At 70.6% G+C, this 55,393-nt stretch carries 53 protein-coding genes and 3 pseudogenes (2 of these 56 running past the window's edge); 22 read left to right on the top strand and 34 right to left on the bottom strand.

Features of this window, described 5'->3' with window-relative positions; genetic code table 11:
- The 3 genes in view from ACWCRD_RS15490 to ACWCRD_RS15500 are tightly spaced (at most 26 nt apart) and all read left to right on the top strand, a layout consistent with a single transcriptional unit that may run on beyond the window.
- Window positions 1-1,170 carry the 3' portion of a CaiB/BaiF CoA transferase family protein gene (locus ACWCRD_RS15490; protein ID WP_450966325.1) on the top strand. The gene continues 21 nt to the left of window position 1, outside the view, so only the last 1,170 of its 1,191 coding nucleotides appear in the window; its start codon lies off the left edge, out of view; the stop codon is at window positions 1,168-1,170.
- A gap of 26 nt (window positions 1,171-1,196) precedes the next feature.
- The gene (locus ACWCRD_RS15495; protein WP_450966326.1) at window positions 1,197-2,363 is read left to right on the top strand and encodes an acyl-CoA dehydrogenase family protein; all 1,167 of its coding nucleotides are present in this window, start codon (window positions 1,197-1,199) and stop codon (window positions 2,361-2,363) included.
- Window positions 2,356-3,102, top strand: a complete 747-nt coding sequence (locus ACWCRD_RS15500; protein WP_450966327.1) for a GntR family transcriptional regulator — start codon at window positions 2,356-2,358, stop codon at window positions 3,100-3,102. The genes ACWCRD_RS15495 and ACWCRD_RS15500 overlap by 8 nt, the downstream gene beginning before the upstream one ends.
- Before the next feature lie 293 nt (window positions 3,103-3,395).
- Here the strand turns inward: ACWCRD_RS15500 and ACWCRD_RS15505 are convergent, their stop codons facing one another.
- Genes ACWCRD_RS15505 through ACWCRD_RS15520 form a run of 4 tightly spaced genes read right to left on the bottom strand, consistent with a single transcriptional unit; the run spans window position 3,396 to window position 5,225 of the window.
- Window positions 3,396-3,740: an ArsR/SmtB family transcription factor gene (locus tag ACWCRD_RS15505; protein ID WP_450966328.1), complete on the bottom strand. Its 345-nt coding sequence runs from the start codon at window positions 3,738-3,740 to the stop codon at window positions 3,396-3,398.
- Complete coding sequence (locus tag ACWCRD_RS15510; protein WP_450966329.1) at window positions 3,737-4,195, bottom strand: SRPBCC domain-containing protein; 459 nt, start codon at window positions 4,193-4,195, stop codon at window positions 3,737-3,739. The genes ACWCRD_RS15505 and ACWCRD_RS15510 overlap by 4 nt, the downstream gene beginning before the upstream one ends.
- Window positions 4,192-4,449 (bottom strand): hypothetical protein, encoded by a 258-nt coding sequence (locus ACWCRD_RS15515; RefSeq protein ID WP_450966330.1) that lies wholly within the window; start codon window positions 4,447-4,449, stop codon window positions 4,192-4,194. The genes ACWCRD_RS15510 and ACWCRD_RS15515 overlap by 4 nt, the downstream gene beginning before the upstream one ends.
- Window positions 4,446-5,225, bottom strand: coding sequence for a rhomboid-like protein (locus tag ACWCRD_RS15520; protein WP_450966331.1), 780 nt, complete (start codon window positions 5,223-5,225; stop codon window positions 4,446-4,448). The genes ACWCRD_RS15515 and ACWCRD_RS15520 overlap by 4 nt, the downstream gene beginning before the upstream one ends.
- 122 nt (window positions 5,226-5,347) lie before the next feature.
- On the opposite strand from ACWCRD_RS15520, the gene ACWCRD_RS15525 reads away from it, so the two are divergent.
- Together ACWCRD_RS15525 and ACWCRD_RS15530 are read left to right on the top strand one after the other, a co-directional pair.
- The gene (locus ACWCRD_RS15525) at window positions 5,348-6,541 is read left to right on the top strand and encodes a sensor histidine kinase (protein WP_450966332.1); all 1,194 of its coding nucleotides are present in this window, start codon (window positions 5,348-5,350) and stop codon (window positions 6,539-6,541) included.
- A complete protein-coding gene (locus ACWCRD_RS15530; protein WP_450966333.1) occupies window positions 6,538-7,206 on the top strand; it encodes a response regulator in 669 nt (222 codons plus the stop codon). The genes ACWCRD_RS15525 and ACWCRD_RS15530 overlap by 4 nt, the downstream gene beginning before the upstream one ends.
- Window positions 7,207-7,422: 216 nt before the next feature.
- Here the strand turns inward: ACWCRD_RS15530 and ACWCRD_RS15535 are convergent, their stop codons facing one another.
- Window positions 7,423-8,130, bottom strand: a complete 708-nt coding sequence (locus ACWCRD_RS15535) for an SDR family oxidoreductase (RefSeq protein WP_450966334.1) — start codon at window positions 8,128-8,130, stop codon at window positions 7,423-7,425.
- A 101-nt stretch (window positions 8,131-8,231) separates the two neighbouring features.
- On the opposite strand from ACWCRD_RS15535, the gene ACWCRD_RS15540 reads away from it, so the two are divergent.
- The gene (locus ACWCRD_RS15540) at window positions 8,232-9,077 is read left to right on the top strand and encodes a helix-turn-helix transcriptional regulator (protein WP_450966335.1); all 846 of its coding nucleotides are present in this window, start codon (window positions 8,232-8,234) and stop codon (window positions 9,075-9,077) included.
- 83 nt (window positions 9,078-9,160) lie between these two features.
- Here ACWCRD_RS15540 and ACWCRD_RS15545 read toward each other — a convergent pair whose 3' ends face one another.
- The 3 genes from ACWCRD_RS15545 to ACWCRD_RS15555 form a co-directional block, all read right to left on the bottom strand.
- Window positions 9,161-10,123, bottom strand: coding sequence for a class I SAM-dependent methyltransferase (locus tag ACWCRD_RS15545; protein ID WP_450966336.1), 963 nt, complete (start codon window positions 10,121-10,123; stop codon window positions 9,161-9,163).
- Window positions 10,124-10,202: 79 nt separating this feature from the next.
- Complete coding sequence (locus ACWCRD_RS15550; RefSeq protein WP_450966337.1) at window positions 10,203-10,991, bottom strand: hypothetical protein; 789 nt, start codon at window positions 10,989-10,991, stop codon at window positions 10,203-10,205.
- Window positions 10,992-11,045: 54 nt separating this feature from the next.
- On the bottom strand, window positions 11,046-12,068 hold the full coding sequence (locus ACWCRD_RS15555; protein ID WP_450966338.1) for a LacI family DNA-binding transcriptional regulator: 1,023 nt from the start codon (window positions 12,066-12,068) through the stop codon (window positions 11,046-11,048).
- Between the two features lie 245 nt (window positions 12,069-12,313).
- Between ACWCRD_RS15555 and ACWCRD_RS15560 the strand changes: the two genes are divergently transcribed.
- From ACWCRD_RS15560 to ACWCRD_RS15580, 5 genes are all read left to right on the top strand, one after another.
- On the top strand, window positions 12,314-14,242 hold the full coding sequence (locus ACWCRD_RS15560) for a glycoside hydrolase family 127 protein (RefSeq protein WP_450966339.1): 1,929 nt from the start codon (window positions 12,314-12,316) through the stop codon (window positions 14,240-14,242).
- Between the two features lie 39 nt (window positions 14,243-14,281).
- The gene (locus tag ACWCRD_RS15565; RefSeq protein WP_450966340.1) at window positions 14,282-15,529 is read left to right on the top strand and encodes a sugar ABC transporter substrate-binding protein; all 1,248 of its coding nucleotides are present in this window, start codon (window positions 14,282-14,284) and stop codon (window positions 15,527-15,529) included.
- A gap of 7 nt (window positions 15,530-15,536) precedes the next feature.
- Window positions 15,537-16,508, top strand: a complete 972-nt coding sequence (locus tag ACWCRD_RS15570; RefSeq protein WP_450966341.1) for a carbohydrate ABC transporter permease — start codon at window positions 15,537-15,539, stop codon at window positions 16,506-16,508.
- The gene (locus ACWCRD_RS15575; protein WP_450966342.1) at window positions 16,505-17,326 is read left to right on the top strand and encodes a carbohydrate ABC transporter permease; all 822 of its coding nucleotides are present in this window, start codon (window positions 16,505-16,507) and stop codon (window positions 17,324-17,326) included. Before ACWCRD_RS15570 ends, ACWCRD_RS15575 begins: the two co-directional genes overlap by 4 nt.
- 206 nt (window positions 17,327-17,532) lie before the next feature.
- Window positions 17,533-19,284: an RICIN domain-containing protein gene (locus tag ACWCRD_RS15580; protein WP_450966343.1), complete on the top strand. Its 1,752-nt coding sequence runs from the start codon at window positions 17,533-17,535 to the stop codon at window positions 19,282-19,284.
- A 196-nt stretch (window positions 19,285-19,480) separates the two neighbouring features.
- Here ACWCRD_RS15580 and ACWCRD_RS15585 read toward each other — a convergent pair whose 3' ends face one another.
- Both ACWCRD_RS15585 and ACWCRD_RS15590 read right to left on the bottom strand, forming a co-directional pair.
- A complete protein-coding gene (locus ACWCRD_RS15585; RefSeq protein WP_450966344.1) occupies window positions 19,481-19,882 on the bottom strand; it encodes an SseB family protein in 402 nt (133 codons plus the stop codon).
- A gap of 115 nt (window positions 19,883-19,997) precedes the next feature.
- Window positions 19,998-20,689, bottom strand: a pseudogene (locus tag ACWCRD_RS15590) (type 1 glutamine amidotransferase domain-containing protein).
- A gap of 83 nt (window positions 20,690-20,772) precedes the next feature.
- Between ACWCRD_RS15590 and ACWCRD_RS15595 the strand changes: the two are divergent.
- Window positions 20,773-21,732, top strand: coding sequence for a LysR family transcriptional regulator (locus tag ACWCRD_RS15595; protein ID WP_450966345.1), 960 nt, complete (start codon window positions 20,773-20,775; stop codon window positions 21,730-21,732).
- 988 nt (window positions 21,733-22,720) lie between these two features.
- Here ACWCRD_RS15595 and ACWCRD_RS15600 read toward each other — a convergent pair.
- From ACWCRD_RS15600 to ACWCRD_RS15615, 4 genes are all read right to left on the bottom strand, one after another.
- Window positions 22,721-23,197: a (2Fe-2S)-binding protein gene (locus ACWCRD_RS15600; protein WP_450966346.1), complete on the bottom strand. Its 477-nt coding sequence runs from the start codon at window positions 23,195-23,197 to the stop codon at window positions 22,721-22,723.
- Window positions 23,198-23,215: 18 nt separating this feature from the next.
- The gene (locus tag ACWCRD_RS15605; RefSeq protein WP_450966347.1) at window positions 23,216-25,552 is read right to left on the bottom strand and encodes a molybdopterin cofactor-binding domain-containing protein; all 2,337 of its coding nucleotides are present in this window, start codon (window positions 25,550-25,552) and stop codon (window positions 23,216-23,218) included.
- Window positions 25,553-25,928: 376 nt separating this feature from the next.
- Window positions 25,929-26,810, bottom strand: a complete 882-nt coding sequence (locus ACWCRD_RS15610; RefSeq protein ID WP_450966348.1) for a fructosamine kinase family protein — start codon at window positions 26,808-26,810, stop codon at window positions 25,929-25,931.
- Window positions 26,811-26,851: 41 nt separating this feature from the next.
- The gene (locus ACWCRD_RS15615) at window positions 26,852-27,940 is read right to left on the bottom strand and encodes a hypothetical protein (protein WP_450966349.1); all 1,089 of its coding nucleotides are present in this window, start codon (window positions 27,938-27,940) and stop codon (window positions 26,852-26,854) included.
- A gap of 130 nt (window positions 27,941-28,070) precedes the next feature.
- Here ACWCRD_RS15615 and argG point away from each other — a divergent pair, with 130 nt between their 5' ends.
- The gene (gene argG, locus ACWCRD_RS15620; protein WP_450966629.1) at window positions 28,071-29,525 is read left to right on the top strand and encodes an argininosuccinate synthase; all 1,455 of its coding nucleotides are present in this window, start codon (window positions 28,071-28,073) and stop codon (window positions 29,523-29,525) included.
- Between the two features lie 88 nt (window positions 29,526-29,613).
- On the opposite strand, the gene ACWCRD_RS15625 is transcribed toward argG, so the two are convergent.
- On the bottom strand, window positions 29,614-30,261 hold the full coding sequence (locus ACWCRD_RS15625; RefSeq protein WP_450966350.1) for a phosphoribosyltransferase: 648 nt from the start codon (window positions 30,259-30,261) through the stop codon (window positions 29,614-29,616).
- 275 nt (window positions 30,262-30,536) lie between these two features.
- Window positions 30,537-31,208 (bottom strand): dienelactone hydrolase family protein, encoded by a 672-nt coding sequence (locus tag ACWCRD_RS15630; RefSeq protein ID WP_450966351.1) that lies wholly within the window; start codon window positions 31,206-31,208, stop codon window positions 30,537-30,539.
- 104 nt (window positions 31,209-31,312) lie between these two features.
- On the opposite strand from ACWCRD_RS15630, the gene ACWCRD_RS15635 reads away from it, so the two are divergent.
- Entirely contained in the window at window positions 31,313-31,621 is a 309-nt protein-coding gene (locus tag ACWCRD_RS15635; RefSeq protein ID WP_450966352.1) for a hypothetical protein, read from the top strand.
- Window positions 31,622-31,627: 6 nt separating this feature from the next.
- Here ACWCRD_RS15635 and ACWCRD_RS15640 read toward each other — a convergent pair whose 3' ends face one another.
- Complete coding sequence (locus ACWCRD_RS15640) at window positions 31,628-32,389, bottom strand: hypothetical protein (protein WP_450966353.1); 762 nt, start codon at window positions 32,387-32,389, stop codon at window positions 31,628-31,630.
- Window positions 32,390-32,495: 106 nt separating this feature from the next.
- Between ACWCRD_RS15640 and ACWCRD_RS15645 the strand changes: the two genes are divergently transcribed.
- On the top strand, window positions 32,496-33,620 hold the full coding sequence (locus ACWCRD_RS15645; protein WP_450966630.1) for a CapA family protein: 1,125 nt from the start codon (window positions 32,496-32,498) through the stop codon (window positions 33,618-33,620).
- A gap of 488 nt (window positions 33,621-34,108) precedes the next feature.
- Here the strand turns inward: ACWCRD_RS15645 and ACWCRD_RS15650 are convergent, their stop codons facing one another.
- From ACWCRD_RS15650 to ACWCRD_RS15675, 6 genes and pseudogenes are all read right to left on the bottom strand, one after another.
- On the bottom strand, window positions 34,109-34,534 hold the full coding sequence (locus tag ACWCRD_RS15650; protein ID WP_450966354.1) for a CBS domain-containing protein: 426 nt from the start codon (window positions 34,532-34,534) through the stop codon (window positions 34,109-34,111).
- A gap of 96 nt (window positions 34,535-34,630) precedes the next feature.
- Entirely contained in the window at window positions 34,631-36,319 is a 1,689-nt protein-coding gene (murJ, locus tag ACWCRD_RS15655) for a murein biosynthesis integral membrane protein MurJ (protein ID WP_450966355.1), read from the bottom strand.
- 17 nt (window positions 36,320-36,336) lie between these two features.
- A complete protein-coding gene (locus ACWCRD_RS15660; RefSeq protein ID WP_450966356.1) occupies window positions 36,337-36,870 on the bottom strand; it encodes an NUDIX domain-containing protein in 534 nt (177 codons plus the stop codon).
- A 216-nt stretch (window positions 36,871-37,086) separates the two neighbouring features.
- Window positions 37,087-37,593 (bottom strand): MarR family winged helix-turn-helix transcriptional regulator, encoded by a 507-nt coding sequence (locus ACWCRD_RS15665; RefSeq protein ID WP_450966357.1) that lies wholly within the window; start codon window positions 37,591-37,593, stop codon window positions 37,087-37,089.
- 36 nt (window positions 37,594-37,629) lie between these two features.
- Window positions 37,630-38,182: pseudogene (locus tag ACWCRD_RS15670) on the bottom strand (acetoacetate--CoA ligase); the annotation flags it as partial.
- 74 nt (window positions 38,183-38,256) lie between these two features.
- A complete protein-coding gene (locus ACWCRD_RS15675) occupies window positions 38,257-39,867 on the bottom strand; it encodes an MFS transporter (protein WP_450966358.1) in 1,611 nt (536 codons plus the stop codon).
- Window positions 39,868-39,988: 121 nt separating this feature from the next.
- Here ACWCRD_RS15675 and ACWCRD_RS15680 point away from each other — a divergent pair, with 121 nt between their 5' ends.
- Window positions 39,989-40,633 carry a TetR/AcrR family transcriptional regulator gene (locus ACWCRD_RS15680; protein ID WP_450966359.1) on the top strand — a complete coding sequence of 215 codons (645 nt, stop codon included), beginning with the start codon at window positions 39,989-39,991 and terminating at the stop codon, window positions 40,631-40,633.
- Window positions 40,634-40,803: 170 nt separating this feature from the next.
- A pseudogene (locus tag ACWCRD_RS15685) lies at window positions 40,804-41,022 on the top strand (LmeA family phospholipid-binding protein); the annotation flags it as partial.
- A gap of 182 nt (window positions 41,023-41,204) precedes the next feature.
- Here the strand turns inward: ACWCRD_RS15685 and ACWCRD_RS15690 are convergent.
- Window positions 41,205-41,855, bottom strand: a complete 651-nt coding sequence (locus ACWCRD_RS15690) for a TetR/AcrR family transcriptional regulator (RefSeq protein WP_450966360.1) — start codon at window positions 41,853-41,855, stop codon at window positions 41,205-41,207.
- A gap of 225 nt (window positions 41,856-42,080) precedes the next feature.
- On the opposite strand from ACWCRD_RS15690, the gene ACWCRD_RS15695 reads away from it, so the two are divergent.
- Entirely contained in the window at window positions 42,081-42,521 is a 441-nt protein-coding gene (locus ACWCRD_RS15695; protein ID WP_450966361.1) for an ATP-binding protein, read from the top strand.
- 13 nt (window positions 42,522-42,534) lie between these two features.
- Here ACWCRD_RS15695 and ACWCRD_RS15700 read toward each other — a convergent pair whose 3' ends face one another.
- Both ACWCRD_RS15700 and ACWCRD_RS15705 read right to left on the bottom strand, forming a co-directional pair.
- The gene (locus tag ACWCRD_RS15700) at window positions 42,535-43,125 is read right to left on the bottom strand and encodes a PadR family transcriptional regulator (RefSeq protein ID WP_450966362.1); all 591 of its coding nucleotides are present in this window, start codon (window positions 43,123-43,125) and stop codon (window positions 42,535-42,537) included.
- A 97-nt stretch (window positions 43,126-43,222) separates the two neighbouring features.
- Window positions 43,223-44,020, bottom strand: coding sequence for an SGNH/GDSL hydrolase family protein (locus tag ACWCRD_RS15705; RefSeq protein ID WP_450966363.1), 798 nt, complete (start codon window positions 44,018-44,020; stop codon window positions 43,223-43,225).
- A 120-nt stretch (window positions 44,021-44,140) separates the two neighbouring features.
- Here ACWCRD_RS15705 and ACWCRD_RS15710 point away from each other — a divergent pair, with 120 nt between their 5' ends.
- Entirely contained in the window at window positions 44,141-45,103 is a 963-nt protein-coding gene (locus tag ACWCRD_RS15710) for an alpha/beta fold hydrolase (RefSeq protein ID WP_450966364.1), read from the top strand.
- Between the two features lie 12 nt (window positions 45,104-45,115).
- Here ACWCRD_RS15710 and ACWCRD_RS15715 read toward each other — a convergent pair whose 3' ends face one another.
- The 4 genes from ACWCRD_RS15715 to ACWCRD_RS15730 form a co-directional block, all read right to left on the bottom strand.
- Window positions 45,116-45,895: an SDR family NAD(P)-dependent oxidoreductase gene (locus ACWCRD_RS15715; RefSeq protein WP_450966365.1), complete on the bottom strand. Its 780-nt coding sequence runs from the start codon at window positions 45,893-45,895 to the stop codon at window positions 45,116-45,118.
- A 60-nt stretch (window positions 45,896-45,955) separates the two neighbouring features.
- Window positions 45,956-47,062, bottom strand: a complete 1,107-nt coding sequence (locus ACWCRD_RS15720) for an NAD(P)/FAD-dependent oxidoreductase (protein WP_450966366.1) — start codon at window positions 47,060-47,062, stop codon at window positions 45,956-45,958.
- A gap of 101 nt (window positions 47,063-47,163) precedes the next feature.
- Complete coding sequence (locus ACWCRD_RS15725; RefSeq protein WP_450966367.1) at window positions 47,164-47,415, bottom strand: hypothetical protein; 252 nt, start codon at window positions 47,413-47,415, stop codon at window positions 47,164-47,166.
- Window positions 47,416-47,561: 146 nt separating this feature from the next.
- Window positions 47,562-48,476: a LysR family transcriptional regulator gene (locus ACWCRD_RS15730; protein WP_450966368.1), complete on the bottom strand. Its 915-nt coding sequence runs from the start codon at window positions 48,474-48,476 to the stop codon at window positions 47,562-47,564.
- Between the two features lie 155 nt (window positions 48,477-48,631).
- On the opposite strand from ACWCRD_RS15730, the gene ACWCRD_RS15735 reads away from it, so the two are divergent.
- Window positions 48,632-50,938 carry an FdhF/YdeP family oxidoreductase gene (locus tag ACWCRD_RS15735; RefSeq protein WP_450966369.1) on the top strand — a complete coding sequence of 769 codons (2,307 nt, stop codon included), beginning with the start codon at window positions 48,632-48,634 and terminating at the stop codon, window positions 50,936-50,938.
- A gap of 406 nt (window positions 50,939-51,344) precedes the next feature.
- Here the strand turns inward: ACWCRD_RS15735 and ACWCRD_RS15740 are convergent, their stop codons facing one another.
- From ACWCRD_RS15740 to ACWCRD_RS15755, 4 genes are all read right to left on the bottom strand, one after another.
- The gene (locus ACWCRD_RS15740; protein ID WP_450966370.1) at window positions 51,345-51,647 is read right to left on the bottom strand and encodes a hypothetical protein; all 303 of its coding nucleotides are present in this window, start codon (window positions 51,645-51,647) and stop codon (window positions 51,345-51,347) included.
- 91 nt (window positions 51,648-51,738) lie between these two features.
- Window positions 51,739-52,395: a DUF1326 domain-containing protein gene (locus tag ACWCRD_RS15745; RefSeq protein ID WP_450966371.1), complete on the bottom strand. Its 657-nt coding sequence runs from the start codon at window positions 52,393-52,395 to the stop codon at window positions 51,739-51,741.
- Between the two features lie 144 nt (window positions 52,396-52,539).
- The gene (locus tag ACWCRD_RS15750; RefSeq protein ID WP_450966372.1) at window positions 52,540-53,424 is read right to left on the bottom strand and encodes an LLM class flavin-dependent oxidoreductase; all 885 of its coding nucleotides are present in this window, start codon (window positions 53,422-53,424) and stop codon (window positions 52,540-52,542) included.
- A gap of 25 nt (window positions 53,425-53,449) precedes the next feature.
- Window positions 53,450-54,469, bottom strand: a complete 1,020-nt coding sequence (locus ACWCRD_RS15755; protein ID WP_450966373.1) for an aldo/keto reductase — start codon at window positions 54,467-54,469, stop codon at window positions 53,450-53,452.
- A 164-nt stretch (window positions 54,470-54,633) separates the two neighbouring features.
- On the opposite strand from ACWCRD_RS15755, the gene ACWCRD_RS15760 reads away from it, so the two are divergent.
- Together ACWCRD_RS15760 and ACWCRD_RS15765 are read left to right on the top strand one after the other, a co-directional pair.
- A complete protein-coding gene (locus ACWCRD_RS15760; RefSeq protein ID WP_450966374.1) occupies window positions 54,634-55,224 on the top strand; it encodes a TetR/AcrR family transcriptional regulator in 591 nt (196 codons plus the stop codon).
- A 9-nt stretch (window positions 55,225-55,233) separates the two neighbouring features.
- Window positions 55,234-55,393, top strand: the 5' end (the start) of a protein-coding gene (locus ACWCRD_RS15765; RefSeq protein ID WP_450966375.1) for a cadmium resistance transporter. The gene runs 266 nt beyond the window's last position; 160 of the gene's 426 nt are visible here — the first part of the coding sequence; it begins with the start codon at window positions 55,234-55,236; its stop codon lies off the right edge, out of view.

The raw sequence follows: 55,393 nt of genomic DNA on the forward strand, positions 1-55,393 counted from the left end.
CTGTCGGACATCACGGTGGTCAGCCTGGAGCAGGCCGTGGCCGCTCCCTACGCCACCCGGCAGCTCGCCGATCTCGGCGCCCGGGTCATCAAGGTGGAGCGGCCGGGCGAGGGCGACTTCGCACGCCGTTACGACACGACGGTGCACGGCCACTCCAGCTATTTCGTCTGGCTCAACCGCTCCAAGGAATCCCTCACGTTGGACCTGAAGGATCCGCGGGGCATGCAGATCCTGCACCAACTCCTCGACGGCGCCGACGTGTTCGTACAGAATCTCGCGCCCGGCGCCGCCGACCGGCTGGGCCTCGGCGTCGACGCACTCGGCGACCGCTACCCGCGGCTGATCCCGTGCACGATCTCCGGTTACGGCACGAGCGGGCCGTGGGCCGACCGCAAGTCGTACGACCTGCTGGTGCAGTGCCAGACCGGCCTGGTCTCCCTCACCGGAACCGCGGACGAGACGGCTCGTGTCGGGATCTCCGTCGCCGACATCGCCGCCGGGATGTATGCCTACACGGGCGTCCTCACCGCCCTGTACACGCGGGCCACCACCGGCCGGACGCACCCGGTGGAGGTGTCCCTGTTCGAGGCGTTGGCGGAATGGATGGGCCAGCCCGCGAACTACACGCGCTACGGCGGCAGTCAGCCCGCCCGGCTCGGCACCCAGCACGCCACCATCGCACCGTACGGCGCCTTCACGACGGCCGACGGCAAGCAGGTGCTGTTCTCCGTCCAGAACGAGCGCGAGTGGGCCGTCCTGTGCGCGGACTTCCTCGGGCAGCCGGCGTTGACGAATGATCCGCGGTTCGCGACGGGCTCCGACCGCGTGGCACACCGCGACGAAATCAACGCGATCGTCGCCGAGCGCTGCGCCCGCTCCGAAGCCGAGGAGGTCCTCAAGGACCTGGAGGAGATCGGCATCGCCTGCGCCGGGGTCAACGACGTCGCCGCATTCCTGGGCCATCCGGTGCTGGCCGCCCGCGAGCGCTGGCGCGAGGTGGCCGTACCCGGCGCGACGGTGCAGGCCCTGCTCCCCCCTGCCGACCTCGCGGGCATCCCCGCGCGCATGGATCCCGTGCCGGCGGTGGGCGAGCACACGGACGCGATCCTCACCGGCCTCGGCCTCTCCCCCGACGGCATCCGGGCGCTGCGCGCCGACGCAGTCATCTGACCCCTGACGATGTGGAGTTGCGCCCCATGAGCGTCCTGGACATCCTCTCCGACGACGAACGCCTCGTCGTCCGAACGGTGCGGGAGTTCGTCGACAAGGACGTCAAGCCCGTCGTCCAGCAGCTGGAGCACACCGACACCTACCCCGAGAACCTCATCGGGCGCATGAAGGAACTCGGCATCTACGGCCTGGCCATCCCGGAGGAGTACGGCGGCAATCCGGTCTCCACACCGTGCTTCGTACTCGTCACCGAGGAACTCGCGCGCGGCTGGATGAGCCTGGCCGGGGCGATGGGCGGGCACACCGTCGTCTCCAGACTCCTCGTGCTGTACGGCAGCCGGGAGCAGAAGCAGCGGTATCTGCCGAGGCTGGCGACCGGGGCGGTGCGCGCCACGATGGCGCTCACCGAGCCGGGCGGCGGCTCGGACCTCCAAGCGATGACGACGATCGCGCGCCGCGAAGGCGGGGAGTACGTCGTCAACGGGGCGAAGACCTGGATCACCAACTCCCGCCGTGCCGCCCTGATCGCGCTGCTGTGCAAGACCGACCCGGCCGCCAGCCCCCGCCACGCGGGCATCTCGGTCCTGCTCGCCGAGCACGGACCGGGCCTCGTCGTCTCCCGCGATCTGCCCAAACTCGGCTACAAGGGCGTCGAGAGCTGCGAGTTGTCCTTCGAGGACTACCGCGTACCGGCCGACGCCCTGCTGGGCTGCGAGGAGGGCCACGGCTTCGCCCAGATGATGAAGGGGCTGGAGACCGGACGGCTGCAGGTCGCCGCCCGGGCCCTGGGAGTGGGGCGAGCAGCTCTGGAGGACTCGCTGCGCTACGCCCAGGAACGGGAGTCCTTCGGCAAACCCATCTGGCGCCACCAGTCCATCGGCAACTACCTCGCCGACATGGCGACCAAGCTCACGGCCGCCCGCCAACTGACGCTGTACGCGGCCCGGGAGGCCGATGCCGGGCGCCGGGTCGACATGGAGGCGGGCATGGCGAAGCTGTTCGCGTCGGAGACGGCGATGGAGATCGCGCTCAACGCGGTACGGATTCACGGCGGTTACGGCTACTCGACGGAGTTCGACGTGGAGCGGTACTTCCGTGACGCGCCCCTGATGATCGTCGGCGAGGGAACGAACGAGATCCAACGAAACGTGATCGCCGCGCAGTTGGTGGCAAGGGGCGGTCTCGATGGCTGAGCAACCGCACCGGGAGAGCACGTACTCGCGGCTCGGGAGGGAGTTGCGGGCGGCGATCCTGCGACACGACTACCCGGACGGCGTCCGGCTGCCCACCGAGGCGGAGCTTGCCGAGACCTACGGGGTGAGCCGGCAGACCGTGCGCCGGGCGTTCCAGGACCTGGTGGCCGAGGGACTGGTCTACCGGGTGCCGGGGCGCGGCACGTTCGCCACGCCCCGCGAGGAGCAGTACCTGCGGCAGTTCGGCTCGGTGGACGACCTGATGGGGCTGTCCATCGACACCCGTATGGACGTCGTCACGCCTCTGCACCGACGGGTCGACGTCGACGCGGCCGGGCGGCTGGGCCTGAACACTGACCGGGTGCACAAGCTGGCTTTTCTACGGCTGCACGACGACGTCGCGTTCTGCCATACGTCGGTGTGGCTGCCCCCCGCCGTCGGCCGACTGCTGGAGTCCGTCGACGAGTTGACGCTGCCCGGCACACCGAACGCCTTCACCGTCATCGGCCTGCTCGACCAGCGGCTGCCCGAACCGATCGCCGCGGCCGAGCAGAGCATCACCGTCGCCGAGGCCTCGCCGGAGATAGCCGAACACCTGGGCTGTGAACCGGGCCGCGCCCTACTGCGCATCGATCGCGTCTACCAGACGGTCGCCGGCCAGGGCGTCGAACTGGCCGTCAGCCACTTCCTCCCCGAGCACTACTCGTACCGCGTGCGGCTGCGACGCAGCGGTCAATGACGTCCCCGCAAGTACGTCGGGTACGCCTCCGGGCGGGCGAGGCCTGCCAGCCGCGCAGCCGCAGGCTGTTGCAGACCACCAGCACCGAACTGGCCGACATCGCCGCCGCGGCGACCATCGGCACCGCGCCCACACCGCACAGTCACGACGGATGGACCCTGCCGGCCCAAGCACTGGCGGCAGGGCGGGTGCGCGCGTCCTGTTCGGCGCGGGGGCCCAGCAGCGCGGTCACGCAGGACGGCGAACACCGCGGCCGCCGGCTCCAACACGGTGGCGCGTTGGCGTACGCCCGTTCAAGACGGTTCTTCCCGCTCCGCGAGGTCCTTGATCGCTTCGAGCCGGCGGTCCCACTGGGCGGCCAGGGCGTTCAGCCAGCGGGTCGTGCGCTCCAGGGGCTGCAGGTGCGCTTCGTAGCGGACTTCCCGTCCGCTTCGGTGACCGCGGACCAGGCCCGCGCGGTCCAGGACGGCCAGATGCTTGGCCACCGCCTGGCGGGTGACGGGGAGGGCCGCGGCGAGCGAGGTGGACGTCGCGCCGCCTTCACTGACGAGGGCGCTGAGGATCTGCCGGCGGATCGGGTCGGCCAGCGCCAGCAGGACGCCCTCGGGGGCCGGATCGCCGTCGCGCGTGCCGGTCATACCCGGATGTGCTCGCACTGGGTGCGCAGCCGCTCGAGCTTGCCGGGCCAGTTCAGGCTGTTCGCGCGGTGGCGGTCGGCCGCCTCGTCGACCGGCAGTCCGAGGCGCGCGAAGCCGGTCTCGGTCATCGTGAGCCGGGTGCCTGCCGATACCTCATCCGCGACGAGGGTGAACTCGACGAGGGTGGCGTTGGAGTCCGTCGGTTCTTCTCCTGCGGCGCCCTGCGACCAGCGCCAGGAGAAGGTGTGCGGCGGCTCGACCGTCTCGATACGGGCGGGGATGACACCGTGGACACCGTGGTCGAACAGCAGCAGCCCGCCCGGCCGCAGGTCGATCTTCACGGGTTCCCCGTTGCCGAACCACTCTCCCAGGAAGGCCGGTTCGGTCAGCACCGACCAGACCCGTTCCACGGAAGCGTTGATCACGATGGTCCGTTCGATGGAGTCGGGAATCACAGCAACCTCATCTCGCCCGAATGCGCTACCCAACGGTTGCACATCCATGGCCGCATACGCAACCACAAGGTTGCGCATATCTCGACAGCGAGCGGCGTGATATCGGGCCGGCGCAGGAGGTTGCCGCCATGAAGCACGAGCTCGGGCCTCCGGGCGAGGAACCGCTCCAGGGCGATCCGACGCTCCTCGGGGACCTCCGGGAACTGACCGCGGGCCGATCGTCCGGAAGCCGCCTCCGGGCCCTCGGCGCTCATTTCCTGCTCCTCACCGACCTTGCCCGACCCGGCACATCGATCTTGTCATTCCCCCCATCGGTGACCATCGCCGCCAGAGGCGCCATGCCGCCCCGGCGCGCAACCACCGCCCCATCGCGCCCCTCGGTCTGAAGCGGCGCTACGACTAACGTCGGTCGGTGCAGGCAGCGGTGGCGGAGGTCGGACGACCGCAGACCCCATGCCAGCAGCATGCCGGTGGACAGTGCTGTCACGTGGCCGACGGGAGTGACCCCCAGCGCGGTCAGGCCGCTCATGATGTGCGGTGCGCGCACCACGAGCGCGGCGAGCGCGGTCCATCGGTGCCACTGCCGGGCCCCCGCTGCCACCACGGCGGCAAGGGCCGAGACGATCACGTAGGACGGGCCGACGTCCAGCGTCGTACGCAGCGCCGGGTCTGCTTGGCCCGCCGAGATCCGCGCTGCCAGCAGCCCTTCGCTCACCAGTGTGCCGAGGACTTGGCCGGCCGCGACCAGCGCGACTGCCCGCAAGTTGCCGAACCGGATGACGAGAAACGCCAGCATGGCCCCGGTCAGCGCGATGCTGCGCAGACAGGCCCAGGGGTCGGGGCCGAACAGGAAGGCGGAGGTGATGAGCGCCTCCACAGGATGATCTCCCATATTGGCCAGGTTGGTCGATGCCCAGGCGTTCACCGCGCGATCACCGCCGTACGTCAGGGACGACATGGCTGCGAGCAGGGCGAAGCCCCAGGGCACAGGGGAAAGCCATCGGCGGGCGGGGGTCCGGGAAAGATCCATGTGGCCGACCCTGTCAGCGGGTGCCCGTCCCGCGGATCTGGCCACCGAAAGACCGGCTGATCTCTGTCTCTGGACAGAGGCGGATGATCACCCTCCCGGTTAGGGTCGGATGTGTGCGAGGCATGATGGTGAGGCATGAAGAGGTGTCCTCCGCCAAGGGGCTGACGCCGAATCAGCTGATCGGGCTGGATGTGCTTTTGGCCCTGGTCCTGATGGCGTGGAACATCCTGTGGTGGACGCTTGGCATGCATCGCACGGGCTGGCCGGCATGGCAGGCCGTGCTGACGTGCTCGTTGGGCGTGGCCGTCGCCGTCCGGCGGCTGCTGCCACTGCCTGCACTGGCGGTGGCGTCGGTGACGATGGCCTCCGAAGCCGCGGTCGGCCTGTCGGGGATCGTGGCGACTGCCTTGCTGGTGTACAAGGTGGCGGTCACCCGGCCCGCGCGTGTCGCGGCGTACGCGAGCGCGGCGGCAGGTACCGCACAGCTCGCCTTGATGATCCCTCTGCAGGGCATAACAGGGCACTCCTGGGGGTGGCCGGGGATGATCCAAGTCCTCATCGTCGAGGCCGCCGCCTGGGCGATCGGATGGTCCACCAGACGGGGCCGCGCCTACACCCGAGGCCTGGTCGAGCAGTCCGAAGAGCGGGCACAGCTCCTCCTCGTCGAGGAACGCATGCGCATAGCCCGGGAGCTGCACGACGTCGTCGCGCACAGCCTGAGCATCGTCGCGGTCCAGGCGGGCGTCGGCCACCACGTCATCGGCAGCCGTCCCGAAGAGGCAGCGAAGTCCCTCGCCGCGATCGAGAGGACGAGCAGGGACGCCCTGGGAGAGCTGCGTTCACTGCTGGGCGTCCTGCGCGATGATGACGGTGCCGAATGGCTGCCCGGCGGCCTCGACGACCTCAACACGCTCCTCGCACAGACCCGACGGGCCGGTGTCCAGGTCGAGTTGACGATCAGCGGTCACCCACACGCCCTGCCCCGAGGTCTGGACCGCGCCGCCTACCGCATCGTGCAGGAAGCACTGACCAACGTCGTCAAGCATGCCCGCACCAGCCACGCCCGGGCGACGGTCGCCTACACGCCGAGCGAGGTCGCTCTCACGGTCGTCGATGGCGGAGTCGGCCGTACGTCCACCCCGATCACCGAGGGCCACGGCCTGACCGGCATGAAGGAACGCGCCGTCCTCTACGGCGGCGAGGTTCACGCGGGGCCGCTCTCGCCGCACGGCTTTCGCGTCACCGCCCGCCTGCCGTACGCCACGGATGAGCGAACAGCCCAGTTCCCCGTGGGCGCCGATCTGGAGGGCGCATGACCGTGCGGGTCGTCGTGGTGGACGACGAGACGCTGGTGCGTGCCGGGTTCCGTGTGCTGCTCGAGTCGGAAAGCGATCTCCAGGTCGTCGGCGAGGCGGCCGACGGCACCGAGGCGGTCAGGGTGATCCGCGAACTGCGCCCCGATGTAGCCCTGATGGACATCCGGATGCCCGGCCTCAATGGCATCGAGGCCATCCGCACGCTGTTCGGCGGCCCGCCTCCGGTGCCCGTCCACGTCCTGGTGCTCACCACCTTCGACCTGGACGAGTACGTCTTCGAAGCCCTCCGCGCAGGTGCCGCGGGCTTCCTGCTCAAGGACACTCCACCCGCACGCCTGATCGACGCCGTGCGGGTGATCGCCAACGGGGAGTCGCTGCTGTCACCCGGCGTCACCCGCAGGCTCATGGAGACCTACGTCCGCCGCCCCGGCTACCCCGGCCCGGTCACCATTGCCCTGGACGGGGTGACCGGCCGCGAGCGTGACGTGCTGGGGCTGATCGCACGTGGCCTGTCCAACAACGAAATCGCAGCCGAGCTGTATCTGACCGTTGGCACGGTCAAGACCCACGTCAGCCATCTGCTGACAAAGCTGGGAGCCAGGGACCGGGCCCAACTCGTCATCGCGGCCTACGAAAGCGGACTGGCCGGGCCCGCACGTCGCTGAAGCAGGACGAGCAGGACCCTGGCGAGCCGGACGTACCCCACCCCGACGCCCTCGAGTCGGCTTCACAACCCTCGTGCTGCAGACGAAGTCCTGCCTTCATGCACCCACCCGGCCAAGATCCCCCGACCAGGAATCCCGCTCGATCAGAACCGCCCGAGGCATCCTCGGACGAAACCGACCCACACCAAAAAGACCAAGCTCAAGGCGCGGACCGCCTCACCACGGCAGCGGGCCGTTGATGTCGAAGAAGCCGCCGGTCGGGCCGTCGGGGGCGGCTTGCGCCATGCGCACGATGATTCGGGCGGCCTGCTCGACGGTCTGGGTGCCGGTGTTGCCGTTGAGGTCCGTCTTGGTGAAGCCGGGCTCGACGGAGTTGATCCGCATGTTCGGGAATGCCTTCGCAAACTGCACGGTGAGCATGTTGACCGCGGTCTTGGACGTCGGGTAGGCGACGCCCGGGTAGAAGTGCGCGGGGTGGTCCGGGTCGGAGAGGTGGGTCAGCGAGGCGAGGCCGCTGCTGACGTTGACCACGACCGGCGCGGCCGAGCGCTGCAGCAGGGGCAGAAAGGCGTGGGTGACGCGGACGACGCCGAAGACATTCGTCTCGAAGGTGTTGCGCATCTGGTCGGCGGTCACGGTCTCGGCGGTGGGCACCCTGTTTCCCTCTCCGCGGGTCTCGATCCCGGCATTGTTGATCAGTACGTCGAGTCCGCCGTCGGCCTCGATGGTCTTGGCCGCGGCCTCGACCGTGGCGTCGTCGGTGACGTCGAGCAGGACGAAGCGTGCGCCCAGTTCCTCGGCGGCCCGGCGTCCGCGCTCGGCGTCGCGGGCCCCCACGTACACGGTGTGACCTGCGGCGATGAGCTGGCGGGCGGTTTCGTGGCCGATGCCCTTGTTGGCTCCGGTGATCAGTGTTGTCGTCATGCGTCCAGACTGCGCCGGGCCACCCCCATCAGCCAGGAGACCCTGCTTCCTGGGACTCGGAGTACCAGGCACATGCGCGGTTCGCGGTGTTCACTGGGCGCATGACGGCGACGGAACTCGGACGGGCGCTACGACGCTGGCGCGACCGGGTCGCCCCTGAGGCGGCGGGGCTGCCCTCCGGCGGCCACCGGCGGGCGGCCGGTCTGCGGCGCGAGGAGCTGGCCCTGCTGGCAGGGATCTCTGTCGACTACATCACGCGTCTCGAGCAGGGGCGGGCGGCCAACCCCTCCGGGCAGGTCGTCGAGGCGCTGGCCCGGGCGCTGCGGCTGTCCGGGGACGAGCGCGCGTATCTCTACCGTCTTGCGGAGTTGGTGCCGCCGGGTCCCGACGTGGTGCCCGGGTTCATCACGCCCAGCGTCCAGCGGCTGCTTGACCGGCTGGTGGACACGCCTGTCGCGGTCTCCGACGCGGCCATGACGCTGCTGCTGGCCAACCCGATGTATGCGGCGCTGATGGGCGACCCGTCCGGCCTGCGCGGGTTCGAACGCAACGGCGTGTGGCGCAACTTCCTCGGGTTTCCGAGCCGGGTGCGGCACACCCCCGAGGAGTGGAGTGCCTTCCAGGTCGGCATGGTCTCGGAGCTGCGGACGACCGCCGCCCGCTATCCGGCCGACCGTCAACTACGGCGCCTCATAACCGAGTTGCGTTCGGTGAGCGAGCGGTTCGCCGAGCTCTGGGACGCGGGCGTCGTCGGCCGGCTGACGGCCTCGCGCAAGACCGTCGAGCATCCGCAGGTGGGTGTGCTCACGCTGGACTGCGACCTCCTGCGGGTGGAGGAGAACGACCTGCACATCCTCGTCTACTCGGCCGAACCGGGCACCGAGGCCGCCGAGAAGCTGGATCTCATCTCCGTGATCGGCACGCAGAACCTGGCCGGGAAGGCCTAGGGGACCTCCTCCTCGGCGGGGGCCCGGCAGAACCGGAGCGGGCAGGAGGAGACCCACCCGCTCGCCGCGGACCGGATCCGGGACTACTGCGCGAACGGACGCCGCGGGGCCGCCTGGGCGCCAGGGGCGAGAGCCCTGCGTATCGCCCGGGTGACGATCGGGGGCAGCAGGTCCACGCCGATGCGGCGGACCCGGGAGCGGGGACGACGGCGCGCGGAGACCGTAGTGGCGGCGGTAGCGGTGGCAGGGGCCGACGCCGGGGATGTGGGCTGCTCGGGGGCCGTGTAGTACCGGGAGCGCGGGAAGGGCGGCGGCTGCATCCCCTTCTGGGCGCGGGTGCGGACCAGACAGTGCCCCGCGGCCTCCTGGACGCTCAGGCCGACGTCCGTGCGGTCCCTGAGCATCGCCAGCAGCTCCTCCTGCACCGGCTGCGGATCACCCCAGGTGCCGTACAGCTTCTGGGTGCTGAGACAGATGGGGCGCAGTCCGCGGTTGAGCACGGCCTCCCAGGTGGCGACCGAGACACCGGGGGTGTGCTCGGAGCGGAAGTCGTCAAGGACGACGATCCCATCGGGCACGAGCAGGTCGCGGGCCGCGCCGATGTCGTCGTGGACGTGCTCGTACAGGTGCGAGGCGTCGATGTGGACGAAGCGGCAGCTGCCCGGGGCCACTTCCTTCGAGATCACGGAGGTGGGGGCCTCGATCACCCTGGGCAGGGTGTCGTGGAAGGAGAGGTAGTTGCGCTCGAAGGCCTGTCGGGTGAGCGAGGAGTACGACTTCGCCGTCTCGGCCTGGTTGGCTCCGTCCGGGGCGTCGCCGCCGAAGAGGTCGCAGACGGTGAACTCCTCGCCGTCCTTGCGGTGTTGGCCGAGCAGGATCGCGCTCTTGCCCATGTAGGCGCCGAGTTCCAGCAGGTCGCCCCGGAAACCACGGGTTTCCTGACGCTCGAGGAACCAGGTGAACAGGACCTGGTCCAACGGCGGAAACCAGCCCGGGACGTCTTTCAGCTCGCCGGGATTGTTGTCAGTCGCTTGTGCAGTCGCCATGAAAGGGAACCTACTCACTGGAGACCGAACAAATGGTCGCCCACCTGAACGTCCAGTGAACAGCTCGTCGCAGCACCCCTCACCCGGCATGAGGAAAGCCGTCCCCTTCACCGGCCGGGCGAGCCGATTCCCACACACGTTCGAATTCGGCCTGGAAGTGCTCGTACCAGTGGCCGTCGCGCCCCGGCCTCACCGTGAACACGGCATCGCCGCTGGCGGAGCTGTGGGAGTACACGTCGACGTGGATGATGCCGTTCGACCGTCCCGGATCCAGGAGCATCAGCCCGTGGGCGGGCACGAAGGGCAGGAACCTGACCTCGACCCTGCCGTCCACCCCCGGCCTCTCCACAAGCTCCTTGAGCAGGTCGATCGAGGGGCGCAACCGGTTCTCGTAGATCTCGGGCCGGTCAGCCATGGTGCTGCGCCGGGCGGCCTCGGCGGGTGCCGTGGACGTGGGGTCGATGAGTGCGATCTTGATGACTGCGCCGGCTGTGGCGCGGTGCTCCAGTTCGTCCATGAGGTTGCGCAGGGTGCGGGCGAGGGTGATGCCGACGATCCGGATGTCCCGTGCGGCGCGGACCTGTTCGACGGCCTCGGGCTTGTCCCTGCTGAAGAAGTCCGCCGCGAAGACCTCACCGGAGCGGCCGGCCCGTACCTCCCCGGCCAGGTCGGCGATCTGGCGCCGGCTGCCCAGCAGACTCCCGGCCAGCAGGGCGAGCGTCGCCAGGGTGGCGGCGGCGAGGACCTTGCCGCCGGCCACGTCGAGCACGCCGAGGACGGCGAGGGTCAGGGACAGCAGCGCCGTGACGTAGAGCTCCAGGTTCTCTCCTGAGGAGAGGTCGCCGCGCAGTCGCCGTAGGAAACGCATGCCGATCATCGTGGGGAGCCCGGCGGGTACCCGTCAACACCGCGGTGGGGGCGGTCAGGTGGACTCGCGCACCACCAGCCGGCACGGCACCGTGTGTACTCCGGGCGCCGCCTGGGAGTCGATGGCCTCCAGCAGTTTCAGGGCGGCGATGCGGCCGATCTCGGTGAGGTCCATGTCGATCGTGGTCAGCGGCGGGCGGCAGGCCAGCGCCATGGTGTCCCAGTTGTCGTAACCGACGACGGCGATCTGGCCGGGTACGTCCACGCCGCGTTCGCGCAGTGCGTCGGCGACGCCTCGTGCGATCAGGTCGTTGCCGCAGAAGACGGCGTCCGTGTCGGGGGCCGTGCGCAGGACGGCGTCGGCGGCCCGGCGGCCCCAGGTCTCGCTCCACTCCCCGAAGTGGACGCGCCCGGTGGCGAGTTGGAGGGAGGAGCGCTCCAGCAGGTCGACGGCGTGGCGGGCGCGGTCGCGGGCGGCCGCGTGGTGTTCAGGGCCGGTGACATGGGCGATTTTCGTGCGACCGGTGGCGAGCAGGTGCTCGACGGCGAGGTGAGCGCCGCCCCGGTCGTCCGAGACCACGGAAGTGTCGCAGGGGTCGGTGGACGGGGAGAGCGCGTAGACGACCGGGATGCCGTCGAGGCCCCTCAGGGGCGGGCGCGGGTCCGTGCGCCGACCGGTGACGATGATCCCGTCGACCCGGCGGTCCATGAGGTTGCGCAGGTGGTGCTGCTCGCGGATGGTGTCGCCCCGGGTGTCGCAGAGCAGCACCGAGATCTTTCCTGCGCCGAGCGCGTCCTCGGCGCCCAGCAGCACGGGCGTGCTGAAGCGACCGATGCCGTCCGTCGTCATCAGCCCGACCGTCCAACTGCGCCCGGTGTGCAGGCTCTGCGCATGCTGGTTGGGGCGGAAGCCGAGCGTCTCCACGGCGTCCAGCACCCGCTGCCGGGTCTCCGGGCGCATCCGGCCGCTGCCGCTCAGCGCCTTGGATGCCGTGCCGACGCTGACGCCGGCGAGGGCGGCGACGTCGGCGAGCTTCGCCCGGCCGGTGAAGGTGGATCGCGGAGCGGCTTCGGTCACGGGCAATCCTTTTCTCAGTACTCGATCATTCATCGATCAGTGGTCGTTCATCCTCAACCGGGGCGCGTCCCATGGTGTCAGGCGGTCGAACGGAGTACCAGTCCTTGACCAACGAGAGAAAAGTCGTGCAGAGCTCTTGACCGCGATTCCCTCGCTCCACTCTACTGCTCGGCGAGGAAAACGGTTGCTCATCGTCTTGCCCAGCTGTTGCCCCGGCCGCCCCGCCCTTCACCTCCCGGAGAGCCATGCCCCGCGCCCGCTCCACCCAGCCCTCCCCCGCCGGCCCGGTCCGCCTCGGCCCCGATGCCCGTGCCGTCCTGCGCCCCGCCGCCGCGGAAGTGGCCGACGGCTTCTGGCACACCCGCCGCCAGGTCAACGCACACACCTCCATCCCGCAGGGCCCCGGCCTGCTGGAGTCAGCGGGCAATCTGCACAACCTGCGGCTGGCGGCGGGCGCGGCCGAGGGCGAGTTCCAGGGCGCGTACCCGTTCGTCGACACGGATGTCTACAAGTGGCTGGAGGCGGCGGCCTGGCAGCTGGCCCAGGGCCCGTCCACCGAGTTGGAGGCGGACGTCGTCCGGATCGTCTCCCTGGTCGCCGCCGCCCAGCAGCCGGACGGCTATCTCAACACCTGGTTCCAGCTGGTCAAGGGCGGCGAGCGCTACCAGGACCTGCGCTGGGGCCACGAGCTGTACTGCGCGGGCCATCTCATCCAGGCGGCGGTCGCCCATCACCGGGCCACCGGACGCGGGGAACTCCTCGACGTGGCCCGCAGGTTCGCCGACCACGTCGACTCCGTCTTCGGTCCGCCGGGCAGCGGCAAGGAGATCGACGGCATCGACGGCCACCCCGAGGTCGAGACCGCGCTGGTGGAGCTGTACCGGGAGACCGGTGAACGCCGCTACCTGGACCTCGCCGGCTACTTCGTCGACCGCTTCGGCCACGGTGCGCTCGGCGGCGAGGCCTACTGCCAGGACCGGGTCCCGCTGCGCGAGGCGACCAACGTCGAGGGGCACGCCGTACGGCAGTTGTACCTGCTGGCCGCCGCGACCGACCTGGCGACCGAGACCGGGGACGCGGAACTGCGCGCCGCCGCCGAACGGCTGTGGGCGGCGATGACCACCACCAAGACCCACATCACCGGCGGACTGGGCGCCCACCACGACGAGGAGGACTTCGGCGACCCGTACGAACTGCCCAACGAGCGCGCCTACTGCGAGACCTGCGCCGCCATCGCCTCCGTCCAGTGGAGCTGGCGCATGGCCCTGCTCACCGGCGGGGCCCGCTACTCCGACCTGATCGAGCGCACCCTGTACAACGGCTTCCTGGCCGGGGTGTCGCTGGACGGCGAGCGCTGGCTGTACGTCAATCCGCTGCAGGTCCGCGACGGCCACACCGACCCCGGCGGGGACCAGTCGGCCCGCCGCACCCACTGGTTCAAGTGCGCCTGCTGCCCGCCCAACGTGATGCGCCTGCTGGCCTCCCTGGAGCACTACCTCGCCACCGGAGACGACGACGGCCTGCAGATCCACCAGTACGTCACCGGCCGCTACAGCGCCGGGCCGATCGCCGTGCGCACCGAGACCAATTACCCCTGGCACGGCACGATCGCCCTCACCGTCGAGGACACCCCGGCCGACCGGCCCTGGACGCTGTCGCTGCGCATCCCGCAGTGGTGCCGCGAGTTCCGGGTGCGGTGCGGCGAGGTCACGTACGACCAGACCGACGCTCCGGTCACCGAGGGCTGGCTGCGCATCGAACGCACCTGGGCGCCCGGCGACCAGCTCGTCCTCGAACTCGGCCTGGAGCCGCGCCTGACAGCGGGCGACCCGCGCGTGGACGCCGTACGCGGCTGCGCGGCGATCGAACGCGGCCCGCTCGTGTACTGCCTGGAGCAGGTCGATCACCCCGGCGGCGGCCTGGACGACATCGTCCTCGACACCACCCGCCCACTCGCGGTGAAGCACCGCCCGGACCTGCTCGGCGGGGTCACCACGGTCGTGGCGGCCGGGCGGCGGCGCGACATCCCCGACGCGGGCTGGTGGCCGTACCGGCCGGCAGGCACCCCTGAAGCCCCCACGGACGGCGATTCCGTCGAGCTCACGGCGATCCCCTACTACGCCTGGGCCAACCGGCAGGACGGCGCCATGCGCGTCTGGCTGCCCACCTCCTGACACGCCCTCAACTTCGCTCTACGACAACGAGGTCACCCCGTGATACCCACCCGCCGCACTCTTCTCGCCGCGCTCGCCGCCGTCGGCACGCTCGCCTCCCTGACCGCCTGCTCAGGCGGCTCCGGCTCCTCGGACTCCTCCTCCGGCAAGGCCGGCGGGACGTACACCTTCTGGGACCCGTACCCGCAGTTCGACGCCTCTTCGGCCTGGGGCAAGCTGGTGACCGGGTGCGGGACGAAGGCCGGGGTGAAGCTCAAGCGCACCGCGTACGACACCACCGACCTCGGCAACAAGGCGCTGCTGGCCGCCCAGCAGGGCAACGCGCCCGATGTGATGCTGGTGGACAACCCGGTCGTCTCCACGCTGGTGGAGGCCGGAATCCTCAACAAGACCAGCGACCTCGGCCTGGACACGAAGCCGATCCAGAAGAACATCATCGGCGCGGGCACCATCGACAACGCCTCCTACGGTGTGCCGATCGGCGCCAACACCCTCGCGCTCTACTACAACAAGAAGGTCCTTTCCGCCGCCGGTGTCGACGCGGCCTCCATCAAGGACTGGAACTCCCTGACGGCCGCCCTGAAGAAGGTCAAGTCGGCCGGGAAGAAGGGCATCACGTTCTCCGCGATCAACACGGAGGAGGGCAGCTTCCAGTTCCTGCCGTGGTTCTGGGGTACGGGCGGCGACCTGACCAAGCTCAACTCCGCCAAGGGAGTTGCGGCTCTCTCCCTGTGGAAGCAGTGGGTGGACGCGGGGTACGCCCCCAAGGACGTCCTGCAGAACACCCAGACCACCAGCTGGCAGGAGTTCGCCACCGGCGACTACGCGTTCGGCGAGAACGGCACCTGGCAGCTGGGCAACGCGGCCAAGGCGGGCTTCGACTACGGGATCATCAACATCCCCGGGCAGAACGGCGGTTCGGCGCCCGTGCCGACGGGCGGCGAGTTCGTGACCGTGCCCGTGCAGAAGGACACCGGCCGCTACGACGCCAGCAAGAAGATCGTCACGTGTCTGACCAGCGACGCGAACCTGCTGCCCACCGACACGACGCTGCAGTACGTCGCGCCGACGGCCGCCGTGCAGGCCCAGCAGGTGAAGCAGAACCCGAAGCTGAAGCCCTGGGTGGAGGCGGTGGCCGCGGCCCGCGGCCGTACCAGCGGCGGTCTGGGCACCAAGTACCCGACCATCTCCCAGCCGATGTGGACCGCCGTCCAGGCGGCGCTGTCGGGCAGCAAGAGCCCGCAGGACGCCCTGGACACGGCCCAGTCGAGCGCGCAGAAGGGCTAGGAACGGCATGACCATCGCCCGGGTCGACCGTCCGCGGCGGGCAGCGTCCGCCGCGGCGGGGGCGAACGGCACCGACGCCGAGTCCCTGCGCCGCCGTCACCGACGCAGGAGCCGGCTGACCGCGCTCGCCTTCGTCACCCCACTCCTCGCCTACCTCGCCGCCTTCTACCTCTATCCGCTCTACCGCAACCTCGACCTGAGCCTGCGCGACTACACCGTGCGGTCGTTCGTGGCGGGGGATGCGCCGTTCTCCGGCTGGGACAACTTCCAGAAAGTCCTGGACGACCCGACGTTCGGCCCGGCGATACGCCACACGATGATCTTCACCTTCGTGTCGATCGCCTTCCAGTACGTCATCGGGCTCGCCCTCTCCGTCTTCTTCAACCGGCACTTCCGGCTCGCGCCCACCCTGCGCGCCCTGTTCCTGATCCCTTGGCTGCTGCCGCTGATCGTGTCGGCGTCGACGTGGTCGTGGATGTTCAACAGCGAGTCGGGGGTGGTGAACTACTTCCTGCACTTCTTCGGCGTGAGCCCGGTCGGCTGGCTCACCTCGCCGGACTGGGCGCTGTCGTCGGTGATCCTCGCGAACATCTGGATCGGCATCCCGTTCAACCTGGTCATCCTCTACAGCGGCCTGCAGAACATCCCCGCCGACCTGTACGAGGCGGCGGCGCTGGACGGCGCGAGTGCCTGGCAGCAGTTCCGCCGCATCACCTTCCCGCTGCTGCGCCCGGTCTCCGCGATCACCCTGCTGCTGGGGCTCGTCTACACGCTCAAGGTGTTCGACCTGATCTGGATCATGACCAAGGGCGGCCCGGGTGACGCCTCGTCCACCCTGGCGACCTGGTCCTACCAGCTGGGATTCGGCACGCTGCTGCCCAAGTTCGGCCCCGGCGCGGCTGTCGGCAACATCCTCATCCTCATCGCGCTCGTCTTCGGGCTGCTGTACATCCGCGTCCAGAGGAGGCAGGAAGCATGAAATCGCGTAAGCCTGCCCGCCGTTACACCGTCATCGGGCTCGTGCTGACCGCGCTGATGCTGTTCCCGGTGTACTGGATGCTGAACGTGTCCCTCACCCCGCAGCAGGACATGCGCAAGGATCCGCCCGACCTGCTGCCCCTGCACCCCACCTTCGAGGGCTACAAAGCCGTCCTGGACGACCAGTTGCCGTATCTCGGCACCAGCCTGCTCATCGGTCTGGGCACGGTCGCCCTCACCCTGTTGCTCGCCGCCCCGGCCGGCTACTCGCTGGCGAAACTCCGTCCGCGCGGGGGCGGGGCGCTGGGCCTCGGGCTGCTGATCGCGCAGATGATTCCCGGGATCGTCATGGCGATGGGCTTCTACGGCATTTTCCTGGACTTCGGTCTGCTCAACTCCTGGTGGGGCCTGATCATCGCGGACTCCACCATCGCCGTGCCGTTCGGCGTCATGATCTTCACGGCGTTCATGTCGAGCATCCCCGGCGAGCTGATCGCCGCCTCCCGTATCGACGGTGCGGGCACCTTCCGCACCTTCTGGTCCGTGGTGCTGCCGGTGAGCCGCAACGCCCTGGTCACCGTCTCGCTGTTCAGCTTCCTGTGGGCCTGGTCCGACTTCGTCTTCGCCAACACCCTCGACGGCGGCGGCGACCTGAGGCCGATCACCCTCGGCATCTACAAGTACATCGGCAACAACAACCAGGAGTGGAACGCGATCATGGCCACCGCCGTCGTCGCGTCCATTCCCGCTGCCGTACTGCTGGTGCTCGCACAGCGGTATGTGGCGGCGGGTGTGACCGCGGGCGCCGTGAAGGACTAGGCGCCGCGCCGGCTGTGCCGATCTGCGCCTGCGGTGCGGGGCCGCGATGTGTCGTCGGTCTGCAGGGCCGTCGTGCCTGGTCGCGCCCACGCGGCGAAGCCGCACATCGAAACAGCCCCGCGCCCCTTCGGGGCGCGCAGCCGAACCGCAGGCGGCTTCGTCCGGCCTGCCCACCCCCCATCCCCCTCCATGAGGAGAACCGTGTCATGAGCCGCACAAGACCCCCTGTCCCCGCACGCCTGACGGCCGCCGTGGGCGCGATCGCCCTCACCGGCGCCGCCCTCGCCATGGCCGCGCCCGCGCAGGCGGCCCCCACCTCCTCGACGACACTGGTCGTCAACGCCGACCAGACGCTGCGCCCCGTCACCCATGTGGCGACCGGCAGCCTCTACGGCCTCGCGGACGCGACCACTCCCGCCGACAGCCTGGTCACCGCGCTCAAGCCGAACACCTTCGTCCAGATGGCGCCGGGCGGCTCCCAGTTGCCCAACGGCGAGCCCAAGCCCGCGGGCGACGCGCTGGTCGTGGCGTCCAAAGCGGCGCGGGCCGGCGCCAAGGTCGTCGTACGCATGCCGGACTGGTATCCGAACTTCCCCTACAAATGGGTGAGTTGGAGCGACTGGCTGTCCGCCGTGGACAAGCAGATCGCATCCGTGAAGTCCTCCGGCGCCACCAACATCAGCGCGTACGAGCTGTGGAACGAGCCCGAGGGCACCTGGAACACCTCGGCGGCGGGCGCCTTCGACGACGGCTGGGCTAGGACCTACAAGGAGGTCCGGTCCAAGGACACCGGCACCCCCATCCAGGGGCCCAGCTTCGCGACGTACACCGACAGCAAGATGAAGTCGTTCCTCCAGGACGCCATCGCGAACAAGGCGGTGCCCGACATCATCGCCTGGCACGAACTCCAGAGCAGCGCGGACATCGCCGCGCACGTGGCCGACTACCGGGCACTGGAGACGAGCCTCGGCCTCAGCCATCGTCCGATCGCCATCGAGGAGTACGGCACGCCCAGCCAGGTCGGCGTCCCCGGGCCGATGGTCAGCTACGCCGCCAAGTTCGAGCGGGCGGGCGTGCGCGATGCCGAGATGGCCTTCTGGAACCACTACGGCACCCTCGGCGACACCCTCACCGACACCGGGGCCTCGCCGAACGGCGCGTACTGGCTCTACAAGTGGTACGGGGACATGTCCGGGAACATGCTGGTCACCACTCCCCCGGCGCAGACGGGCATCGACGGCGCGGCCTCGCTCAACAGCGCCGGCAACCAGGTGAGCGTCATCTTCGGCGGCGGGGCAGGCTCCAGCGCGGTCACGGTCAAGGGGCTCGGCTCGCTGTCGGCCTTCGGTGGCACGGTGCACGCGAAGCTGGAGTACACGCCCTCCAAGGGCCGAACCACGGCGGTGTCCGGCCCGATCACCATCTCGGACGCCGACTACACCGTGAGCAACGGCCAGATCACCGTGCCCGTGACGACGAATGCGAGCGACGGCTACCACCTGGTGATCACCCCGAGCGGCACCTCGACCTCGCTGGCCGGGACGTACCAGATCACCAACAAGAACAGCGCTCTCGCCCTCGACACCTCGGGTGCGGGGACCGCGCAGGGCACCTCGGTCGTCCAGGCCACGTCGAGCACGGGCAGCAGCCAGTCGTGGACGCTGACGGCCGCCGGCTCCGGCCTCTACAAGATCGCAAACAAGGCGAGCGGACTGCTGCTGGGCATCGACTCCATGAGCACCTCGGACGGCGGCAAAGCCCTGATCTGGGGTGACAACGGGACCGCCGACCACCTCTGGCAGCTCATCCCGTCCGGTGACGGCTACTACAAGATCGCCAGCTACAACAGCGGTCTGCTGCTGGGCGTGGACAACATGAGTACGTCGTCCGGGGCGCAGGTCCTGCAGTGGGACGACAACGGCACGGCCGACCACCTGTGGAAGCTGACGTCGCGGTGACATGAGGGTGGGCGTTCCCGTACCCGAGGGAACGCCCACCATCAGTCGGACAGGGAGTGTCGGTCGCACTCGCCGCGGTGAGGCATCGGACCGTTGACGGCGAGGGAGATCGCAAGGGCCGGCCGGAGCAGGGTGCGCGGTGACGGCGGTCCCCGCCGAAGTCCGCAGCCCGCAGGCTCATCCGCCGCGTGCTGCGTCAGGCGGCGCCGCGGTCGAGCAGTTGCCTGACCCCCTCGGCCGTCAGAGCCACTTCCTCCGGTGTGCCGGCGTCAATGACGAGCGCCAGCGTCTCGGACGGCCAGCGGTGGGCGAGCGTGCCGAGCGCGATCCGGCGATGCTGGGTAACCTGCGGAAGCGCCGACCGCAGGCGGGTTTCGGTGGTGAACACAGGCACCAGTTCGGTGCCGTCCTCCTGCGCGTAGACGGGCAGCGTCACCGCCGAGGGATCCTGCTCCTGGGCGGCAGCGGAACCGGCCGGCACCAGTACCTCGCTGCCGGCCAGGGTGTTCAGGTCGGCCTCGTCCGTATCGCCCCCGACCACGGCACGCAGGGCCTGATGTACGGCGGGGGCGGAGCCGTCGGAAGAGTAGTCGGTCACGGTTGATCCAATCACCGGGTCGAACAGCGGGACACGGCACTGTGCCCGCCAGTGGTCCGCCGGGGCGGCTACCCGAAGTCCCGGGGGTCATGTGTCCCCGGCGCCGAGGTCAGGTTCAGCCCAGCGCCTTGAGCAGCTCCGCGGCGAGCGGGGCGGAGGAGGCCGGGTTCTGGCCGGTGACGAGGTTGCGGTCCACGACGATGTGCGGCGCCCAGGGCTCACCGACCTGGACCTGCACTCCGGCCTCGGTCAGTCGGTCCTGCAGCAGCCACTTGGCCTTGTCGGCGAAGCCGGACTGCGTCTCCTCGTCGTTGGTGAAGGCGGCCACCCGGTACCCGGCGAAGGCGTTGACGCCGTCCTGTTCGGCGGCGAGCAGCGCGGCGGGCCGTGGCACACGACACCGAGCGGCTTGCCGGACTCCAGGGCGAGGGTGAGCAGCTTGCCGGAGTCGGCGTCGACGGCGAGGTCCTCCATCGGGCCGTGGCCGCCGGGGTAGTACACGGCGGCGTACTCGTCGAGGTTCACGTCCTGCAGGCTGATGGGATGCTGCAGCTCGGTGGCAGCGGCGAGCACCCCGGCGACGCGGTCGGCGTTCTCCTGGCCGCCGTTGTACTGGGCGGCGAGGCTGCCCTTGTCCACGGTCGGTACGACACCGCCCGGAGTGGCCACGACGATCTCATGACCGGCGGCCTTGAAGGCCTCGTAGGGGGCGACGGCCTCCTCGGCCCAGAAGCCGGTGGGGTGGCGGGTGCCGTCGGCCAGCGTCCAGTGGTCGACGCCGGTCATCACGAAAAGGATCTTCGACATGCTCTGTCTCCGAGGGGTCGTCAGCGCGGTGGTGATCCAACCGTAAGCCCCGCCTGCCATTGGAATCCAATAGGCTCATCGATATGAGGAATAGGGAAACCAATGACCGGCAAGAGAGAGCGCAGGTCGGCGGCGCGACGGCACTGGACCTGAATCTGCTGCGCACCTTCCTCGCCGTCTACCGCACCGGCTCCTTCACGGCTGCGGCACGTCTGCTCGGGCTGTCGCAGCCCACGGTCACGACGCAGGTGCGCGCGCTGGAGCGACAACTCGACCGGGAACTGTTCCAGCGGCAGGCCCGCGGGGTCTCCCCCGCTCCGTACGCGGACGAGCTCGCCGCCCGTATCGTGCAGCCGCTGGATTCCCTCGCCACGATCACCGGTCGGGCCGGACCGGCCGACGACCAGGCGCCGGAGCCGGTGCACCTGGCGGGACCGCAAGAGTTCCTGACCCGTTCCGTGCTGCCCGGCCTGGCGCCGCTGGTGGACCGAGGCGTACGGCTGCGCATCACCCCGGGGCTGACCGAGCCGCTCCTGGACGATCTGCGGGCGGGCCGCCACGACCTGGTGATCGCGACCTTCCGGCCACGCGGCCGGGCCCTGGCGGCAGTGCCCCTCGGGGACGAGGACTTCGTGCTGGTCGCCGCCCCCGTCTGGGCCGAGCGCATCGGCGGGCCGGCCGGAATCGCCGGCGCCGGGCCCGCCGCCCTGCACGGTGTGCCGCTGGTCGCCTACGCCGAGGACCTGCCGATCGTGCGCCGCTACTGGCGTCATGTCTTCGACAGACGCCTCGTCCGTCAGCCGGCGGTCACCATGCCCGACCTGAACGCGGTCAAGGCAGCGGTGGTCGGCGGTACGGGCTTCACGGTCCTCCCCCGCTACCTGTGCACCGCCGAACTGGCCTCGGGGACCCTGGTGTTGCTGCACGACCCGGAGGACCCACCCATCAACACCGCCTTCCTCGTCCAACGCCCCGGCGCCTCCGCCAACCCACACGTGACCCTGGTCCGCGACCACCTGCTCCAGGCCGTACGCCACAGCTGAGCAGCGGCCGGAAGGGCACGTGGCTGTACCCATATGCGGCTCCGCCGCAGGAGCGCGATGACCGACCCATGAGGCCTCTGCCTACCCCCGCAAGATCCGAGCACGTTCTTCCAGGAGGTCAACGCAGTCACGGAGATCCGGCCGCGGCAGGCCGGCGCGCTCACGCATCAGCGCGATGGCCCGGATGTGGCGTCGAGCAGCAACCAGTTCGTCTATGTCCCGCCGGTCCACAGCCTGGAGCCGACCCCACAGAGCATCGTTCATCCTCACATTGAACCGTCCGCAGCGTCGGCTGGGTCACCAATTTTCGGCAGGGGAGACAGCTCGGGCCTCCGATGCATTTCGTGGCATGAGCGGCAGGCGTGGCCCGCGCTCTGGACGGCGGAATTTCCGACCGGGAGCAGGCCTGGACATTCATCCGCAGCTCGCTGCCGCTTGGGGCAATGGGGTGGCCGAGGACGACGGCACGCCGGGGGCGGAACTGGCGCAGGCGGAGGCGATCCTCGGCTACCCCCTGCCGTGGGCGCTGCACGAGTTCCATGCGCTCGCGGGTAGCCGACCCGCTGCTGCCGCCGCACGAGGTCTTCGTGCATGACGAGTGTGGCGGGGGGTGCGCCTTGTCGACCTGGACCAGGCGATCGTCCGGTGCTCGTTCAGGCGCGGCACGGCTGGGTGGACGGGTCCGGAGTACTTCCCCGTGCGTTGGTTCTCCGCCCCGGGCAAGCTGCTGCGCCACGTCCATGCAGGCGAAGACGATCGCCACGCCGTGCAGGGCACTGCGGGCCGGCAAGGGGCGGAGTCGGATGACGGACGGCGTGCAAGAGGGCGGCCGCGCGCCAGGCGTTGTCCACGGTGGCGCCGCCCTCCGGAAGTCGTGGACTTCCGGGTGCTCGGGCAGCTGGTCCGCGGCGCCTTCGAGGCGGGGTCGCGCACGGTGTTGCGCGCGGCCTCGGTGATGCGCGCGGTCAGCGCCCGGCACCCGTACGTTTCAGTACCTCTTCGCGCCCGCCACAATCGCCTCCCTGATCCGGTGGTACGTCCCGCACCGGCACACGTTGCGGATCTCGTCGAGGTCGGCCTCGCTGATGTCACGGCCCTCCTCGCGGGCCTGGCGGACCTTGGCTACCGCGGTCATGATCTGGCCGGGCTGGCAGTAGCCGCACTGGGCGACGTCGTACTCCAGCCAGGCCTCCTGCATCGGGTGGAGTTCCCTGCCGACGGTGGCGGGCAGGCCCTCGATGGTCGTCACCTCGTCGGTCGGGGTGAGGTCCTTCACCGGGACGCTGCAGGGGTTGAACGCCTTGCCGTTGATGTGGCTCGTACAGGCCTGGCACACGCCGAGCCCGCAGCCGTACTTCGGCCCGGTGACGCCCAGGACGTCCCGCAGCACCCACAGCAGCCGTACGTCGCCCTCGATGTCCACGGTCACCGGTTTGCCGTTGAGGATGAAGGTGTGTTCGGGCACGAAGAACCTCCTGGGCTCCTAGTAGGCGCGGCTCAGGCCGTCGGTGGGGGACGCCGGGATCGGCGGGGTGGTGGGCAGCGGCTCGAAGCCGAGAGGGCCGTCGTGGTTGATCGGGAAGGTGGTCGGCATGGTGCCGGTCGCGCGCCCGTATGCGCAGGCCACGGCCGCCATCGCGCCCGCGACGGCCAGCTCGCCGGCGCCGCCGGGCCTGCCGGTGGTCGGCGGCATGACGACGATCTCCAGCTCCGGCGGGGTGTTCCACTGCCGGGTGTAGAAGTAGTTGTCCCAACTGCCTTCCAGGAAGTGCCCGTTGTCGAGGTGCAGTCCGGAGCTGAGGGTGATCGCGATGCCGTCCATGATGCCGCCCATCATCTGGGCCTCAAGGCCGCGCGGGTTGACCGCCAGGCCTGTGTCGACCGCGCAGACGACCTTGGTGACCCGTGGCCCGGTGTAGGCGTCGGGGACCTTTCGGCCGGTGGTCTGCGGACGGCAGTCGATCTCGGCGAGGACGGCGACATGGGCGTGGTACTCGGGGTGCAGGGCGATGCCCTGGGCCGTGCCGGCCGGCATGCCGCGTCCCCAACCACCCACCTCGGCGGCCTTGTCGAGGACGGCCCGGGCCCGCTCGTCCTTCAGGAACGTACGGCGGAACTGATACGGATCCTTGCCCATCCGCTTCGCCAGCTCGTCCACGATCAGCTCCTGCGCGCACCGCACATTGGGCGAGTAGATGTTGCGCATGGAGCCGGTGTGGAAGCCCTTGTCGGTCTCGCTGAGGAACTGGGTGACGACGCCGAAGTTGTACGGGGTCTGCTGGGTGAGCGTGAAGATCGTCTCGGAGAAGGTGAGGTCACCGACGGGCAGGCGGGCCGCTTCGGAGGTGATGATCTCACCGACACCGTGGCCGAAGTCGGTGGCCACGGAGGTGTGGCGCTGGTCGTAGGTGAGGACCTGGCCCAGCGCGTAGGTGGCGCGCACCCGTGAGGTGGACATGGGGTGGGTGCGGCCATGGCGGAAGTCGTCGGTGCGGTGCCACATCAGCCGCACCGGCTTGCCCGTCGCCTTGGAGATCTCGGCGGCCTCGGCGGCTCCGTCGTGGAAGAGCTTGCGTCCGAAGGAGCCGCCGCCCTGGGTGACATGCACCTTGACGGCGCTCGCCGGCAGTCCGAGGGTGAGCGCGATCTGTTCCTGGGCGGTGATCGGGGACTTCAGGCTGGCCCAGATCTCGGCCGAGTCCTCGCGTACGTCGGCGACGGCGCAGTTGGTCTCCAGGGCGCTGTTGCTGGCGAAGTGGAAGGTGAAGCGGGCGTCGACCGACTTGGTGAGCAGGTCGACGGCGGGCAGCGGGAGTTCGGCCCGCCGCAGTTCGTCGCGGATGGTGTCGTCGGAGGCGTCGTCCACGGTGCCGGGGCCCCAGGTGACCCTCAGGGCGCGCACGGCGTCGATGCACTGCCCGAAGGTGCGGCCGCGGACGGCGACGCCGGTGGAGATCCGTACGACGTCGGTGATGCCGGGCATGGCCCGCACCTCGTCGAGGTTCTCCACCGTGCGGACCGTGCCGTTGATCGTGGGCGGCCGGCACACCATGGCCGGCAGCGCGCCCGGCACCTGCACGTCCATCGCGAACTTCTTGCGGCCGGTGACCGCTTCCAGCGCGTCGACGCGTCGCTGCGCGGTTCCGATGACCTTGAACTCGGACGGCTTCTTCAGCGTGACCGGCACCTGGCTGGTCGTCACTGCGGCGGCTTTCGCAGCGAGTTCGCCGTAGGTGAGGCTCTTGCCGGTCACGGAGGAGGTGATGACGCCGAGCTTCGCGGTGAGGGTGCCGGCGGACTCGCCCAGTTCAAGGGCTGCTGCCTCCAGAAGCCGGCCGCGGGCGACTGCGGCCGCGACCCGGATCGGGGTGAAGGTGGAGATGGTGGTGTTGGATCCGCCGGTGAGCTGGTTGAACAGCAACTCGGGGCGGGCGTCGGCGAGGGTGACGCGGACCTTGTCCAGCGGCAGGTCCAGTTCCTCGGCGACCAGCATCGCGCTGGAGGTGGTGATGCCCTGCCCGACCTCGGCCCGGGGCAGGGCGAAGGAGGCGGTGCCGTCGGTGTCGACCCGGATGGTGATCAGGTTCGCGGTGGGCAGGGCGGCATGGGTGAGCATGTCGTTGAGGTCGTAGAGCTCGGCCGGTCCGGGCGCGGAGGGGACGACCGCTGCGGCCAGGGCGGGCGCGAGGACGGCCTCGCCGAGCTCGGCGGCGACGGTGAGCGTCGAGGCAGCCAGGACGTACCCCAGGAAGCGTCTGCGCCCGATGCCGTCCGGAGCGGTATCGGTGTCCTGCGGCTGCGGGTGTTCGTGGGCTCCCATCAGCGGTCCTCCAAGCGCGCGGCACTCGCCTCGATGGCGGATCCCGACTGTGCACGTCAGGCGCGTTCCGCGAAAGATCTACGAGCCGCTTCCACACGGAACACCCACAAGTCGTGGGACACGTGAAGCGGGCGGGCGCTGCACAACCGGGCCACGGAGACCGGCGAGCGCCGCGTGTTCGTCAACCGGCGCGGCCGCGCCTGGGTCACCGCCGGCACCCGGCCGCCGGTGGCGCCGACGCAGCGCAAGCGGCTGATCGCCGCCCTCGACGCGGAGATACGCCGCCGGCTCCCGAGCGCCTTCTCAAAACACCTATCTGACGCCGGTCCCCTCGCTTTCCTCGCCGCTCACTTCGCGCAAGGGCTCTCGCGTCTCGTCACGCGAGGGCCCTTCGTGCTGCCGCGAGGGCCTGTTCGGCGTATCCGCGGCCGAACAGCACGGCATGCACCAGTAGCGGGAAGAGCTGATGCAGCGCCACCCGGTCCGCCCACCCGTCGGCCAACGAGGCCGTCTGCTGATAGCCGTCGAGTACGTGCTCCAGGTGCGGGCAGCCGAACAGGTGCAGCATCGCCAGGTCGGTCTCCCGGTGGCCGCCGTGTGCGGCCGGGTCGATCAGCCAGGCGTGCCCGTCGGCTCCCCACAGCACGTTGCCGTTCCACAGGTCGCCGTGCAGCCGGGCGGGCGGCTCGGCGGGCCCGGCCAGTTCCGGCAGCCGTTCGCAGACGCGCTCGATCACGGCCGTCTCCGCAGGGCGGATGGTGCCCCGGTCGACGGCCTCGCGCAGGTAGGGCAGCACGCGGTGCTCGGCGTACCAGCGGGGCCAGTCGGCGCCGGGGACGTTGCGCATCGGAGCCAGCCCGATGTACGCGTCCACCGGACCGCCGGGCGGTGGCGCGCCGAACGCGGGGGCGCCCGCGGCGTGCAGGGCGGCCAGCCCGCGCCCGAACCGCACCGCCGCCCGGGCCGTCGGCGGGCCCTGCGCGACCACGTCGGTCACCAGCCAGCGCCGGTCGTGCCCGTGGACGTCCGGAACGCGGACCGTGCCGGCGTCGGCCAGCCAGCGCAGCCCCGCCGCCTCGGCCTGCATCGCCCCCGGATCGTCACTGCACTTGACCATCACCGACTGCCCGCCGTCGAGGCCGACTTCGGCCAGGGACGCGGACAACCGGCGCTCGCCGCGCACGGTACGCCCGGTGATCCCGGCCGCAGCCGCGCCCGGCCCGTCGCCATCACCGTCGGAAGGGAAGCCGATGTCCACGGAGACCACAGTAGGACCGTCACGAGCCGGCCCAGGGCTGATCAGTCCAGAGCCTCCTCATCGTCGCCGTCGTCATTGGCGGCGTAGGGGTGGACGTACCTCTCGTCACCGAAGGGGATGAACCAGTCCTGCACGGTGCCCTTGGTGATGCCGTCCGCGGTCGGGGCGTACAGCCAGTCGTGGTCCACGTCCTCGAACACGCCGTCGGCGAAGACCTGCAGGGCGGTTTCGACCTCGTCGCTGAGCAACTCGTAGAGGTCGGCCGTCACCTCGGCCTGGGCGAGCAGGAACTTCAGCAGCAGTTCCTCGGCCACGCAGCTGGGCCCGCCGAAGTGCGGCTGGGTGAGGCGGCCGGTCATGGTCACCGCGGTGACGGTCAGGCGGCGGACGAACAGGACCGTGTACTGCAGGGCGAACTGCGGGGGCAGATCGTCGAGGACCATGAACGGCGCGTCGGTCTCCGCGACGGTGGGCCCGTCCTCCTCCAGCCCGGCCAGGTCCGTGAAGAGTTCGTCGACCAGCAGATCGATGGCGTACACGACGGCACCGGCCGCGATCTCCGCCGCCTCTTGGCTGACGGTCCGCTCCTCCTGGTCCTCGTGGTGGCCGAAGGCCTCGAGCGGGAAGGCGCGCAGGGCGGGTGCGAGTGCACGGAGTGTGCTGCGCATGGCGTCGACCTCGTCGCGGTCGAGACGCCCGGGCCCGGTGGCGGGCTCTGCCGCCGCGTGCCGGCGCGCGCGTTCGGCGGGATCCGCGGGCGGTGCGTCCGGGCCGTCGGCCGCGTCCAGACTCTCCTGCAGCAGGTCGGGGTGCAGTTCCACCCCGCAGCGGGTGATCTCCCAGTCGGCGAGGGGTTCACTGCGCTCCAGCAGCTCTGCGACCACCTCGCGGGCGGCGTCCTCGGCGAACTCCAGAGCCGGTGCGTCGACGAAGAGCTTCAGCAGGACCCCGGCAGGATGGACGGCGATGACGTCGTCCACCAGGTCGACTTCCATTCCGTCGGGCCCCTCGATGGCCGCGATCGAATCGAGCCCCTTGCGCAGCAGGAAGCCGACGCCCTCCCGCTGAAGAACGTCGAGCTCCGGGGCGCCCTTGGGGAGGTCCACGTCCACAGTCACCGCGTATGTCACACGATCATGGTGCCTGAGGGGCGGCTCTCCGGGGCAGGAACCTACAGGAATCGAAGGGCACGGGAAGCAGCCCATCACGCTCTCCAGGCAAGGCTTTGCATGATCATGCGAGATCATGCATACTCTTCCTATGTCCAAGGTCCTCACCTCCCTGCCCGCCGGCGAGCGCGTCGGCATCGCCTTCTCGGGCGGCCTCGACACCTCCGTCGCGGTCGCGTGGATGCGCGACAAGGGTGCCGTCCCGTGCACCTACACCGCCGACATCGGCCAGTACGACGAGCCCGACATCGCCTCGGTGCCCGGCCGTGCGAAGACGTACGGTGCCGAGATCGCGCGTCTCGTCGACTGCCGTGCGGCGCTGGTCGAGGAGGGCCTGGCGGCGCTCACCTGCGGGGCGTTCCACATCCGCTCGGGCGGGCGTGCCTACTTCAACACCACCCCGCTGGGCCGCGCCGTCACCGGCACCCTCCTGGTGCGGGCGATGCTCGAGGACAACGTCCAGATCTGGGGCGACGGCTCGACCTTCAAGGGCAACGACATCGAGCGGTTCTACCGCTACGGCCTGCTCGCCAATCCGCACCTGCGGATCTACAAGCCCTGGCTCGACGCCAACTTCGTGACCGAGCTCGGCGGCCGCAAGGAAATGTCGGAGTGGCTGGTCGCCCACGGCCTGCCCTACCGGGACAGCACCGAGAAGGCGTACTCCACCGACGCCAACATCTGGGGCGCCACCCACGAGGCCAAGACGCTGGAGCACCTGGACACGGGCGTCGAGACCGTCGAGCCGATCATGGGCGTGCGGTTCTGGGACCCCGAGGTGGAGATCGTCACCGAGGACGTGACGATCGGCTTCGACCAGGGCCGCCCGGTGACGATCAACGGCAAGGAGTTCGCCTGCCCCGTCGACCTGGTCATGGAGGCCAACGCCATCGGCGGCCGGCACGGCCTGGGCATGTCCGACCAGATCGAGAACCGGATCATCGAGGCCAAGAGCCGCGGCATCTACGAGGCGCCCGGCATGGCCCTGCTGCACGCCGCCTACGAGCGTCTTGTCAACGCGATCCACAACGAGGACACCCTCGCCCAGTACCACAACGAGGGCCGTCGCCTCGGCCGCCTGATGTACGAGGGCCGCTGGCTGGACCCGCAGGCGCTGATGATCCGCGAGTCGCTGCAGCGCTGGGTCGGCGCGGCCGTCACCGGCGAGGTGACGCTGCGGCTGCGCCGCGGTGAGGACTACTCGGTCCTCGACACCACGGGCCCGGCCTTCAGCTACCACCCGGACAAGCTGTCGATGGAGCGCACCGAGGACTCGGCGTTCGGCCCGGTGGACCGGATCGGCCAGCTCACCATGCGCAACCTGGACATCGCCGACTCCCGCGCCAAGCTGGAGCAGTACGTCGGCCTCGGCCTGATCGGCACCGGCAGCCCCACCATCGGCGCCTCCCAGGCCGCCGCGACCGGCCTGATCGGCACCATGCCGGAGCTGCCGGAGGGCGGCGCGGAGGCCATCGCCTCCCGCGGCGAGGTCTCCGATGAGGACGCGCTGCTGGACCGCGCCGCGATGGAGTCCGGCACGGACTGACGTCCGCAAACGGAGAGCCCGGCCCGACGCCGTTGGTGTCGGGCCGGCCTCTTCCGTCCGTGCGTCGACACCCGCGTACGAAGCGGGTTCAGCCGGCCGCCGTGTGCAGGGCCCGCAGCACGTCCTCGTCCGTCAGCTGCTCGAACCTCTCGTAGCACAGGCCCACGGCCATGAAGGACGCCGGCCGGTGCAGACAGAGCACCTCGTCGGCCTCGGCGCGCATCTGGTCCGCCGCGTGCGGCGAGCCGACCGGCACGGCCAGCACGACCCGCTCGGGGGCCTGACGCCTTACGTATCGCAGCGCGGCACGGGCCGTAGATCCGGTGGCCAGCCCGTCGTCGACGACGATGGCGGTGCGGTCCGTCAGATCGGGGCCGGGTCGGCCCTGACGGTAGAGGCGTTCGCGGCGGTGGAGTTCCTTGCGTTCACGTTCCACCACCGGGGCCAGCATGGCCTTGGTCAGGCCCAGTTGTACGAGGGCGTCCTCGTCGAGGAGGGGATCGTCGTCGCCGACGATCGCGCCGACGCCGAGCTCCTCCTGGAAGGGGGCGCCGATCTTCCGTACGACGAGGACGTCCAGGGGGGCATCCAGCGCCCGCGCCACCTCCCGGGCCACGGCGACGCCGCCGCGCGGGAGGGCCAGGACGACGGGATGCGGCAGGACGCCCTTCTCCTGCTGGATCCGCAGCCGCTCGGCCAGTTCCCTCCCGGCCTCCGTTCGGTCATGGAACTGCATCGCGGTCGCCACTCCTTCCCGCGAGCGGACGGCCCCCTCGGTCCGGTTCCCGCGTACCCCGCACACGCCTGTCGAAGCACGCGCCCCGACTGTCCCTTCGTCCCCCCGGGGGAGTCGGCCTGGATGACCAGCGGGCGGGGTGCGTGGCGATGGCAGGCACGGTGCCGAGGCCGCTGAGGAGCAGCGTCAGCGGCTGTCGCGGCCCTGAAAGAACTGGCCGTCGTCCGCGCACAGCCCCAGGGGCCACGGCGCAGGACGCGCGCGGCTTCCGGCCGTCACTGCTCCGCCGCTGCCTCGCCTGCGATCTTGAGACGGTCCTCGCACCAGTTCCGCGCCATCTCCGCGACCTGCTCCAGCGCCCCGGGCTCCTCGAAGAGGTGCGTGGCGCCGGGCACGATGCGCAGCGAGTGCGGACCGCTCACCTCCCGGGACGCCGCCTGGTTCAGCCGCAGCACTTCCGGGTCGCGGCCGCCGACGATCAGGAGCACAGGGGCCCGTACGCCGGGCAGCACATCGCCGGCCAGGTCGGGTCGCCCGCCCCGCGACACGACGGTGAGGGTCCGTCGTGGCCGCTCGGCGGCGGCCACCAGGGCCGCCGCCGCCCCGGTGCTGGCACCGAACAGGACGACCGGCAGCTTCGCGGTGTCGGGTTGTGTCTCCAGCCAGTCGACGACGGCGACGACGCGGCGGCCCAGGAGGGGGATGTCGAAGCGGTACTCGGCCGTGGAGGCGTCCCGGCGGTCCTCCTCCTCGGTGAGCAGATCCATCAGTGCGGTGCCCAGTTGGGCGGTGCGCAGTTCGGCGGCGACCGCGCGGTTGCGGGGGCTGTGCCGGGAGCTGCCACTGCCGTGCGCGAACACCACGACCGCGCGGACCGAGTCGGGCAGGACCAGATCGCCCGGAAGGGCCACGCCGTCGGCGGGAACGGAGATCAGCTGGGAGATCATCGCCATCATCTTCTTCCTCGTGGCCGGCCCGGCGGGACCTGTATGGCCTGCAGGGTCACGGGTACCCGTACCGGTGAAGTACCTCTTTCGAGGAGATGACTCGGATGCTGCTCATCGGACTGCTTCTCCTCGGGGCGACCGGCGCCTTCACCGCCCTGGCGATCGCCGGCAACCTGTCCGGGGGCCCCGACTACACCGTCTCGGTGCTCGATCACCACATCGCCACCATGAACACGCTGGCCGTCTTCAGCTCCGGCCTCGCGCTGGCGCTCATCTTCTGCCTGGCGCTGGCCACCGCGGTGAGCGGCGTCTCGCACCGGCCGAACCATCGCCGCCACCGCAGGGTGCGCACGCGCCATGCCGGTGAGACGACCCGCCTCGACGACATGACGGGACCGGACCAGCGGGCCTGAGGTGCGTCACCGGTCCCGCAGCCGTACGAGGTGGTACAGCACCGGCATCACGGTCGTACGGTTCTCCTTCAGCGTGGGCTGCAGGAAGCGGTAGAAGCTCGGCTTGGTGAACTGGCGCAGGGCGACGGCCGCCAGGCCCAGGTTCCAGTGCGCGTGACCGACGAAGCAGTAGTCGGAGGTCGTGCCGTCCAGAGGCTGCAGCAGCAGCGAGTTGTCGAGGCCGGTCTCGGCGGCGTACCAGCCCGCGAGGTGCTCCCACAGTTCTGCGATGAGTTCGGGATCGTCACCGACGAAATAGCTGAACTGGAAGAGGCCTTCCTGGCTGCGGCCCACGTCGGCGACGCACTTGGCGCAGCGGGCCGCCATCACATGGACGTCGCCGGCGGTCTGCTCCAGCCGTCGGCGCAGGTGACGGTAGGCGGCGCTCTCCTGCACCTGGTCGATGTCCTGCGGTGTCCTGGTCTCGACGAGTACGACGACGTCGTAGCGGGCCGGGTGCACGGAGTCCGAGGGGTGCAGGCCGACGGTCGGTGCCACGGCGGCGGCCCGGTACACGTGGGCCCGTTTCACCTCGCCCAGGCTGGCCAGGTCCTCGGCCTCGGCCCGCAGCAGATCGAGCAGGTGCGTCTTGCCGCGGCTGTGGCCGGGCCTGCCGATCCCGCCCGGGGGCTCCACCGCGGCGGCGATGTGGAGGAAGCCGGACGGCGGCGGCTCGGTGAGGCCCGCCGGAGCGAACTTGGGGCGTGGGTGAACGAGGGTGACGCTCATGGGATTCTCCCGCGGTGCGGTGCGTTCCCTGGTCGTCGTTGCACCTACCCGAAGTGCACCGGCTCACTCTCGCCCCGTCCGTGTGGCCGCCACTGTCGTGGGGGGCATGGGCGGCGGCACGGTGACGCTGTTCCTGTGCGGGGATGTGATGCTCGGGCGCGGTGTCGACCAGATCCTGGCGCATCCCGGCGATCCGGAACTGCGGGAGGGCTACGTCGAGGACGCCCGCTCCTATGTCCGGTTGGCGGAGTCGGTGAACGGTCCGATCCCCGCCCCGGTCGCCCCCTCCTGGCCGTGGGGCGAGGCGCTGCGCCTGCTGGAACAGGCCGCCCCTGACGTCCGGATCGTGAACCTGGAGACGTGCGTGACGTGCAGCGACGCTTTCGCTCCGGACAAGCTGATCCACTACCGCATGCACCCGGCCAACCTGCCCGCCCTCACCGTTGCCGCCCCGGACGTCTGCGTCCTCGCCAACAATCACGTCCTGGACTTCGGCCGCGAGGGACTGGCGGAGACCCTGGACGCGCTCGCCCACGCAGGCCTGCGGGCGGTGGGCGCCGGACGCAACGCCGAGGAGGCGTACGCGCCCGCCGTGGTGCCGGTCCCGGGCGGCGGGGGCCGGATTCTGGTTTTCGCCCTCGGGGCACGTTCCAGCGGTGTTCCGCCCGGTTGGGCGGCCACCTCCGGCCGGTCCGGGATCGCCTGTCTGCCCGAGGTGTCGGCGGCCGCGGCCGCGGAGGTGGTTCGGCGGGTGCGGGAGGAAAAGCGTGCGGGCGACGTCGTGGTCGTCTCCGTGCACTGGGGCTCGAACTGGGGCTACCGGGTGCCCCGGGAACACGTCCGCTTCGCCCGCGCCCTGGTCGACGGCGGCGTCGACGTGGTCCACGGCCACTCCTCGCACCACCCCCGCCGGATCGAGGTGTACCGCGACCGGCTGATCCTGTACGGCTGCGGAGACTTCATCGACGACTACGAGGGCATCGGCGGCTGGGAGGAGTACCGCGCCGACCTGCGGATCGCCTACCTCGTCAGGGTTACGGCGGACACGGGGCGCCTGACCGGCCTGCGCATGCTGCCCCTGCAGGCCCGCCGCATGCGGCTCGACCCCCCATCGGACGCGGACCGCGGCTGGCTGCGCGCCACCCTGAACGGCATCAGCGACGCCGTACACGTGACCTTGGATCCCGACGGCACGCTTACGCTGACGCAGCGGCCCCGGGCCGGCCCGTGAACCGAAGGCTGCGGCTGACCCTGCCGGGCGTGGGCGGATGACACGCCCGCCGGGCTGCTGCTGAAGCTGCTGCGGCCACCGCACCGCCTTCGACGGCGGCCGCCGAACCACCGTCACCGACGAAGCAGCCGGAACTCCGCTCGGCACTCCGCCACGGCGTCAATCATCCGAGCAGTCGGGCAAGCCACGGCTGCGGTACCTGCCGGTGGCGCACACCTCGCATCCCGCGTACGGCTGCCGCAGCGAGACGGGCGGGCCGGTCATCGTGTGGGCGCCGGACTTCTGGACGCTCCCGACCTGGACCGCAGACGCGGACCTGATGCCCACGGGGCGGCTGCCCGGGACCGCGCGATCCGGCTCCACGGTGGCATCGTGGTCATGCCGCCGTGCAGGCCGGGGCCGGCCGGGCGACCGGGCCGTCGACGCCGGGCAAAGGCCGCCGGTGGGTGAGTTGAGTGGGGTGTCGAGGGGCGCGAAGAGTACTGACGTCAACGGTTCGGGGCCGCCCTGCTGATGTCCGTCAGGGCGGTGTGCGGGTCCTCGGTGTCGGCGAGGTCGCCGATGCTGACGATGCCGACGGGGCAGCCGCCGCGTTCGACGACCGGGAGGCGGCGGACGGCGTACGTGCGCATCAGCTCTATGGCGCGGTCGGTCGTGTCGTCCGGCGTCAGGGTCACCACGGGCGGCGGCGTGCACACCGAGCCGACGGTCGTGAAGGCGGGGTCGCGGCCCGCGGCGAGGGCCCGGACCACGATGTCCCGGTCGGTGAGCACACCGAACAGGTCGCAGTCGTAGGCCACCAGCACGTCGCCGACGTCCTGCTCCCGCATCAGACGGGCCGCGCGCGCCACTGTGGTCATGGGCTCGACGGCGGCCGCGCCGGGTGACATCACATCGCGGATCTTCCGGGTCATGGCAGCTCCCAGGTCCTGCATCGGCGAGTAGTGCTCCCGCCCGCGTAGCCCGCAGCGCAGGAGGCAAACCGGCCATCGGCCTTCGCTTGGCGGGCGTCACCGCAGCCCGGGCAGGCTGCGCAGCTCTTCGATCTTCAGGAGACGGGCCAGGGCGAGAAACGCCAGGGCCAGTGCGAGCGTTCCCGCGGCGAGGGTGCCCGGCGTGGCCCAGGTGCCGCTGCCCAGGAGGGTGGCGCAGGCGTGTGCCGCGCCCCAGCCGATGGACGCGGCCAGGGCCGCGGCGGTCAGCAGTTTGAGGTAGGTGCGGCGCAGGGCGCCGTCGTCCAGGCGGCCGCCGGTCCTGCGGCGCAGCAGCCGTGCCGTGAGCGCGAGGCCGACGAGGTAGGAGAAGGCGTAGGCGCCGGCCATGCCGATCACGGCCCAGCGGACGGGCAGCAGCACATGGCAGGCGGTGGCCAGGACGATGTTCACCGCGGAGATCCACACGGCCATGAAGAACGGGGTGCGGGTGTCCTCGAAGGCGTAGAAGCCGCGCAGTATGAGGTACTGCGCGGAGAACGGGATCAGGCCCAGAGCGAAGGCCTGCAGCATCTGTCCGCCCGGCTGTGCGGCGGTGGGGTGGGACGCGCCGTGGGCGAACATCAGCGTGGCGATCTGGGGGCCCAGCGCGAGGAAGAGGAAGGCGGTGGGCACGATGACGACGCCGCTGACGCGCAGCGCCCGCGACAGGTCCGCACGCAGGTCCCCGACACGGCCCTCGGCGGCGGCCCTGCTCATTCGCGGCAGCAGCGCGGTCACCAGGGACACCGTGACGATGGACTGGGGCAGCATCCAGATGGTCTGCGCGTACATGTAGTTGGTGTAGCCCACGCCGGCGTGCCGATCTTGTCCGTCGGCGGCATTGGCGTAGTTGGTGATCACCGCCAGGGAGACCTGGTTGGCCAGGACGAACAGCAGCGTCCACTTCGCCGCGTGGATCCCGGAGCCCAGGCCGGTGCCGCGCCAGTCGAACCGGGGGCGGAAGCGGAATCCGGCGGCCCGCGCGAACGGGATCAGCGCCAGGGCCTGCACGGCGATGCCGGCGGTGGTCCCGATGCCCAGCAGCCGCACCTGGGTCGCGGTGATGTCCTCGACCCGTTCCGGGACGGTCATCAGGCCGAGGTAGGCGCCGAACATGCCGATCAGTACGACGTTGTTGAGGACCGGGGTCCACATCATCGCGCCGAACTTCTCGCGGGCGTTGAGGACTTGGCCGTAGATGCCGAACATTCCGTAGAAGAAGATCTGCGGCAGCAGGAACCGGCCGAACGTCACCGTGAGTTGAAAGGCCTCGTGATGGTCGGGGGTGTCCTGGATGTAGACGCCGACGATCTGCGGTGTGGCCCACACGGCGAGCGCGGTGCCCGCGCCGAGCACGCACACCACGAGGGTCACCAGGCGCTGCTCGTAGGCGCGGCCGCCGTCCGCATGGGTGGCGCGCGCCCGTACCAGCTGGGGCACCAGGACGGCGTTCAGCGCGCCGCCGATCAGCAGCGTGTACAGGCTGGTGGGCACCGTGTTCGCGGTGTTGTACGTGTCCGCCAGCCCGCTCACGCCCAGCGCCGCGGCCTGCAGCACCTGCCGTATCAGCCCCGTGGCGCGGGACACGACGGTGGCCACCGCCATCAGCACCGACGACCGGGCCGATCCGCCCGTCGTCGCTGACCTGCGCCGGGCGGCATGCCGCCCTCGTATTCCTTCGCCCGAGGACGTGGTCGGCGTCGCGGGCTGTTCCCCCTGCTTCATGCGGCCAACCTATGCCATCAAGATCCCCGCACTCGCCGGCCGCGTTCGCCGAGCCACTGCGCGCACCGCTTCATCCGCAGTCGGTCCTCGGGAAACCAGCCTTGCCACGCCTCGTCCAGCGACAGCCAGTCCGCCGGCTGTCCCTCCTCAGGCGTCAACTCCGTTCCTCCGTCGACGACTTGGATGAATGTCACCCCGAAGGTGGCAGCCCAGTCGGCGTGATAGGAGCGCACCGTGACAGCCGCAGGCACCGGATGAAGTTCGGCCCGGACGCCGGTCTCCTCGAACAACTCCCGGCGCGCCGCCTCGCGAGGAGTCTCGCCGGGCTCCACCTTGCCACCGGGCGGCACCCATCCCCGCCAAGGGTGGCGCACCAGCAGGACCTGCGTCAGAGTGCTGTCGAAGGCCCACACCTCGGCGGCAAGCGGTGGGTTCAGTGCCGCGTCGGGGCGCAGCAGCCACTCCAGGGCGTTGTCGTGTACGGCCATGGCCTGCCGGACATCGTGGAGCGCGGCTTCGAGGGTGCGTGGCTCGATACGGTGGCGTGTCACCTGCCGGAGCGTACGACGAGCCACTGACATCGGTGCCCGTCCTCCACACTCAGCAGGCTGCGGCCGTTCCCCCTCCCCTCCTCTCGCCACGGCCGTGCCGACGCCAACATCATCTGGTACCTGTCCGACCTGCTGGGCCGCTCCGAGGAGCTCGGTCACCGCCCGCGGGTCGTGCACCGCCCGGAGCCGGGCCGCAGCGGCCTGCGGCGCTGAGTCCTACCTGCGCCGCCACGGCAGTACGGCCGGATCGGTCTCGGTGTTCTCCACGCGGTGCAGGGCGTCGCTGATGGCCTCGCCGATCTCCGCGAACTGCCGTACCTGTTCCGGGGTGAGGGCGTCGAACACGGCCCGGCGCACGGCGTCGACATGGCCCGGGGCGGCCCGTTCCAGCAGGGCGCGGCCCTCGTCGGTGAGCACGGCGAGCTGGCCGCGGCCGTCGGCGGGGTCCTCGCGGCGGTCGACGAGGCCGACCTCCCGCAGCCGGTTCACCGCATGGGTGAGCCGACTGCGGGTGATCTTGAGCCGCTGGGCGAGTTCGGACATGCCGAGGACGCCGTCGGGCGTCGAGGAGAGATAGGCGAGCAGGCTGTAGTCGGCATGCGTCATGCCCGCGTCGCGCCTCAGCTGGCGGTTGAGATAGTCGGCGAGCAGCGTGGAGAAGTCGACGTAGGCCAGCCAGGCTCGTCGTTCGTCGGCGTTGAGCCAGCGCGGCGTGGTGGGCATGGGTACACCCTATCGGATCGCCGTTTGAAGTTTCAACTACATCCGGTTCTTGCGGCGCTCCTCGCCCAGACGGGCGTAGTAGGTGGACGAGGTCGGGCGCGTCCACGGCGGCCGGATTGACCACCTGCTCGATGGAGACGCCCTGGCACAGACGCTTGACCGGGACCTCGGGGTTCTTGCCAGTGCGGGTGTGCGGCGGGCCGGGACCTGGAGGATCTCGTCGGGTACGTGCCGATGCGGATCGCGTCCCGGACGCTCGTCCGCAGGGCGTCATCGAGGACCGCCCCGGCCGCGAGGACCACGGTGAACGGCACCCAATAGGAGCCGGAGCGGCCGTGGACGATCACCGAGCCGCGACCGGTGGCGGTGATCCAGTCGCAGTGCCGCCATACACCGGGAACGCCGAGAAATAGGCGTCGTGGTAGCGGCTGCCGTCGGGGGCGTTCCAGAAGGACAGCGGCATAGGGGGCATGGGGCGGGTGACGACCAGCTCGCCGACCCGATCCACCACGGGGAAGCCTTCGGTGTCATGGGCCGCGAGCGCCACGCCCAGATGCGGTGCGCCCAACTCCCCCGCCCAGACCGGCGTTGCCGCCGGACGACGCCCGCGAGGTCGTCCGGCGCCCGCTGCCCGACCTCGGCTGAGGGGCCGGGCGGGGCCTCTTACAGGGAGTGGGTGAGCGCCCGCTCCTCTGCCGGCACCGGCTCTTCCGTCCGGTACTTGCCGGTGCTGCGGCGGCCGGGCAGCACCGCGAGGACGATCATCGTCCCGGCGGCCATGATGATCCCGCCGACCAGGCTGGTCTGGGCGACTCCGTGGGCGAAGGACTCGTGCACGGCATCGACCAGGGCCTGCGCCTGCTGGGGCCCGCCGGTGGGGTTCTTCGCGACCTGCTCGGCGACCGCGAGGCCGCCGCCCACCGAGTCCTTGGCGGTGTCCAGTGCCGCTGCCGGGAGGTGACCGCCGATCAGGCCGGTCAGCTTGTCGCGGTAGGCGGTGCCGAGCAGTGAGCCGAGGATCGCGATGCCCAGGGAGCCGCCGAGTTCCAGGGCGGTGTCGTTGGCGCCGCCGCCGACGCCCAGCTCGCTCTCCGGGAAGGAGCCCATGATGGTGTCGGTGGCCGGGGAGACGCTCAGGCCGATCGCGAAGCCGAGCAGCAGCATCGTCGGCACGAAGTCGGTGTAGGTGGAGCTCTTGTCGACCTGCGTGAGCAGGAAGACGCCCACGGTGCCGATCACCATGCCGGCCGTCGCCATCGGCTTCATGCCCAGCTTCGGGGTCAGCCGGCCGGTGATCGCGGCGCCGAGGAAGACGGCACCGGCCAGCGGCAGCAGCCGTACGCCGGTCTCCAGGGCGTCGTAGCCGAGGACGAACTGCAGGAACTGGGTGGCGTAGTAGATCGCGCCGAACGTGCCGAAGAAGAAGAACAGCACCGCCAGCATGGAGCCGCTGAAGGGGCGCAGCCGGAACTTGCGGACGTTCAGCATGGGGTGCGGGTGGCGCAGCTCCCAGGCGACGAAGGCCAGCAGGCCGACGCCGGCGACCACGGCCGCGGTGATCGGGCCGGCACCCCAGCCGAAGTGCGGGCCCTCGATGGTCGCGTAGACCAGGCTGCCGACCGAGACGATGGAGAGCAGACCGCCGACGTAGTCGATCCGGCCCATCTTCTCCGCCTTGGAGGGTGGAACCAGCACCAGCGCACCGATGACGGCGACGACCGCGATGGGGACGTTGATCAGGAAGGTCGAGCCCCAGGCGTGGTCCCCCAGCAGGTAGCCGGCGACCAGGGGGCCGACGGCGATCGCGAGGCCGGAGGTGGCGGTCCAGGCCGTGATGGCCTTGGCGCGCTCGCGCCTGGGGAAGATCGCGACGAGGAGTGACAGCGTGGCCGGCATGACCACGGCGGCGCCGACGCCCATGATCGCGCGGGCCGTGATGACCAGAGCGGTCTGGTCGGCCTGACTGCCCATCACCGAACCACCGGCGAAGATCACCAGGCCGGCGAGGAGCGCGCCGCGGCGGCTGTACTTGTCGCCGATCGAACCCAGGACCAGCATCAGCGCGGCGTACGGGACGGTGTAGCCGTCGATGACCCACTGCAGGTCGCTGCTGCTCAGGCCGAGGTCCTTGGTCATGTCGGGCGCGGCCACGATCAGCGAGGTGTTCGCCATGACGACGATCAGCAGGCTCAGACACAGGACGAGCAGGGCCCACCAGCGTCGTGCGTACGGCCCGGTCATCTTCTCGACGGGTGTGTTGGCAAGGAAGGGCATGGGGGGCTCCTAGCGGGACGAGTTAATTGCCCATCGATGTGCAGACTAGTTTATTGCCCGCCGGTGTGCAAATATTTCAGGGATCCCTTCCAGCCGCCCCGCTTCCGACCGAGGTACCGATGTGACCGCCCGATCCGCCCCGCCCGCGCCCCGCCGCCCTGCGGCACGCTCCACCCGCACCCGCATCCTGGAAGCGGCCCTGCAGGAGCTGGCCCGCAGCCCGGACAGCACCCTCGCCGACATGGCCGAGGCGGCCGGGGTCGCACGGCGCACCGTGTACGTCCACTTCGCCGGCCGGTCCGCGCTGGTGGAGGGGATCGCCGCGGACGCCGCGGAGGCGATACGCCGCGCCGTCGCCACCACCGGCGCTCCGGGCGCCGACGCCGCGACCGCGCTCGCCCGCCTCGTCCTCACGCTGTGGCCGGTCGGCGACCGCTACCGCGTCCTCATCGGCCTCGCCCGCCAGGACCTCGGTCCCGGCCGGGTCGACGAGGTCCTCTCCCCCGCCCGCGCCACGGTCACCGCGATCCTCGCCCTCGGTCAGCAACAGGGCGTCTTCCACACCCGCGTTCCGCCGGCCCCGCTCGGCAGAGCCCTCGAAGCGCTGCTGCTCGCACTCCTGGACCGCGTCAACGCCGGGACCTGGACCGACGACGGCACCCTGGCCGCCACCGCGGCCCTGATCGCCGCGGGAGTCGGCAGCGATGCCGCGGCCACCACGGTTCACCGCCTGCACAACACCGGGCAGGCACACCGACCCCGCTGAAGGAGACCGCATGTACCAGCCCGAATACGGTTACGAGGACGAGGTCACGGACGCGTCCTTCGAACCGTCCCCGCCGCCCCCCTGGCCGCGCTGATCCTCCTACCCTGGCGGTCGACCGGGTCGCGGCGGCCCCCGCGGAGTCGCGCACGGCGACGCCTTTCCAGCAGGGCATGGGCACACCCGAACGGCCGGAGGTCGACGTCCACGGCTGCCCCGTGCTGACCCAGCCGGCCTCCGGGACGCTGCGGCACGGGGACATCACCGCATACGCCCTGCCGGCCGACGGCTCCGACCGCCCGCTGCCCGTCTCCCGGCTCGACCTCGATCTGCACGGACTCACGAAGTCCGGCGACGACAGCGAGGCGCGGGCCCGCTCGGCCGCGGCGACCGCCTTCCTGTCCTGCCCGGATCTCTCCAACGCCCTCGGCCTGGAGGTGTCCCAGGGAGCCGGCCCCCGGCCGCATCGGCGCCAAGGTCCAGCTGCCCTTCGGCGACGAGGTCACGGTCTCGGCGGCCGCCGGCAACCGCATCCACCTGCGCTCCCCCACCACCACGGCGACCGGTCCGCGGCTCACACGTCAGCGGCCGGCTCCTCGCGCGGCACGATCGCCGCGACCTCCTCGACCACCGCGCTCGCCCGCTTCTCCGGCACACCGGCCGCGATCAGCGTGGCGACGGCCGTACGGGTCCCGTCGTCCTCCAGCGCCCCGGTGTTGACGTCCTCCAGCAGCGCGACCGTCATCGCCTCCAGTCCGGCGCTCAGCACGGCGGGCGGCAGATGGGAGTGGAAGACGCCGTCCCGCTGTCCGCGCTCCAGGATGGCCGTGACCGCCTCGCGGGCCGGGGCGAGGACCTCGGTCACCCGCTCCGCACCCAGGTCCCGCCGGGCGAGGCCCAGCAGCATCCGGTAGCGGTCGCCCACCGGCCAGATGCGGAGCGCGAAGTACGCCAGCGCCCGGTCGGCCGGCTCCGCGGGGCGCACCGCGTCCACCAGCACCCCCTTGAACGTCTCGGACGCCTCTTCGGCGAGCGCCTCCAGGAGCGCCGGGCGGCCGGGGAAGTGACCGAAGAGGGTGCGCCGTACGACACCTGCGGCGCGCGCGAGTTCTTCCAGAGTGATGTCCGGGTTGCGGCCGAGCTCCCTGCGGGCCGTGGCCAGGATGCGCGCCCTGTTGGACCGCGAGTTGCGGCGCAGCGGTACACGGGCGGCGGATTTGGTCACGGTTCAACCTCGGCGGTGCGTGGGCGGGTGGCCTGAGCAGGCGCAATGGCGTCCATTTTGGCACGGTGCCCCTCTGACCAGACCGGCTACGCAGCAGGCAGTAGGCGCCACTCGGCCAGATATGGCCAGATTCAACCGCCCCTCATGTGCACAGTGACATTCATCTGTCACTGTGCGCTTATTCGAGTATCGAGATCTTTTCCATGTCATTCGGGAGGGATGCGTGTGCTGAGACGTGAGGCGTTCCGGCTTCCCCGTCATCCGGCTTCGGTCGGCTTCGCCCGGTACCGGGTACGGCAGCATCTGGCCAGCTGGGGGCATGCATCGAACGACGAGATGACGGAGAGGGTCGTTCTGCTGGCGTCCGAGCTGGCGGCGAACGTCGTGCGTCACGGGCCCATCCTGGAGCGCGAGTTCGAGTTGGCGGTGACGGCGCGCGCGGACGGCTCGTGCTTCATAGCCGTCTCCGACGAGAGTCCGGCGCAGCCGGTCCTGCACGACGTGCCCACCGGTGACGACGAGAAGGGGCGCGGCCTGCACCTCGTCGACCAGCTCGCCCAGACCTGGGGTGTACGGCCTCGGGGGCGCCACGGCAAGACGGTGTGGGCCGTGGTGCGCCATCCCCGCCCGCACACCGTCGCCGGCCTGCAGAAGCCGTGCAGGTAGCGCACCGGCCGGGTCAGTCGCCGGACGGTTCGGCGAGTGCCGCGGCGCGCTGTTCGAGTCTCTTCAGGGCCGTCTCGCTCCACTGCAGGTTGGCCCGCTCGAGGGCGATGCCGCCCTGCAGGGTGAGGTAGGGGCCGATGCGCTCGGCGGTGGCGAGGTACTCGTCCTCGGTGCGGCCGTCGAGCATGCGTTCCTGCATGCGCCGGTAGCGGGCGAGCTTGGCGGTGGCCCGCTCGAAGCGCTCGGCCACCGAGGCCCGTACGGCCTCGAAGTCCCCGGCGTCACCGATGTCTACGCACTGGACCTTGACCATCAGCTCGTCCCGCAGGGCCGGCGGCTTGGCCGGGGCCTCGCCGACGTAGTCGCGCAGGACCTCCAGGCCGGCCTCGGTGAGCGAGAAGAGCCGCTTGTTGGGCCGGCGCTCCTGCTGGACGACCCGGGCGGAGACGAGCCCCTCGCTCTCCATGCGCTCCAGCTCGCGGTAGAGCTGCTGCGGAGTGGCCATCCAGAAGTTGGCGACGGAGGCCTCGAAGCCCTTCGCGAGGTCGTACCCGGACGCCTCACCCTCCAGAAGCGCGGCCATCACCGCGTTGCGCAGAGCCATTGCCCCAATTTAACACCGTGTTGATTAGTCAATAGGACGACTACTACGGCGGTGTCGGGCGCCTGACGGCGCGAGTCGGGCTCAATCCCGCCACGGCTCAGGAGGGGTCGTCGGCAAATGCGGTCACCGGGAGGAGCGCGGGCCTTTTGGCCTGGCGGCCGTCGCCGGAGGAGCGACCCCGCACCCGCCGTACGATCCAGGGCCCCAAGAAGGCGCCGGCCCAGCGCAGTTCGGCCCCGACGGCCCGCAGGCCCGTGCGGGCCACCGCTTCGGGAGGCAGCGGTCGCGTCCAGCTGTCGTCGCTGCCCGGCAGGTCGAGAGCGTGGGCAACGGCGGCCGCGATGCGGGCATGGCCGAGCGGGCTCGAGTGCAGCCGGTCGGCGCTCCACATCCGGGGATCGGCCACCGCCGGGTAGGGCCATGAGTCGACCATGGCGACGCCGTGCCGTCGGGCCGCCTCCCGGATGCGGTCGTTGAGGGCGAGGACGCGGGGTGCGAGCGGCCGGGCCGAGGGGGCGAGCCGGCCGGGGTCGGGGAAGGCGACCGTCGCGACGCGGGCGCCCTGTGCGGTGAGCGCGGCGAACATGGCCTCCAGATGACCGGCGACCTCGTCCGCGTCGAACCGGGGCCGCAGCACGTCGTTGAGGCCCGCGACGACCGTGGCGAGATCGGGCCGCAACTCCAGGGCGGGCACCAGCTGTTCGGCACGCACCTGCCCGGCCAGCCGCCCGCGCACGGCGAGGTTGGCGTACAGCAGGCCCGGGCTCTCCCGCGCGATCTGCTCGGCGAGCCGGTCCGCCCACCCGCGCAGACCCTGGACGTCGTCGCCGTCGCCGACGCCTTCGGTCTGGCTGTCACCGACTGCGACGTACCGCAGATATCCACTGCCGGCCACGGACCCACCGCCTTCCGTTGACACGGCACGACTGCCGATCGACCTAGGTGATTAATCTCTTACTCGCATTGTTGACTATATCAGCCGGTCGAAGATCACGAGGAACGTAGGCTCGTGCCCATGGCTGAGCATCGGACGGTTGACGTGAACGGCATTCGGCTGCATGTGGCACAGGAGGGCGAAGGCCCCCTGGTCGTGCTGCTGCACGGTTTCCCCGAGTCCTGGCACTCCTGGCGTCACCAGTTCGGCCCGCTGGCCGACGCGGGCTTCCGCGTGGTCGCCCCCGACCAGCGCGGATACGGGCGCAGCGACCACCCCGCCGAGGTGGGCGCCTACAGCATCCTCCACCTGGTGGGCGACGTCGTCGGGCTGATCCATGCGCTCAGCGAGGAGCAGGCGTTCGTCGTGGGGCACGACTGGGGCGCCCCGGTCGCCTGGCACACCGCGCTGCTGCGGCCGGACGTCGTGCGCGGCGTGGCCGGGCTGAGCGTGCCGCCACCGTTCCGCAGTTCCCGGCCGCCGCTGGCCGTCATGGACGAGCGGTTCGACGGCCGCTTCTACTGGAACTACTTCAGCCGACCCGGTGTCGCGGACGCCGAGTTGGCGCAGGACACCCGCACGGCCCTGCGGAAGATCTTCTACACGGCTTCCGGCGACGCGCCCGGCGCCGGCTCGGGCGCCCAGCCGTTGATCGAACCCGGCCAGGGCTGGCTGGCGACCATGGCGGACCCCGAGACCCTGCCGGAGTGGTTCACCGAGGAGGACCTCGACGCCCTCACCGAGAGCTTCTCCCGGGGCTTCACCGGGGCGCTGAACTGGTACCGCAATCTCGATCGCAACTGGGAACTGACCGCCCCCTGGCACGGCGCCGTCGTCAGCTCGCCCGCCCTGTACGTGTACGGCGACCGCGACCTGGTCCCGGCCTTCCCCGGCACGCCCGAGCTCATCGCGGCCCTGCCGGATCTCATGCCCGGCCTGCGCCGCAAGCCGGTCAAGTTGGCGGGCTGCGGCCACTGGACGCAGCAGGAGCGTCCCCGCGAGGTGAACGAGGCGCTCATCGACTTCCTCACCGAACTCGTGTGAACGGTGCCGTGATCAGTGGACGGACAGTCCGCCGTCGACGAAGACGGCCTGTCCGGTGACATAGGCGGAGGCGCGGCTCGCCAGGAACACCGCCGCACCAGCGAAGTCGTCGGCCAGACCGTTGCGCCCGACCATGGTGCGCGCGGCCAGCGCCGCCACCTTCTCCGGGTCGGACGACAGCCGCTCGTTGAGCGGGGTCATCACAAAGCCCGGCACGAGCGTGTTGCAGGTGACGCCGTACGGCGACCATGCCTCGGCCTGGGAACGCGCCAGGGACTCCAGCGCCCCCTTGGACACCCCGTAGGCCCCGCTCTGCACGAACGCCCGGTGCGCCTGCTGAGAGGTGACGTGGATGATCCGTCCGAAGCCCCGTTCCGCCATGCCGGGGCCGAAGCGCTGCCCCAGCAGGAAGGGCGCCTCCAGGTTCACCGCCATCGTGGTGTCCCACACGTCCTCGCCCAACTCCCCCATCGGCGGCCGCAGATTGATCCCGGCGCTGTTGACGAGGATGTCGGGCTCCCCGAACGCCCCGGCCGCCTTCTCGGCCGCCGCGCGCACGCCGTCGCGGCTGCCCAGGTCGGCGCTCACCCAGGCCGTCCGGCAGCCCTCGGCCGTCAGCTCGTCGACCGTCGCGGCCAGCTCAGCCTCCCTGCGTGCCACGACCACCACGCTCGCCCCGGCCCGCGCGAGGGCCGCGGCGATGGCGCGGCCGATGCCGGAACTGCCGCCGGTCACCACGGCGACGCGGTCGCTGAGCGAGAACAGTTCGGAGAGGTACGTCTGCGAGGTCATGCCCGCACCCTAGACAAGCACCCGTCCGCCCCCTGGACGCGGGAGGGCCGGGACTGTGTCTCAGGCAGCGGTGTAGCCGAGTTGGCGCCTCATGTACGGGGTCATGAGCGTCTTCGCCTTGGCCAGCACCGAGGTGCGGCCGCCGAGGACCGCGCTCTCGCCGCCCGGCACGGGCAGCAGGGTCAGCCCGTCGGCCGGGCCGAAGGGCACGATGAGCGGGGTGCGGTGGATCGCCCGGTACAGGCGGGGTTCCCTGCGGTGCCTGCCGGAACTGTTCAGGTAGGTGCGGATGTTCCAGGCGGCGAGGTCTGCCTGGCCCAGCGCGGCGGGGGTGATCTTGAGTTCGGTGGCGTCGTTCACATCGCCGACGGCGAACACGTCCAGCCGGCCCTCGACCCGCAGGGTGCGGTCGACCCTGACGTGCCCGGCCGGGTTCAGCCAGTCGCCGTGTCCGCCCAGGCGCAGCCAGAGAGTGTTGGGCGTGGTGCCCGTCGCCCAGAAGGAGAGGTCGGCCTCGATGACGGTGCCGTGTGCGTCGCGGTAGGTGCCGAAGTCGTTGCCGGGCGACATGAACGAGTCGAGCCGTACCTCCACGTCGTGGGACTCCAGCCAGGCCCGGGCCCTGCGCCCGGCCCGTTCGACGCCCGTGGAGTGCAGCAACGCCGGCCCGGAGTGGGCGAGCGTGACCCGGGCGTCCGGCCGGGCCAGCCGTACCTCGGCGGCGAGTTCGACGCCGGAGGGGCCGCCGCCGACGACGAGGACATGCCCGGCCGCGGCGATCTTCTGCTGGTGCCCGGCGAAGGACTTGACCGCCTCGTCGGGGGTGGTGCCTGTGAAGCGGGCAGGTTCGGGGTAGTCGGCGCCGGTGGCGATCACCACCACGTCGTACGGCAGCCTCTCCCCCGTCGCCAGGACGACCTGGCGCTCGGTGGTGTCGATACGGACCGCCTTGCCCACGACCACCCGGCCGTTGCGCAGCAGTCGGTCGTACGGGATGAAGGGGGTCACCGACCACTCCGGGCGAACTCCGGCGCGCAGTGAGGCGATACGGTGGAAGAAGACCTCCTTGCGGTCCACCAGCGTGACCCGCGCCACCGAGTCCAGTCGCTTCGCCAGCCGTACTCCCGCGTAGCCGCCGCCGATCACTACTACGTCGCCGTCGCGCACAACGCGTCTCCTGTGCCTGTGGGGGGATGCGAGCGCCGCGATGTGGGGCTTCCTCGGCCACTCGAAGTGCGAACGAGCGTACCGCTTGAAACTTAAAGCTCTCATGGAGCTTTGTGGGAATTCTGTGAAGCGAACGAACGTGAAGGGGCCTCCGGGTGGGCCCAGTCGACGGGCGCCCGGTGGGTGACGACGTAGACCGGCACGCCGAAGGGGTGCCTACCGCCCCAGTCCTGGGTGATGTCGAACAGCCGGCGGCCGACGGCGAGCGCCCCGAAGGCCGCCATCTGTTGCCGAAGGTGTTCCGCGCTGGGCGGCGACAGCCGGAAGGTCCAGCGCGGGTCGGCGGACGGCACCTCGATGTCCCCGTTGCGGTGCCAGGCGAAGAGGTGCTCGGAACCCGTCTCGGCCGGACCGGCGATGAACCCGTTCTGTGTCTCTGTGCACCCCGCTTGCAGTGGGTGTGGGGACCTTCGGCCACCGGGAATCTCATCGGTCCTGGCTAGTCGGGCAGCCGCTCCAGCGCAGCCGCGACCCCCGCCTGACCGACGGCGTCGATCAGCGCCTGCCCGATCACCGAGACCGGCTCCCGCGCCGGGAGGACCAGCCCGATGCGCTCCGTGCGGACCGGCCGGACCAGGGGAACCGCCTGCATCCCCGCGGGCACGCCGAAGACGTGCAGCCAGGCGTGCGGTACGACGCTCGCCCAGTGCCCGGCTCTGACCTGCGCGAACAGCGAGGCGATGGAGTCCGTCTCCACGCGCGGGGTCACGGAGACGCCCGCCGCCTCGAAGGCCGCCTCCAGGACCTGACGCCCCTGCATTCCGGGGTGCAGCAGGCACAGCGGGTACTGGGATGCCTCCTCCCAGGAGATCTCGGCCGGGCCGAAGGCGCGGCCGGAGCGCTGGATCAGCAGGACGTAGCGCTCCAGGTACAGCGGGACGAACTTGAAGCCGTGTTCCATGACGGTGCTGTGGTAGGTCACGGCGGCATCGAGTTCGTACGTCTGGAGTCGGCTGACGATGTCCACGGACTGCAGGTCCGCGAAGACCTGCACGGTCGCCAGCGGGTTGGCCACGCAGAACGGCTGGGTCAGGAGCGCGACCGCCGTGGCGGCGGTGGGGACGGTGCCGATGCGCAGCCGTCCGGTCAGCCCCGCCCGCAGTGCCTGGATCTCGCCCTGCATCGCGTCACGGTCGGCGAGGATGCGCTGCGCCCACAGCACGACACGCTCGCCCTCCGGTGTCAGGCCGTCGAACCTGCGGCCCCGCTGGACCAGGGGGATGCCGAGCTCGTCCTCCAATTTCCGGATGCCCTCGGACAGGGTCGGCTGGGAGACGTAGCAGGCCTGCGCCGCCTTCGCGAAGTGGCGGGCGCGCGCGAGGGCGACGAGGTATTCGAGTTGACGCAGGAGCACCTTGCCATGATCCCTCGTCCGGGGCCGTGCCGCGCCGCTGGCGCCGAGCACGCTGCATTGATCGGTGCCGCCTGTCACGCGATAGGAACTTCCGCTTTGACCTGGTCCGACGCACTGCCCAAGAGTGTCGTGCGAATGAGAGGGCGAGGTGTGCGATGCGGGACTTCGAAGAAGACGGAGCGGACGAGGGCGAGCTGTCGGTCTCGGCTCCCAAGACCTGGGCCACCGGCGCTCCCGCCGTCGTGCATGCGCTCAAGTACGCGCTCGGCCAGACCTCGCCGAAGCGCACCGCGCTGACGCTGCTCAGCATCAACCAGGCGAAGGGCTTCGACTGCCCGGGCTGCGCCTGGCCGGAGCCCGCGCCGGGCGAGCGGCACCGCAACGAGTACTGCGAGAACGGCGCCAAGCACATCAGCGACGAGGCCACCTCCCGGCGGGTGACCGCGGAATTCTTCCGGCAGTACTCGGTGGACGAGCTGAGCCGGAAGTCGGACTACTGGCTCAACCAGCAGGGCCGGCTCACCGAGCCGATGGTGCTGCGCGAGGGCGCGACCCACTACCAGCCGGTCGGCTGGGACGAGGCGCTGGACCTGCTGGCCCGGGAGCTGCGCGCCCTGGACCACCCGGACGAGGCGCTGTTCTACACCTCCGGGCGGCTGGCCAACGAGCCGGCCTTCCTGCTGCAGCTGTTCGCCCGGGCCTTCGGCACCAACAACCTGCCGGACTGCTCCAACATGTGCCACGAGTCCAGCGGTTCGGCCCTGAACGAGACCCTCGGGATCGGCAAGGGCAGCGTCAGCCTCGACGACCTCCACAACGCCGACCTGGTCTTCGTCGTGGGGCAGAACCCCGGCACCAACCACCCGCGGATGCTGTCCGCGCTGGAGGAGACCAAGCGGCGCGGAGGCAGCGTCGTCGCGGTCAACCCGCTGCCCGAGGCGGGACTGCTGCGCTTCAAGCATCCGCAGAAGGCGCGCGGCGTCATCGGCCGTGGCACGGACATCGCCGACCAGTTCCTGCAGATACGCCCCGGCGGCGACCTGGCCCTGTTCCAGGCGCTGAACCTGCTGCTCCTTGAGGCGGAGGACAAGGAGCCGGGCACCGTCCTGGACCGCGCGTTCATCGACGAGCACACCACCGGCTACGACGCCTTCGCCGAACAGATCCGCACCACGTCCTGGGATGCGGTCCTGGACGCCACCGGGCTGACCCGCGACGAGATCGAGCAGGTCCACGAGCGCGTGCTGAACAGCCGCAGTGTCATCGTCTGCTGGGCCATGGGCCTGACCCAGCACAAGCACGGCGTGCCCACCATCCGGGAGGTCGTCAACTTCCTTCTGCTGCGCGGCAACATCGGCCGCCCGGGCGCGGGGGTGTGCCCGGTGCGCGGGCACAGCAACGTCCAGGGCGACCGCACGATGGGGATCTGGGAAAGGATGCCGCAGGCGTTCCTGGACCGGCTGGGGCAGGAGTTCGGCTTCACCGCGCCGACCACGCACGGCCTGGACTCCGTGGACTCCATCCGGGCCATGCTCGACGGCCGGGCCAAGCTCTTCCTCGGGGTCGCGGGCAATTTCGTGCGGGCCACGCCCGACAGCGACGCCACCGAGCGCGCCATGCGCAACTGCCGTCTGACGGCGCACATTTCGACCAAGCTCAACCGTTCGCACGCGGTGTGCGGACGGACCGCGCTGATCCTGCCGACGTTCGGCCGCAGCGACCGGGACGTCCAGACGGGCGGCGAGCAGTTCATGACGGTCGAGGACTCCATGAGCGAGGTCCACGCCACCCGCGGCCGGCTCGCCCCCGCGTCCCCCCACCTGCTGAGCGAGGTGTCCATCATCAGCCGCCTCGCCCGCCGGGTGCTGGGCGGCGAACCGGACATCCCCTGGGAGGACTTCGAGGCCGACTACGACCTCGTCCGCGACCGCATCGCCCAAGTCGTCGAGGGATTTCACGACTTCAACGAGCGGGTACGGCGCCCCGGCGGCTTCCGGCTGCCCAACCCGGTCAACTCCCGCGTGTTCCGCACCCCCAGCGGCAAGGCCGTCTTCAGCGTCAACGACTTCACGATGCTCCAGGCGCCCAAGGGCCACCTGGTCCTGCAGACCCTGCGCTCGCACGGCCAGTGGAACACCGTCCCCTACGCGATGGACGACCGCTACCGGGGCATCAAGGGCGGCCGCCGCGTCGTCCTGGTCAACCCGTCCGACCTCGCCGACCTCGGGCTGGCCGACGGCAGCCTCGTCGATCTGGTCAGCATCTGGACCGACGGTTCGGAGCGCCGCGCGGAGGCCTTCCGCGTCGTCGGCTACTCCACTCCCGCGGGTTCGGCCGCCGCGTACTACCCGGAGACCAACGTGCTGGTGCCCCTCGACAGCGTCGCGGACATCAGCAACACCCCGACGTCGAAGAGCGTGATCGTCCGTCTGGAGCGGGCGCCCGGGCGGGCACCGGCATGAGCAGCGGGTAGCGTCGCCCCGGTGAATCTCAACCTCTTCAACGATGTGCCCGGCGGCCTGACTCGACGAGCCCGATCGTTCGTCGGCGTGCACGGCGTCAGGGTCGGCGTCCGGCCCGTGGAGGGGCACAGGCAGTGCTGGCTCGAGCGGGGCGTCCCCGTGGGCGAAGCAGATCACCAGGCTCGTCGGCGACGACGTCGATGGCATCGAGTTGGACGGCTACGAGCCGGTGCGCGAGGTGATGGGCCTTGCAGACACCTGGTGGCGAGGCCCTGACTGTCTGGTGGCGCTTCATTCCGGGGAGGCCGAGGCGCTCGGCATCCCCGGAGGCCGCACGGCGTTGATCTACTCCGGGCTTGATGAGTGGGGGCTGCGAGGGGGTGTCGACGCAGGGCACGGCTGAGAGTCAACTGCGGTGCCGGTAGTAGGTGATGTCGTCCGTCGTCGCGTAGTTGACGTGGTCGAGGTCGATGACGGTGAGCACCGCGATGTGGCCGCTCGTGGTGTCGCGCAGGCAGAACGTGCAGCTGGGCGGGGCTTGGCGGAAGTGGATCCAGCCCCTGGGGGGATGGCGGGTGGCCTTGGCGGCGCACGGCCCGGCATTCGGCGTGGTCCTGCCCGGGACGGCGTATGCGTCGGTCAGCGGCCGGAGCCACGTCCGCTCCCCCTGCCGCTCATGGCCCGCCCGGGCTCGGCATGGAACGGTCATGCCGGGGAGACGGCGAGGCACGGACCCGGCCATGCCCCCGACAGGCGGCCCTTCACCTTGAGCGCCTTCAGAGCGAGGAGCTCGTTTCCACTCAGTCAGGTCCGCTCCAGTCGAACGGGAAGTACTTGCTCGACTTCCCCGAGCGCTCCCAGGAGAAGCCGAATGCGTCGGCACGGTCGGTCGTGGCCCGCCCCCAGGTGGCGACCTGGCCCGGGCCGACCTCGGCGCCCGGCGCGTTGTGGACCTGGACGCGGGCACCCTGCGACGTCGTCGGGCCGGTGAGTGCCTCGGCGGCGGCCGTCACCCGGTCGGGAATCTCGGCCCGCCAGCCGGCGAGGTCCTCGTCGATCTCCACGTGGATGGGGACGACGTCCATGCCGCGCATCTCGGGGTGGAACATCCCCACGAACTGCGCCGGCCATCCGCCCGCCGCACCCCCGAAGACGGCCTGGAGCGCCCCGCGTTGCTTTTCATCGGCACGTTCGTCGAGGAAGACCGCGGCGTACGGGTCGGTGTGCGTGCCGGACCAGACGTCGCCGGTGAAGGAGGCGACGATCACGACGTTGAGGTCGTCCAGCCGCACGTCGCCGTAGTTGCCCTCCCGGATGTGCCAGGCCATGACGCCTTCGCAGTCGCCGTAGGTGGGGGGCTGTGCAAATGTGCAGGGGCACGGTATGGGGCACTTGCACACATCGAACCAGTCGCCGGTCAGGTGCCAAGCCGTACTGGTGGTGGTCTGCTCTGTCATCCCGCTTCCCTCCTGCCGAGCCCGAGGGGCTCACTCGGAGTGGCGAGACCGGGTTTCCCGAGCCCGCTCGCGGGATCGCGAAACGGCCTCCGTTCCAGCTTGCACCTGACCGGCCGGGAGGGGAACCCGGCCCTGTTCAGCGGTTCATACGAGGGCCGACGCGCCGATGATCCGGTCGGTCAGCCACCGTACGACACCGTCGGGGCAGGGCGACGGCAGCCCCAGGACGATGTGCCGGAAGCCGGCGTCGATCGCCCCGGTGATCGCGTCCCTCGTGGCGTCCGGACGGTCGTAGGAGACCGGCAGGACGATCGAGCGCGTGATCGAGGCGGGATCACGACCGATCTCGGCACAGTGGCGGTCCAGCAGGGCGCTGCGGCGGACGGCGTCGTCGATGTCGCCGCCCGGCATGTTCCACAGGTCGGCATGCTCGGCGGCTACGCGCAGGGTCGCGGACGAGCGTCCGCCGATGAGGATCGGCGGATGGGGGCGCTGGACGGGTTTGGGGTTGCCGAAGGCTCCGGTGAGGTGGTGGTGAGTGCCGTGGAAGTCGAAGGGCTGCTCCTCGGTCCACAGCCGCCGGATCAGCGTGCATGCCTCGGCCAGGCTCTCCACGGCCCGGGCGGTGTCCTGGAAGGGCAGGCCGTGCGCCGGGTACTCACGCCGGGCCTCGGGCGGGTCGGGCCGGGATCCGACGCCGAGTCCGAGGTCGAGCCGGCCGTCGGAGACGACGTCGACGGTCGTGGCGATCTTGGCCAGTATGGCGGGCGGCCGGAACCGGTTGCTGGTGACCAGGAGGCCGAGGCGCAGCCGGTGGGTCTGTGCGGCCAGGGCCGCGAGCAGCGTCCAGCCCTCGTAGATCGGTCCGTCCGGGTCGCCTGCGATGGGCATGAGGTGGTCGAACAGCCAGGCGTGCTCGATCTCCCGGATGGTGTCGGCCTCGCGCCAGACCCGCAGGACGTCGCGATAGTCGACCTGCATGGGGGCGGTCATGATGCCGAAACGGACTCGCGGTGCGGTCGTCGTCATGGGGTTGCCGTTCCTCCTTCGACGGTCAGCGGCGGCGCAGTGACGGGTTGAGCAGGGCAGGCGGGGTGTCGTACTTCTCGTGCGGGGCAAGATCGGTGCCGGGGGCCACGATCGTGTCGATCGCGTCGAGTACGTCGGCCGGGAGCACGGTGTCGGCGGCGGCGAGCTGGGAGCGCAGGTGCTCCAGCGTGCGGGGGCCGATGAGTGCGCTGGTCACGGCAGGGTGCGCGGTCACGAATCCGAGCGCGAGCTGGATCATCGTCAGTCCGGCCCGGTCGGCGAGCTCGGCCAGCCGCTCGACGGCGTCGAGCCTGGCCCTGTTCTCGGGAAGGCCGGTGTCGAAGCGCTGCGGCATGAACGTCGAGCGGCTGGTGGTGACGGAGCGGCCGGCTCGGACGGCGCCCGACAGCCAGCCGGAGGCCAGCGGGCTCCACACCAGCACTCCGAGCCCGCACTCCTCGGTCACGGGCAGGACGTGCGTCTCGATCCCGCGCTGCAGGATCGAGTAGCTGGGCTGTTCGGTGACGTAACGGCCCAGGTGATGCTCGCGTGCGGCCCACTGGGCCTGCACGATGCGGTGGGCGGGGAAGGTGGAGGACCCGAAGTAGCGTATTTTTCCCGCGCGTTGCAGATCGGTGAGGGCCGACAGCGTCTCCTCGTCGCCGGTGCTCGGGTCCCACCGGTGGATCTGGTAGAGATCGACGTGGTCGACGCCGAGCCGGCGCAGGCTGTCGTCCAGCGCGGTGACCAGCCAACGCCGAGAACTGCCCCGGTGGTTGCGCTCGTCACCCATGGGCAGGCCCGCCTTGGTGGCCAGCACGATGTCGTCGCGGCGGCCCGCGATGGCTTTGCCGACCATCTCCTCCGATTCGCCGTCGCCGTACATGTCGGCGGTGTCGATGAGGTTGATCCCGCTTTCGAGCGCGGCGTCGACGATGGCGGTGGCCTCGTCCTGGGTGGTGCGCCCGATACTGCCGAAGTTCATCGCGCCGAGCGCGAGCGAGCTGACCTGCACACCGGTGCGGCCCAACGTGCGGTACTGCATGACCGTGCTCCTCCATTGCGGGTGGGTGGCGGTGCGTTGCGACCAGGCATGGCTTGGTCGCGGGGCTCCGGCTCTGGCATCATGCACAAAGCGGAACGTCGCTCCGATTACGATACGGAACACTGCTCCGCTTCAGCAAGCCCGATGGCGGAGGGAATGGCACGGTGAACGACGGCGACAAGGGCGCGGGACGCGCAGCCCGGCCCAAACGGACGGACGCCCGGCGCAACGAGCAGACCCTGCTCGACGCGGCCGCCGCGGTCTTCGTCACCTCGGGCGTGGAAGCGCCGGTGCGGGACATCGCGGCGAGGGCCGGTGTCGGGATGGGCACGATCTACCGCCACTTCCCGACCCGGGCGGACCTCATCGTCGCCGTCTACCGGCACCAGGTCGAGGCCTGCGCCGAGGCCGGCCCCACCCTGCTGGCGACCAGCCCCACCCCCTACGCCGCGCTGGGACAGTGGATCGACCTCTTCGTCGACTTCCTGGTCACCAAGCACGGGCTCGCCGGCGTGCTGCAGTCCGACAACGCCGGCTTCGACACCCTGCACGCCTATTTCCTCGACCGCCTCGTGCCCGTGTGCACCCAACTGCTCGACGCGGCAGCCGCCTCCGGCGAAATCCGGTCCGACCTGAAGGCCTACGAGCTCATGCGCGGCGTCGGCAACCTCTGCATCGGCGCGGAAAGCGACCCTCGCTACGACGCGCGCCGATTGGTCGAACTCCTCATCGCAGGCCTACGCCGACAGAGCTGACGTCCGTCCATGAACCTGGGCATGGTCGCGCAGGCGGCCGGACTGTTCGCCGTCACCAACATCGACGACATCCTGCTGCTGTCGCTGTTCTTCGCGCAGGGGTCGGGCCACCGCGGCTGCGGCCGCCGCATCACACTCGGCCAGTACGCCGGTTTCACCGCCATCCTCG

The sequence above is a fragment of the Streptomyces sp. NPDC002092 genome (assembly GCF_053593775.1).

Bases quoted from the DNA above. Each gene is read 5' to 3' on its own strand.
- ACWCRD_RS15495 (WP_450966326.1), top strand. From the start codon at position 1,197: ATGAGCGTCCTGGACATCCTCTCCGACGACGAACGCCTCGTCGTCCGA.
- ACWCRD_RS15500 (WP_450966327.1), top strand. From the start codon at position 2,356: ATGGCTGAGCAACCGCACCGGGAGAGCACGTACTCGCGGCTCGGGAGG.
- ACWCRD_RS15505 (WP_450966328.1), bottom strand. From the start codon at position 3,740: ATGACCGGCACGCGCGACGGCGATCCGGCCCCCGAGGGCGTCCTGCTG.
- ACWCRD_RS15515 (WP_450966330.1), bottom strand. From the start codon at position 4,449: ATGAGCGCCGAGGGCCCGGAGGCGGCTTCCGGACGATCGGCCCGCGGT.
- ACWCRD_RS15520 (WP_450966331.1), bottom strand. From the start codon at position 5,225: ATGGATCTTTCCCGGACCCCCGCCCGCCGATGGCTTTCCCCTGTGCCC.
- ACWCRD_RS15525 (WP_450966332.1), top strand. From the start codon at position 5,348: ATGATGGTGAGGCATGAAGAGGTGTCCTCCGCCAAGGGGCTGACGCCG.
- ACWCRD_RS15530 (WP_450966333.1), top strand. From the start codon at position 6,538: ATGACCGTGCGGGTCGTCGTGGTGGACGACGAGACGCTGGTGCGTGCC.
- ACWCRD_RS15535 (WP_450966334.1), bottom strand. From the start codon at position 8,130: ATGACGACAACACTGATCACCGGAGCCAACAAGGGCATCGGCCACGAA.
- ACWCRD_RS15540 (WP_450966335.1), top strand. From the start codon at position 8,232: ATGACGGCGACGGAACTCGGACGGGCGCTACGACGCTGGCGCGACCGG.
- ACWCRD_RS15545 (WP_450966336.1), bottom strand. From the start codon at position 10,123: ATGGCGACTGCACAAGCGACTGACAACAATCCCGGCGAGCTGAAAGAC.
- ACWCRD_RS15550 (WP_450966337.1), bottom strand. From the start codon at position 10,991: ATGCGTTTCCTACGGCGACTGCGCGGCGACCTCTCCTCAGGAGAGAAC.
- ACWCRD_RS15560 (WP_450966339.1), top strand. From the start codon at position 12,314: ATGCCCCGCGCCCGCTCCACCCAGCCCTCCCCCGCCGGCCCGGTCCGC.
- ACWCRD_RS15570 (WP_450966341.1), top strand. From the start codon at position 15,537: ATGACCATCGCCCGGGTCGACCGTCCGCGGCGGGCAGCGTCCGCCGCG.
- ACWCRD_RS15575 (WP_450966342.1), top strand. From the start codon at position 16,505: ATGAAATCGCGTAAGCCTGCCCGCCGTTACACCGTCATCGGGCTCGTG.
- ACWCRD_RS15580 (WP_450966343.1), top strand. From the start codon at position 17,533: ATGAGCCGCACAAGACCCCCTGTCCCCGCACGCCTGACGGCCGCCGTG.
- ACWCRD_RS15595 (WP_450966345.1), top strand. From the start codon at position 20,773: ATGAGGAATAGGGAAACCAATGACCGGCAAGAGAGAGCGCAGGTCGGC.
- ACWCRD_RS15605 (WP_450966347.1), bottom strand. From the start codon at position 25,552: ATGGGAGCCCACGAACACCCGCAGCCGCAGGACACCGATACCGCTCCG.
- argG (WP_450966629.1), top strand. From the start codon at position 28,071: ATGTCCAAGGTCCTCACCTCCCTGCCCGCCGGCGAGCGCGTCGGCATC.
- ACWCRD_RS15625 (WP_450966350.1), bottom strand. From the start codon at position 30,261: ATGCAGTTCCATGACCGAACGGAGGCCGGGAGGGAACTGGCCGAGCGG.
- ACWCRD_RS15630 (WP_450966351.1), bottom strand. From the start codon at position 31,208: ATGATCTCCCAGCTGATCTCCGTTCCCGCCGACGGCGTGGCCCTTCCG.
- ACWCRD_RS15635 (WP_450966352.1), top strand. From the start codon at position 31,313: ATGCTGCTCATCGGACTGCTTCTCCTCGGGGCGACCGGCGCCTTCACC.
- ACWCRD_RS15640 (WP_450966353.1), bottom strand. From the start codon at position 32,389: ATGAGCGTCACCCTCGTTCACCCACGCCCCAAGTTCGCTCCGGCGGGC.
- ACWCRD_RS15645 (WP_450966630.1), top strand. From the start codon at position 32,496: ATGGGCGGCGGCACGGTGACGCTGTTCCTGTGCGGGGATGTGATGCTC.
- ACWCRD_RS15650 (WP_450966354.1), bottom strand. From the start codon at position 34,534: ATGACCCGGAAGATCCGCGATGTGATGTCACCCGGCGCGGCCGCCGTC.
- murJ (WP_450966355.1), bottom strand. From the start codon at position 36,319: ATGAAGCAGGGGGAACAGCCCGCGACGCCGACCACGTCCTCGGGCGAA.
- ACWCRD_RS15665 (WP_450966357.1), bottom strand. From the start codon at position 37,593: ATGCCCACCACGCCGCGCTGGCTCAACGCCGACGAACGACGAGCCTGG.
- ACWCRD_RS15675 (WP_450966358.1), bottom strand. From the start codon at position 39,867: ATGCCCTTCCTTGCCAACACACCCGTCGAGAAGATGACCGGGCCGTAC.
- ACWCRD_RS15700 (WP_450966362.1), bottom strand. From the start codon at position 43,125: ATGGCTCTGCGCAACGCGGTGATGGCCGCGCTTCTGGAGGGTGAGGCG.
- ACWCRD_RS15710 (WP_450966364.1), top strand. From the start codon at position 44,141: ATGGCTGAGCATCGGACGGTTGACGTGAACGGCATTCGGCTGCATGTG.
- ACWCRD_RS15715 (WP_450966365.1), bottom strand. From the start codon at position 45,895: ATGACCTCGCAGACGTACCTCTCCGAACTGTTCTCGCTCAGCGACCGC.
- ACWCRD_RS15735 (WP_450966369.1), top strand. From the start codon at position 48,632: ATGCGGGACTTCGAAGAAGACGGAGCGGACGAGGGCGAGCTGTCGGTC.
- ACWCRD_RS15740 (WP_450966370.1), bottom strand. From the start codon at position 51,647: ATGACCGTTCCATGCCGAGCCCGGGCGGGCCATGAGCGGCAGGGGGAG.
- ACWCRD_RS15745 (WP_450966371.1), bottom strand. From the start codon at position 52,395: ATGACAGAGCAGACCACCACCAGTACGGCTTGGCACCTGACCGGCGAC.
- ACWCRD_RS15750 (WP_450966372.1), bottom strand. From the start codon at position 53,424: ATGACGACGACCGCACCGCGAGTCCGTTTCGGCATCATGACCGCCCCC.
- ACWCRD_RS15755 (WP_450966373.1), bottom strand. From the start codon at position 54,469: ATGCAGTACCGCACGTTGGGCCGCACCGGTGTGCAGGTCAGCTCGCTC.